We start from the raw sequence: 54,762 nt of genomic DNA on the forward strand, positions 1-54,762 counted from the left end.
TCAAGACGATGTCGGGCGTGCACAAGCCCACCCACGGCGAGATCGTGTTCGAAGGCAAGCCGATGCATTTCGAGGATCCGCGCGACGCGATCGCGGCGGGAATTGCGACGGTGCACCAGCATCTGGCAATGATCCCGCTGATGTCGGTGAGCCGGAACTTCTTCATGGGCAATGAGCCGGTGAAGAAGCGCTTCGGCATCCCCTTCTTCGATCACGCCTACGCCGATCAAGTGACGATGCAGGAGATGCGCGCCATGGGCATCAACCTGCGCGGCCCCGATCAGGCGGTCGGCACGCTCTCGGGCGGCGAACGCCAGACGGTGGCCATCGCCCGCGCGGTGCATTTCGGCGCGAAGGTGCTGATCCTTGATGAGCCGACCTCGGCCCTCGGCGTGCGCCAGACGGCCAATGTGCTCGCCACCATCGACAAGGTGCGCAAGCAGGGCATCGCGGTGGTGTTCATCACCCACAACGTGCGCCACGCGCTTGCGGTGGGGGATCGCTTCACCGTGCTGAACCGGGGCCAGACGCTGGGCACCGCGCAGCGCGGCCAGATCACGCCTGAAGAGCTGCAGGACATGATGGCCGGCGGGCAGGAGATGGTGGCGCTGGAAGGCTCGCTGGGCGGGACCGTCTGATGGCGGACCTCTTGCGCAAGCCCTTGGGCCAAACCGGGCGCACCCATGCGATCACGCCAGAGGCGGCGGGCTGGGGCTATGTGGGTTTCGATCTCTGGCGGCTCGCCGCCGGGGAAGAGGCCAGCGGCCAGCTTGACGGGCGCGAGGCGATCCTCGTGCTTGTCGAGGGCCGCGCGCAGCTCACCGCCGATGGACAGGACTTCGGCGAGATGGGGGAGCGGATGGACGTTTTCGAACGCCTCGCGCCCCATTGCCTCTATGTGCCTGCCGGGGCGGACTGGGCGGCGACAGCAACCACGGGCTGTACGCTTGCGGTGTGCAGCGCACCGGCCAAACCGGGCCGCGCCGCGCAAGTGCTGGGGCCTGCGGGCATCACGCTTGAAACCCGCGGGGAGGGGGCCAACACCCGCTACATCAACAACATCGCCATGGAGGGGCGCGATGTGGCCGAGAGCCTGCTGGTGACGGAGGTCTTCACGCCGGCGGGCAACTGGTCCTCCTATCCGCCGCACCGCCATGACGAGGATGATTTCCCGCGCATCACCTATCTGGAAGAGACCTACTACCACCGGCTCAACCCGCCGGATTGCTTTGGCGTGCAGCGGGTGTTCACCGATGATCTGAGCCTCGATGAAACCATGGCGGTTTCGGATCAGGACGTGGTTCTGGTGCCGCGCGGCCATCACCCCTGCGCCGCGCCCTACGGGGTCGAGATGTACTACCTTAACGTCATGGCCGGCCCGCGCCGGAACTGGCGTTTCCAGATGCACCCGGCCTTTGCCCATATGGGCTGAGGCCGCGCGCACTCCTCCACACGCGGATCAACAGCCTGCGGGCTGTCGCGCACCTGCCGGGCCGCCCCCAACGGTCCGGCATTTTTTTGTGGGGCTTTGTGCGGGGCACTCCCGGCTTTTCACCGTAGGCGGCCTGCCAGCGGGCTATTCCCACCACGGATCGATGGCGGCGATTTCATCGTCGCTCCAGCCGAAATGGTGGGCGAACTCATGCACCACCACATGGGCGATCAGATCGTCCAGCGCCACATCGCCCCGGCTGCGCCATTCGTCCAGAATGGGCTCGCGGAAGATCCACACGACATCGGGCATCGGCGCGATGTCCTCCACGCTTTTCTCGGTGATCGGGACGCCCTCGTAGAGCCCTGTCAGATCCAGCGGATCCTGGATACCCAGATCGCGCAGCATATCGGGCTCGGGCCAGTCGGCCACATGCAGCCGCACCGCTTGGGCGGCGGCCTGAAACGGGGCGGGCAGGGTGGCCAGCGTGGCGCGCGCGGTGCGCTCGAAGTAATCCAGATCGATCTGCATGGGGGAGGTATGGCCGCTGCCGCCGGTCAAGGGAAGCGCCCTTCTGCCTGAAGGCGGGAAATCGAGATTTGTAACGTGGCGATGAATTGCGGATGAAGGTTTCACGAAGATTGTGTGACAGGGCAAAACCGCCTATTCCTGCGGCAAAATGAAAACCGATAGACCGGGGACAGAGATGTCGGACAACAAATTCGATCCGGGCCACCTTGAGACGCTGGACCGCGATCTCGGGCGGCTGAATGCGGCCGAGACGGCCATGGGCTATGTGGCGCGCCCCATGGTGGCGCCGGGCATTGCTCTGGTGTTCATCGTTCTGGCCGGGCTGCTGGCCGCGATGATGATGGGCGGCACCACGAGCGGCGTCGTGATCGCCATCGCCGCCGTGTTCGGCGCTTACATGGCGCTCAACATCGGGGCCAACGACGTGGCCAACAACATGGGCCCCGCCGTGGGCGCCAATGCGCTTTCCATGGGCGGCGCGATCCTGATCGCCGTCGTTTTCGAAAGCGCCGGTGCATTGATAGCTGGGGGGGACGTTGTCTCGACCGTGGCCAAGGGGATTGTCGATCCCGAGGCGGCGGGCTCGCCGCAGGTGTTCATCTGGGCAATGATGGCGGCGCTTCTTTCTGCGGCGCTTTGGGTGAACCTCGCCACATGGATCGGCGCGCCGGTCTCCACCACGCATTCGGTCGTGGGCGGAGTGATGGGCGCTGGCATCGCCTCGGCGGGGTTTGCGGCAGTGAACTGGCCCACGATGGCCGCGATTGCCGCCAGCTGGGTGATCTCGCCCGCGCTTGGCGGCTTGATCGCAGCCGGTTTCCTGTGGTTCATCAAGGAACGCATCATCTACCAGGACGACAAGATCGCCGCCGCCCGCCGCTGGGTGCCGGTGCTGGTGGGGATCATGGCCGGGGCCTTCACGACCTATCTGGCGCTGAAAGGCATCAAGAAGCTGATCAAGATCGACTTTGGCACCGCGCTGCTGATCGGTGCCGTGGTGGGGCTGATCGCCTGGCAGATCTTGCGTCCGGTGATCCGGCGGCAGTCCGAGGGGCTGGAGAACCGCAACAAATCGCTGAAAACACTCTTTGGTATCCCGCTCGTTGTCTCCGCGGCCTTCCTCAGCTTCGCCCATGGCGCAAACGACGTGGCCAATGCGGTGGGGCCGCTGGCCGCTATTGTGCACGCCTCACAGGCGGGCGGGCTTGATGCGGCCATCAGCATTCCCTTCTGGGTCATGCTGATCGGGGCCTTCGGGATTTCCTTCGGGCTGTTCCTCTTCGGGCCCAAGCTGATCCGCCTCGTGGGCAGCCAGATCACCAAACTCAACCCGATGCGCGCCTTCTGCGTGGCGCTTTCGGCGGCAATCACGGTGATCGTGGCCAGCTGGCTGGGCCTGCCGGTGTCCTCCACCCATATCGCGGTGGGCGGCATCTTCGGCGTGGGTCTGTTCCGGGAATGGTACGCCGAGCGCCGCATCATTCAGGCGCGTGTGGACATCCCCGAGGTGCCCGCCCCGGCCAAGGGCGAACGCCAGCGCCGCAAGCTCGTGCGCCGCAGCCACCTGCTGACAATCGCGGCGGCCTGGGTGATCACGGTGCCTGCCGCAGCGATCCTTTCGGCGATGCTGTTTTTCCTGATCCAGTTCATCGTCGGCTAAACCCACCGGCCTCCGCTACCGGCGGGGGCTGGTAATACTTAGCGGGCGCGGGCCGTTTCGGCGTCGCGCCCGAGCTGGGCCAGAAGGGCGGCCAGCTCGTCCTCGCGCACGCGTTTAGCAGCGGCCTTCACCGAGAACCACTTGCGCTTGCGCTGCCCGCTTTCCTTCCAGTTCGCCATCAGCTCTTCCACCAGCAGCGGGTAGACCCGCACCCGTGCGCGCAGCTTGCGCCCGCCGCGCAGGCGCTTTCGGTAGTGGAAACTGCCAAGGGATTGCGGACAGATCAGCCCCAGCGCGCCGGCTTCTTCCTGCGCTTCGATATGGGCGGCGGCCCAGGGCGTTTCGCCCTTCATCTGCCAGCCCTTCGGAATCACCCACCGCCCGCTGTCACGGGTGGTGACCATCAGAACCTTCACCTTGCCGGATTTCGTCGTGCGGATCGGCAGCGCAGCCACCTGCAGGGCGCGCTTTTCGGCCTTCCTTTTCTTCTTCTTTTCAGCCTTTTTCAGGGCCTTCTTGCCGGATGTGTCCTTGGCCATGGTGCCTGCCCCAGAGTTTGCCGGATCGTGCCAGAACCGCCGCCCGTGGCGGGGCTGCGGCCTTGGTGAAAACGCTAGCGGAGAGGCCGCCGCCCCGACAAGCCTTTTGTGACGCAGCGCCCCCCCCCTGGCGCGGCCCTCAGAGCGGCTTGTTCTTCTTGGCGCGTGTGCGCAGGGCCTTTTGCTTCTTGGGCTTGCGTTTGAGCATTCGCATCAGGTCGGAAAGCTGGTCTTCGTGGACTAGCTTGGCGGCCTGCTTGACGGAAAACCACTTCCGCTTGCGCTCGCCATCCTCTTTCCACGTCTTGTCGAGCGTCTCGACAACCATGGGGTAGACTTGCACATCGGTGGGCAGGTGGTGGCCGTCCTCAAGCTGCTTGCGGTAGCGGAACTTGCCCAGCGGCTCCTTGTGGATATACCCGCGCGCCCCGGCTTCCTCATGGGCCTCGATCGAGGCCGCCTGATGATCGGATTTGCCGTCCATCCGCCAGCCCTTGGGCAACACCCAGCGGCCCGTGTCGCGGGAGGTGACGAGCAGGATCTCCAGCTTGCCATCCTCTGTCCAGCGCACAGGAAGAGCGGCGACCTGACGGCCCTTGCCGGCTTTCTTCAGCCTGCTGATCTTTTTCTTGTTCATAATCTGCGCGACAGCCTGCCGGTGGGAGAATTGCGCGCCAACTTAGGTAGAGGGACGGGCGGGTGCAAGCCACAGAGCGGGCCGTGGTTGCGCGCAGTGGCGGTACGGCGCTTGCGCCCCGCGCAGCCCGCTCTGGCCGTCGGGTCTATGAGCTGTCTAAACTCTGTCACGGGCTCTCAAAGGTTGGGATCGGATCACCAGCCCGAAGCGCCCCGCTAACAGCAGGGAGGGCCGCCGATGAGTGGTTTTGATGAGGATCTGTTCCTGAAAGGGCTGGCGCAGCGCAAGGCGACGCTGGGCGCTGAGTATGTCGAGTAGAACCTCGCCGCGGCGAATGAGTTCACGCGGCCTTTTCAGGAGGCCATGACGGCCTGGTGCTGGGGCTTTGGCTGGGGCGACGAGGTGATCGACGCGAAAACGCGCTCGATGATGAACCTCGCCATGATCGGCGCGCTGGGGCGGATGCACGAGTGGGAAATCCACTGCCGGGGCGCAGTGACCAACGGCGTCAGTCGCGAGGAAATCCGCGCGATCATCCATGTGGTCGGGATCTACTGCGGCGTGCCGATGGCGCTGGAGTGCTTCCGCGTGGCGCGCAAGGTGCTTGAGGAGGGCTGAACTGAGCCCTCTGTTTTGTTGGGCGATGCCCCGGTCAGCGGGCGCTGTGGTCCACGCAGATCTCGCTGGCGTCCTGCGCCGAGAGCGCGACGTTCAGCAGCCCGCAACGTGGCCCGGCGGCAGTGGTTTCATGGTGGCGGCAGGTGGCGCAGAGGCCAAAGCCGCGCATCTCGCGGGCCTCCAGCATGCTGCGGGCCAGCGCTGCGAGTGCTTCGCCAAGCGCTTGCGCCGCCGGTTCCGGCAAGGCGCTCACGGCGGCGTCAAACCCCCGCTGCCGGGCGAGCATCTCCTGCCCCTTCGGCGTGACACTGTAGCTGATGCTGCGCCTGTCCGACGGGTCCGCCTCTTCCGCGACGAGCCCTTTGCGGTCCAGCGCTTTCAGCGTCTGGGAGGCGGTGCCGCGGGTTGTACCAAGGTATTCGGCCACCACGGAAGGCTTCCGCGAGAAGCGGTTGGCGCGCGCAAGATAGCCAAGGGCGGCGCTTTGGGCGGGGTTCAGATCCTCCGCCCATTCCTCGGAGGCCATCACCCGCGCAATGCGTTCGATCAGGCTACGCAGCTCCTGCGCTGTCGGGTTTGGGCCGTGGTGTGTCATCGGGCGTCCTGGTGTCTGGCGGTTTTGGTCTGCGCTGAGTGAAACGGAAAAGGGTTTTGGTGTCGAGTCGAAATTACCTCTTGATTAAAGATAGCGACTCGCTACTAGTTAGGCGCATCCTAACCTTTGATTTGGAGAAACCGATGTCTCGTTCTTTCTACCCACGCGCGTTTTGCCTCGCTGCGGCCACAGCCCTTGCCACCACGGCCGCTTAGGCCGGGGGCGGCGCGGCGGGCCATGCCCATCATGCGGTGCATCAGGCCGGGGCGGTGCAGTCTGCCGCCGACCCGGCGCAGCCCGCCGCCTTCGACATTCTCGCCGCCCATGTGCACCGCACGGGCCATACCGTCACCTTCCACATGACAACCCACGGCACGGCGGGCGCGGACATTCCGCAAGCCGGGGGTGGCCTCGCTGGCGCGCGCGTCTGGTCCTACGTCTGGCCGACCTCGCTGGACCCCTCCGTCGTGGGCTTTGAGGCCGGGGCCGGGATCCATGCCATGGCGGCCACCAGCCACCCGGATTTCGACGACACCCCGCTGTTTGACGAAAACCGCGATGGCGACACCGGCAATGATGGCGGGGTCTGGCACAGCCATTGGGTCGTTCTGGCCCCGACGCCCGAATGCGGGGTAGGCGCGCTGGCGGTGAAGGACATCCCCGAAGGCACGACCCCGCCGCTGCCGCTGACATGGCCGGGGGTGCCGGTGTTGCTGGACAGCCCGGGCTACACGCCGGTGTTCGACGGGCCGGAAATCACGGTGAACGCCGTTGTGGCGGGCGGGGCAGAAGGGGCCGCCTTCGATGGCGTGACGGCGGCGCTGCGGGTGAACGGCGATCTCCACGCGCCGCTGCTCTGCGTCACCGATGTGTTCGACATCGCCTCGGGCGATCTGAGCCTGCCGGGCCGCGTCGACTAGGCCGAACCCTCAGGGCGAAGGCATCTGCGCTCAAACGCGCCGGATGGCTTCGCCCGCGCCGGGCTGCCAGTCGCAGGTGATCCTCTCGGGGCTGCGCGCGCAGACCCGGAAACCTTCGCGCCGGTAAAACCGCAGAGCCGGGTTCGTGACCAGCACGTTGAGCCGGATCGGAAGGCCCCGGGCCTGCGCCTCGGCTGTCAACTGGGTCAGCGCCCAGGCCCCGTGGCCACGCCCGCGTGCCTCTGGCGCGATGTAAAGTTTCTTGACGAAGAGGCAGCTGGGATCTTCCCAAAGGGCGAGGCATCCCACGTCCCGCGCCCCTGCCTGCAGGATCCGATGCCCCGCAAGCGACAGCGTCTCAAGCGTGGCCGAGGGGCGCCATTGGCCCCAGAGCGCCACGGCATAGGCCTCCATGCCGGTGCGTTCCAGATCCAGAATAAAAGCGGCATCCCCGGGCTTGGCCGCCCGAAACCGCCGCTCTTGTGTCACTGCGCGAGCCCCTGATCGCGCAAGTAGGCAAAGCCCTTCGGGATATCAGCGGCAGCGCGCAGTTCCAGCACCAGATGGGGGGTGGAGGTGCAATCGGCGAGCGCGCGGAACACGCCGTGCCATTCGATCTCGCCGTCACCGGGCGCCCAGTGGCGATCGGCGTGGCCGTCGAGATCCTGCAGGTGCACATGGGCCAATTGACCACCTGCATCGCGCAGCACATCCTCCACCGTCGGCCCGCCTGACATCCGCCGCGCGATCTGGGCGTGGCCGGTGTCAACCGAAAGCGCGATGGCGGGGGAGGCGAAGCTTTCCACCATGGCGCGCCGGGTCTCGGGGCGAGCATCGTAGATGTTCTCGATCACGATTTGCACGCCGGTGTCCTCCCCGCTTTTCACCACGGGGGCAAGCACCTCGTGAATGCGAGCGAGCTTGTCTTCGGCATAGGTGGGGCTGGCGTAGAGGTTGTTCTGATACCAGAGCGTATAGGGCGAATGCAGCACCATCTGGCGCGCGCCGATGCGCTCGGCTGCCTCCATCGCTTTCAGAAAGCGCGCGGTGATGATCGGGCGCAGCTCCGGATCCTTATTGTCGATATCGAGCCCCTCGAAGGGGCCGTGGATGCCGCGCCGGCCGCTGTGGCCGTCAAGCGCTTCCTTCGCAGCGCTGATAAAATCCTCAAAGCCGCTGGAAAGGGTTTCATAGGCGATGAAGTCCTGAATTTCGACATCGCGATCGGCCTCGAAAAGCCAATCGCGATGGGCCGGGAGGTCCGCCAGATCAAGGGCGGCACCGATTTTGAGGGGGGCCATGGGGCACTCCTTTTCAGAAGGGTTCATGCCCTCATAAGTGTTGGATGTGACGCTTGCGCGAAGCGAGGCAGCCTAGCTCACCCGCGCGCCCTGCGCCCAGACGCCGCGCAGCAGCGGCACGTCGCCCGCCTTGGCCACGCGGATCATGTCGGCCCGCAGGCCCGGTGCCAGCGCGCCGCGATCGGTGAGGCCGGTGGCTTTGGCCGGGTTCAGGGTGACGCAGCGCACGGCGCGGGGCAGATCCTCCCAAAGGGCGGCCAGCCGGAAGGCCGAGAGCAACAGCGCCGCCGGGACGTAGTCGGAGGAGACGATGTCCAGCAGCCCGGCCTCGGCCAGCTCCTGCGCGGCCACGTTGCCGGAATGCGAGCCGCCCCGGATCAGGTTCGGCGCGCCCATCATCACGGCGATACCCTCTTCGCGGCAGGCCTGCGCGGCTTCGCGCGTGGTGGGAAACTCGGCAAAGCCCACGCCGCTGGCGCGCGAGGCAGAGACCTGTTCGGCGGTGGTGTCATCGTGGCTCGCCAGGACCGCGCCAAGGCGTTTGGCCTCGGCCACCGCGCCGACTTCATGTTTGGCCCCAAGCCGCGCGCGCAGAGCTTTCAGCTTTTCCACATGCTCCACGAAATCCTGATCGGAGAAATTGCGCTTCTTGGTGACATAGGTCTTGAGCGCGGTCAGATCGCGGAATTGGCGCTGCCCCGGCGTGTGATCCATCAGGCTGACGATGCCGACGCGATCCTCGGGGCCGAATTTGGCGAGCTCCTCCAGCAGCGTTTCCGAGCAGATCTCGGCCCGCAGGTGCAGGAAGTGGCTGATCTTGAACTGCCCGGCCGCGCGGGCCGCCAGAAGCTCGTCGGCCAGATGGCGGGCGTATTCCTTGTAGCCTCCGTTGCGCGAATGGATCGAGCCCACGCGCAGGGCGTCAAACACCGTGGTGATCCCGGTGGAGGCCAGTTCGGCGTCGTGGGCGATGAGCGCGGGCAGGTGGGGCCAGTCGACCTCGGGGCGCGGCTCGATATGGCGCTCAAGGTTGTCGGTGTGCAGCTCCACGAGGCCGGGCATGACGTAATCGCCGCCGCAATTCAGCGCCCCGGCGGGCACGGCATCGCCCTCGGTGATCGCGGTGATCTGGCCGTTCTCGCAGGTGATCGCGCCGTGCAGCACGCGGTCGGGCAGCACGAGTTGCGCGTTGGCGAGCGTGAGGGCCGGGGCCTCCTGAACGGGGCTGGCAGGGGCGGGGGTGAAAGGCGAATTCATCTTGGGTACTCGTGTTTGCGGGGCCTGTTCGGCTCGGATGGTGGTTTGGCAGGCCCGCCTCGGCGCAGGCTAACCCGGAGAGGGGCGATTTGGCCCGTGTTTTTGGCACAGGGCGGCGGCAACCAGCCGAAGAGGGGCGCGGTGCGGCTCATGCCTGCACCGGCGAAAGCGCGGTGAGTGCTGCGGCCAAGGCCTCCTGCAACGGGCCGTCATTGCAGATGCGGTGCGTCGAGAGCCCCTCGGGCAGAGGTTTTTCGGCCTGCGCCAAGCGGCTTGCGATCTGGGCGGCGCTTTCGCGGCCCCGGCCTGCGAGCCGTGCCGCCAGCACCTCGGGGGAGGCGGTGATATGGAGCACGATAAGCCGGGGAAAGGCCCGCGCGGCATGGGTGAGCTGTCCGCGCGAAAGATTGGCGATGCAATCCACTCCGCGCGCCAGATCGCCCTGCACATCCGCCGGGATGCCATAGCTCAATCCGTGGGCGTGCCACTGCAGGCAGAAGGCCCCGGCCTCGGCAGCTTGCGCGAAACCTTCCGGCGTGCGCGGCAGATGGGCCTCGCCGCCCGCTTCGGCAGGGCGGGTGATCGCCCGGCGCACGCGGCGCATTTGGGGGCGCGCTTGGCTCAGGGCGTCGATCAGGCTGTCCTTGCCCACGCCCGAGGGGCCGACGACGGCGATGAAACGGCCCGCCGCGCTCATGCCACCAGCCCCGGGGTGAAGCGGGAGACGTCGATCTCGCGCTCGCAGAGCCGCGCGCGGGCGGCTTCGTCGTGGAAGATGCCGATGATCGCCGCGCCGCGCGCCTTGGCCTCCTCAACGAGGCCCAGCACCACGGCGCGGTTGGCGGCATCAAGGCTGGCGGTGGGTTCATCCAGCAGCAGCGCCGGATAGGCATGGGCAAAGCCGCGCGCGATGTTCACACGCTGCTGCTCGCCGCCGGAGAAGGTGGTGGGCGAGAGCCCCCAGAGCCGCTCGGGGATGTTGAGCCGGGCGAGCAGATCGCGAGCGCGGGCCTCCGCTTGCTCCTGCGGCACGCCAAGGGCGCGCAGCGGCTCGGCCACGACCTGCAGCGTCGGCACGCGGGGCACCACGCGCAGGAACTGGCTGACGTAGCCCAGCGTTTCGCGGCGAAGCGCGATCACCTCGCGCGGGGCGGCGCGGGCCACATCGGTGCCCGCCACATCGATCACGCCGCCTTGGGCGCGGTAGTTGCCGTAGATCATCCGCATCAGCGTGGATTTCCCCGCGCCCGAGGCCCCGGTGAGCGCCACGCATTCGCCGGCCTCCACCGAGAAGGACACACCGCGCATGACCTCGATCACCGCCGCGCCCTGATTGTGCAGGGTGAAGGATTTGGAGACATTCTGAAGAGCGATCATCGCATCACACCTGCAAAACAGAGCTGACAAGCAGCTGGGTATAGGCGTGCTGGGGGTCATCCAGCACCTGATCGGTGAGCCCGGCCTCCACCACATGGCCTGATTTCATCACCATGAGCCGATCAGCCAGCAGCCGCACCACGGCCAGATCATGGGTGACGATGATCGCCGACAGCCCCATGTCGCGCACGAGACCGCGCAGCAGATCTAGCAGGCGCGCCTGCACCGATACATCGAGCCCGCCGGTGGGTTCGTCCATGAACACGAGGCGTGGGCCGGTGACGAGGTTGCGCGCGATCTGCAGGCGCTGCTGCATGCCGCCGGAGAAGGTGGTGGGGCGGTCGTCGATGCGGGCGGCGTCGATCTCCACCCGCGTGAGCCAATCCTGCGCGGTGTCGCGGATGGAGCCGTAATTGCGCGCGCCCACGGCCATCAGCCGCTCGCCCACGTTTCCACCGGCCGAAACCCCCATGCGCAGGCCGTCGCGCGCATGTTGGTGCACGAAGGCCCAATCGGTGCGCGCCAGCATCCGGCGCTCGGGCTCGCTCATGGTGACGGTATCGCGCAGGCCCTCGTTGCGGGTGTCAAACAGCACTTGCCCCTGATCGGGGGCCAGATGGCCGGCCATGCAATTCAGCAGGGTGGATTTGCCCGAGCCGCTTTCGCCGACGATGCCCATCACCTCGCCGGGGTAGAGATCGAACCCCACATCGGCACAGCCGATATGGGCGCCGTAGCGTTTGGTGAGGCCCTGAACCGAGAGAAGCGGGGTCATGCGGCGTCCTTTCCGCGATGGCCCTGCGCCTGCCGGGCCTCGCAATAATCCGTATCCGAGCAGACGAACATGCGCCCGCCCGCGTCATCCACGATCACCTCGTCCAGATAGCTGGTTTCGGAGCCGCAGAGCGCGCAAGGGTGATCGGCCTTGCTGGGCTCGAAGGGGTGATCTTCGAAATCAAGGCTCACGGCCCCAGTGTAGGGGGGCAGCACATAGATGCGCTGCTCGCGGCCCGCGCCGAAAAGCTGGATCGCCGCCATGCCGGAGAGCTTGGGGTTGTCGAACTTCGGGATTGGGGAAGGGTCCATCACATAGCGCCCCTCCACCTTCACCGGATAGGCATAGGCGGTGGCGATATGGCCGTGGCGGCTGATGTCCTCGTAGAGCTTCACATGCATCAGCCCGTATTCCTCCAGCGCGTGCATCTTGCGCGTCTCGCTTTCGCGCGGCTCCAGAAAGCGCAGGGGTTCGGGGATCGGCACCTGATAGACAAGGATCTGCCCCTCGGTGAGCGGCGCTTCGGGGATGCGGTGGCGCGTCTGGATCACGCTGGCCTCTTCGGTGCGAGTGGTGGTGGCCACCTGCGCGGTGCGCTCGAAGAACTGGCGGATGGAGAGGGCGTTGGTGGTGTCATCGGCGCCCTGATCGATCACCTTGAAGCGATCTTCCGGCGTGAGTACGGCCGCCGAGACCTGCACCCCGCCGGTGCCCCAGCCGTAAGGCATGGGCATTTCGCGGCTGGCGAAGGGCACCTGATAGCCGGGAATGGCGAGCCCCTTGAGGATCGCGCGGCGGATCATCCGCTTGGTCTGCTCGTCGAGATAGGCGAAATTGTACTCGGTCATGTCCGGGCGCTTTCAGAGCTGGGCGTTTGGCATACGGGGGCGGCATAAAGGCCGACAGGCCGCCGCCCCATCGACGGGCCGTTTTTCAATCGTTGTGTCTTCATTCCGCCGCCTCCGGAAGGGCGTCGACCCCGGCCTCGCGGCGCAGCTTGCGCACCAGCTCCAGCTCGCTCTGGAAATCCACGTAATGAGGCAGCTTGATGTGCTCCAGAAAGCCCGTCGCCTGGATGTTGTCGGCGTGGTACAGCACAAATTCCGCATCCTGCGCGGGCGCGCCCTGATCGTCTTCGCCCAGTTCTTCCCAGCGCAGCGCCCGGTCCACCAGCGCCATGGAGATCGCCTTGCGCTCGCTCTGGCCAAACACCAGCCCATAGCCGCGCGTGAACTGCGGCGGCTCGGTTTTGGAGCCCTTGAACTGGTTGACCGTCTCACATTCTGTGAGGGTGATCTCGCCGATCTCCACGGCAAAGCCCAGCTCCGGGATCTCCATTTCCACCGGCACCGCACCGATGCGCAATTCGCCCACGAAGGCATGGTTGCGCGCGTAGCCGCGCTGGGTGGAATAGGCCAGAGACAGGGTGAACCCCTCATCCGCCCGCGCCAATGCCTGCAGGCGCAGGGCGCGTTCAGCGGGCATTTCGAGCGGTTCGCGGGTCAGATCCGGGGGCGTGGCATCCATGCGCGGGGCTTCCTCGATCAGCCCCTCGCGGTTCAGGAAATCGGTGACGCGCGGCTTGGGGGCGGGGGCGGCCTCCCGCTTGGGGGCCTCAGCGGGCGTGCCTTCGGCGGCGAGTTTGAACTCCAGCAGGCGGTGGGTGTAATCGAAGGTCGGCCCCAGAACCTGCCCGCCGGGCAGATCCTTGAAGGTGGCCGAGATGCGCCGGTCGCAGGCCATGTCGCTCGTTTCCACCGGATTGGAGGCCCCGAAGCGGGGCAGGGTGGTGCGATAGGCGCGGATCAGGAAGATCGCCTCGATCAGATCGCCCCGCGCCTGTTTGATGGCCAGCGCGGCCAGATCGGGATCATAGAGCGAGCCCTCCGCCATCACCCGATGCACCGCGAGGCTCATCTGCTCGCGGATCTGGGCCACGGATAGCTCGAGCACCGAAGGATCGCCCCGGCGTTCCTCGGCCAGCCAGCTGTGGGCATTCTCGATGGCACGTTCGCCGCCTTTGACAGCCACATACATCAGAGCGCCTCCTCAAGGTGGATCTTGGTGGAGCGCGGCAGGCCCGCCACCTGATCGCCGCAGGTGAAGAAAAAGTCGAGCCCGAGCGGGAAGGCCTGCGCGTTCGCCACCAGCGCCTGCGGATCGGGCAGCGAGAGCGCGGCGCGGTGCTTGATGCCGGGGCCGGAGAGCTGGCTGCCTTCAGGGGCCAGCGCCTCCATCTCCACGATCAGCGTGGCGGAGCGGTCCGGGTATTGCGCGGTACCGATCCTGTATTGGGACAGCGGCATCAGCGCCTCCCATGTGCCTAGGGCGAAGCTGCAGGCGGAAGGCCCCACGAGGGGCGCGCCAGTGTGGAAGGCGAGCCATGTGCGGATGGCGTCACAGTCGTAGTCGCCTGCAAGGTGGATCGGCGTTTCGGTGTCACAAAGCGTCAGAAGAAGCGCGCCGGCTGCTGGCGACAGCGGCGCGGGCGGGGTGGCGCCGGTGAGGCGTTGTAGCGTGCCGGGGCGGGCGATGGCCTCCATCACGGCGCGAAAGGCGATGGCGGCGTCGCGGGCGGGATCGGGGAAACCGCCTTCAAGGGCAGGGCTCTGCATCAGTCGTCTCCCCGCACCATGGTGAAGAAATCCACTTTCGTCGCTTCGGCTTTTGCGGCGCGGCGGGCGCGGCGGCTGTGCGCTTCGGCGCGCAGGGGGGCCAGCACGGCGGCCTCTACTTTCGGGGCCTGATCCGTCTGCATCAGCGCATCCACCAGTGCGGCGGCTTCAGCGCAGGGCTTGGAGCGGCCCTGGATATAGGCGTGGCCCACGGTGCCGCAGGGCAGGCGCAGGGCGCAGCGGGTGATCGTCATCTCGCCAAGGTTGAAGGCTGCGCCGGTGCCGCCTGCGCGCCCCCGGACCATCACGCTGCCGCTTTCCGGCGCGCGCAACCAAGTGGTGGCGGGGCGAGGGCCGAGGGCGGCGAGCAGCTCTGCCACCCGGCCCGTGGGGGCCTTGGCCAGCAGCCCCATCCAGCCCCGGCGTGCGGTGGCTTCGGGAGGAAGATCTGAGGGGGTGTCCAGCATCTAGACAACTCTCGTTATTACTATACAACTAGACTAATGATAGCGAGCACAGGGCGATTCCCCCAATGGTTTTTTGTGAAACTTCCGTAACGCAGGCCGGGCAGCCATGAGCCATGCAACCGTGAGCCGGGCCGCTGCCACCCCCGTCTGGCGCGCCATTGCCGATGCGCTGCGCGCGGATCTGAGCGAGGGCCGCTACAGCCCCGGCGACAAGCTGCCCACCGAGGCCGAGCTGGCCGAGCGCTTCGGCGTGAACCGCCACACGGTACGGCGCGGGATCGGCAAGCTCGTGGAGGAGGGCCTGCTGCGCTCCCGCCGGGGCGCGGGGGTGTTCGTTGCGGCCACGCCCACCGACTACCCGATCGGCGCGCGGGTGCGCTTTCACCAGAACCTGCTCGCCGCGGGCCGTCGCCCGGAAAAGCGCGTGCTGCACAGCACCCGGCGCGCCGCCACCAAGGGCGAGGCGGAGGCGCTGGAGGTGGCGCAGGGGGCGGAGATCCTTGTGCATTTCGGCCTCTCGCTGGCGGATGCCCAGCCCATCGCGCTGTTTGAAAGCCTGTTTCCGCTTGGCCGCTTGCCGGGCATCGCCGCCGCGCTGGAGGAGCTGATCTCCGTCACGGCGGCGCTGAAGGCGGTGGGCGTGGCCGATTACACTCGCGCCTCCACCCGGCTCACGGCCGTGCGCGCCGACGCCACGCAGGCCTTGCATCTGCACCTGCAGGAGGGCGATCCACTGCTGCGCGCCACCGGCGTGAACGTGGACGGGCAGGGGCGGCCTGTGGAATACGGACGTACGTGGTTTGCCGGGGATCGGGTGACGCTGACGCTGGATCAGGACGCCTATTCGTAGACCTCAAGGAAGGCTTTCGCGGAAAGGGCGCGGAAATCGGGGAGCGCGGCGCGCAAGGTCGCATGATCCCAATCCCACCACGCCAGCGCGATCAGCCGCTGGGCGATTTCCGGCGGCTGGCGGCGGCGCAGGAGCGTGGCCGGGGTGCCCGCCACGATGGTGTAGGGCTCCACATCCTTGGTGACGACCGCGCCAGAGGCCACGACGGCCCCGTCGCCCAGCGTCACCTCGGGTTTGATCATTGCGCCGTGGCCGATCCAGGTGTCATGGCCAATCACCGCGCGGCGGGCGCGGCGGCGGCAGAAGAAATCGCCGTCGTCCTCGGTGTCGTCCCAGTAATCGGCGGAGCGGTAGAGGAAATGGTGGCAGGCGGCGGTGTCGAGCGGGTGATCCGTGGCCCCGATGCGGGCGAAACTGGCGATATTGGCGAATTTTCCCACGGTGGCATTGGCGATGTCGGCGTAGCGGTCGCAGTAGCTGTAATCGCCAAAGCTGGTGTGGGCGATGCGGCTGCCCGCGCCCACTTCGCAATAGGCGCCAAAGCGGCTTTCGGTGATCTGGCAACCGGGATGCAGGAGCGGGGTGTCGGCGCTCAGGCGGCTCATGTGTCCTTGCCCCCGATCAGTTTACCGCGCAGCCAGCCCGAGGCCCAATCCATCAGCATCACCATGACGATGATCAGCACGATGTAATAGGCGACCTCTTCCCAATCCTTCTGTGTCTGGATCGCCTGCGTGAGCATCAACCCGATGCCGCCGCCGGTGATCGCGCCGATGATGGTGGCGGAGCGGGTGTTGCTTTCGAGGAAATAGAGCACCTGCGCCAGAAGCACCGGCACGACCTGGGGGATCACGCCGAAACGGTAGCGCTGCAAGGTGCCCGCCCCGGTGGAGGAGATCCCCTCGATCTGCTTTTCATCCACGTTCTCAAGTGCTTCGGAGAAGATCTTGCCAAAGGTTCCGGTGTCGGTGATGAGGATGGCGAGGCTGCCTGTCAGCGGGCCGGGGCCGAAGGCGCGGGCCAGAACCACCGTCCAGATCAGCGCATCCACGCCGCGCACGAAATCAAACAGGCGGCGGGTGAGCATGCGCACCGCCACGAAGGGGGCGAAGTTGCGCGCGGCAAGGAAGGCCAGCGGCAGAGCCACCATGGCCGCGCCGAAGGTGCCGAGAAAGGCCATCAGGATGGTTTCGCCAATGGCCCAGGCCACATCCTTGTGCCGCCACATCGGGTTGTTCCAGAAATCTTCCCACGCGCCTGCAATATTGCCGCGCGCCGGGTCGATCTGCGCGCCGAAGAGGATCTGGAAGAGCCCGTGTCCGTGGTAGGGGCTGTCGAGCGTGAACCAGAACAACTCCCAGCCGGTGAAATAGTTGAAAACTTCCGTCTTGCTGCCGGTCAGCGTGATGCGCCCCTCCGGCGTGGTGATCGCCACCCGGCGGTCGGAGGCGTTGATCCAGTCCGGGGTGAGGGCGGGCAGATTGGTGGTGACGGTCCGCCCCTCGGCCTGCGCGGTGATGAGCGGGTAGACGGGGATCTCGATCTCGGTGCGGGCCTCGGGCAGCAGGCGCACAAAGGTCTCGCCGCCCAGATCCACCGTCACTACGCCGTCACCGCTCACCCAGTCAGGGCGGGTGCCTTCCGGGTAGCGGCCCTTGCGCTCGCCTTCCACGGCGTAGTCGATCTCGCCGGTGCGGTTGCTGCGGGTGACATGCACCTTGTAGGACCAGCTATCCGAGGCCAGCGTCACCGCGTTGTCCCAGTTGGCGCGTTTGGAAATGCCCGCGATATCAAAGGCGAAGAAGATGTAGCTCAGGTAGGCCAGCACCAGCAGCGGCAGGCCGAAGGCCACGAGGCGCTTGCGCGACATGCGCGCATCGGCTTGCGCTTTCATGAGGGAGAGGTCGGTGGTGCTCATGCGGCATGGCCTTTCGTCAGGCGGTGGCGGAAGCGGCTGGAGAGCTGATCGAAACAGACGATGGTACCAAACAGCAGGATGAAGATGGCTGCGGCCTCGTCAAAGCGGCCCGGCCCCCAGGCCATGGCGTTGCGCAGCTCGTAGCCCAGCCCGCCCGCGCCCACGAAGCCAAGGATGGCGGAGGCACGGATGTTGATCTCAAAGCGCAGCAGCGCGTAGCTCAGGAAGTTCGGCGCGACCTGCGGCAGCACGCCGAGCCACATGCGCTGCAGCCAGCCCGCGCCGGTGGAGGCGAGCCCCTCCACGGGTTTCTGATCGGCGTTTTCCGCCACTTCGGAGAAGAGCTTGCCCAATGCCCCGGCGGTGTGGATGGCGATGGCGATCATCGCCGGCACAGGCCCGCCGCCCAGAACGAAGATCAGCACCAGCGCGATGACGATCTCCGGCACCGCGCGCATCACATCGGCGCAGCGGCGAAACAGGGGTATGAGGCGCGGCCAGCAGGCCAGCCCGCGCGTGCCCAGAAGCGCCAGCGCCACCCCGCCAATGCCGCCCAGAAGCGTGGACACAGCGGCGATGTTGAGCGTTTCCACCAGCGCAGGCACGTATTTCCGGATCAGCCCCGGCAGTTCCGCGCGTTTCTCCCAGGCCTCCGAAAGCACATCCGCCGGGTAGGCCCCGATGTTGCTGATCCCGTCCCAGAAGCCGCCCGCGTTGCGCTCATCGGCGACGATGAAGCCCGAGATCATCAGCAGCGCGAAGATCATCAGGGTGAGCGTGCCGTAGAGGCGGCGGTGCTGCACGAGCGCCATATAGGAGGATTGGATCTGGTCCACCGGCCCCGAGGGGCTGCGGGGATCCGCGAGGCTTGCGTCGGTCATGGGGCGTCCCGTCGTCGTGAGAAAACCGGCGGCCCCCGTGTGGGAGCCGCCGGGAGGCGATGGGCGATCAGCCGTCGATCTTGGCTTTGCGGGCTTCGATCACGGAGAGGTAGGTGTCGTGGGTCACCGGCTGGAAGCCGAGCGTTTCGCCAGCGGCCACGCCATAGGCGCAATCCTTATCCGTCTCGAACAGGTTGTCGATCAGGGCCGTCATAGTTTCCTTCACGTCCTCGGGCAGCGCCTTGCGCAGCACGACGGGGCCTTCCGGGATCACGTTGGATTTCCAGATCTGCACCAGATCGTTCATGTCCACGAGGCCCGCGTCCACGGCCTTGCGCAGCGCGCCGGAATTGTAGCCGTCTTCCCAGTTGCCCTGGCCGTCGGCCCAGGTCACGCCGCCGTCAATGTCGCCGTTGTTGACGGCAACGATGGTCTGCTCATGGCCGCCGGTGAACTTCACCTCGGCAAAGTACTCGCCGCTCTCCATGGTGATGCCGTCCTTGTACTGCGGGATCTCGATGGAGGGGATCAGGTAGCCGGAGGTGGAGTTTGGATCACCGAAGCCGAAGACCTTGCCTTCCATGTCGTCCAGCGAAGCGATGCCGGCGTCCTTGCGGGCGAAACCGATGGAGTGATAGCCGATGGAGCCGTCCATGTTCACCTTCACGAGCACCGGGTCCACGGCTTCGGGATCTTGCAGGTAGGTGGCGGCATAGGAGGAGGCGCCCAGCCAGGACATGTCGAGCGTGCCGCCCAGCAGGCCCTGGATCACGCCGTTGTAATCGGCGGGGGTGAAGATCGTCACCGGCACGCCGAGCGCTTCGGAGGCGTAATCGGCAAGGCACTGGTAGCTGTTGATGCGGTCCTGCGCGTTCTCGCCGCCCAGAAGGCCGATGCGGAACTCGGTGATTTCGGCAGTTGCGGCGGTGGCAAGGGCGGTGGAGGCGGCCAGCGCCAGGGTGAGGGTCTTTTTCATCTTGGTCTCCGTTCGGTCTGAGGTGTTGAAGTCGTTGTGAGGAAGGCTCAGCCGCGCGAGATGCGCGCGGATGATGGCGGAGGTCAGGCGAGGCTGCGCGGGCGGTTGCCGGCTTTGGGCCTGTCCAATGTGTCGATTTCGGTCGATGTGGCGGCCTCGGAGAAATCATCCCCCGCGCCGTAGATGTCGCGCGCGACACCGGTGGTGAGCTGTTCGGGCGTGCCGTCAAACACCACCCGCCCGTCGCGCATCCCGATCACCCGGTCGCAGAAGCGCCGCGCGGTGTCGAGCGTGTGCAGGTTGGCGATGACGGTGCGGCCGTCTTCTTCATGGATGCTGCGCAGGGCCTGCATCACGATCTGGGCGTTCATCGGGTCAAGGCTGGCGATGGGCTCATCGGCGAGGATGATCGCCGGATCCTGCATCAGCGCCCGCGCGATGGCGACACGCTGCTGCTGCCCGCCCGAAAGCGCCTCGGCGCGTTTGGGGGCCTGTTCGGCGATGCCGAGGCGATCGAGGATCTCGATGGCGCGGTGGATGTCGCTCTGGGGGTAGAGGTTGAACAGCGTGGCCAGCGTGGAGCGGCGGTTCAGCGTGCCGTGGAGCACGTTGGAGGCCACGTCCATGCGCGGCACGAGGTTGAACTGCTGGAAGATCATCGCGCAGCGCGATTGCCAGTGGCGGCGGGCCTTGCCGGTGAGCGCGGTGATCTCCTCGCCGTCGAAGGTGATCTGGCCGTCGGTGGCATCGCTCAGGCGGTTCACCATGCGCAGCAGCGTGGATTTCCCCGCGCCAGAGCGCCCGATGATGCCGATCATCATCGGCTTTGCGACGTGAAAGCTCACCGCATCGACGGCGGTCTTGTCGCCAAAACGTTTGGTTACCCGCTGAAGGTCCAGCATCTGTCATCCCCTCTTCGTTGCGACGAGCGGATAGCAGGGGGCTTACAACGGCTGCGTGACGGGGATGTTGCGCTTTTGTGAAATCCGCAGGCGGGCAGGCGCGGCGCGAAATTCCGGCGCGGCGCCTGTCACAAAACTTTCATATTGGCCGCTATGCGGTAAGCTGGGGCCATGAGACATGCATATGTTTTGACCTTGGCCTTCCTTCTGCCCGCTCTGCATCTCGCCCAAGCGCGCGCGGAGCTGAGCGATCTGCGCTGCGAGGATCGCGCACGGCTAGAGGCACAGTTGCAGGCCACGCGGGCCGAAAAAGTGGGCTACGGGCTGAGGGATCCCGAAACCCTGCTGGAAGTATGGGTTACGCCGGGCAACAGCGGATGGATCATGGTGCAGAGCTACGCCAGCGGCACCGCCTGCATCGTGGCGATAGGCGATCACTGGCAGAACCTCGCGCCGCCCGAAGATCCCGCCTGAGCGGGCCATGTCCTTGCCCGTCTGGCCTTTCCGGCCCCATCGGTGCTAAAGCGCTGCGGTGCCGCCGTCCGGCACCCTGACAAATGCGATCCGCAACGAGGCACCACATGGCTCAAAACATGGTAGAAGCAGCGCCGACCCGCTCTGAAAGCAGCCTCGCACGGGCCGCGCGGCTTTCCGTTGCGCCGATGATGGACTGGACGGATCGCCACTGCCGCTACCTGCACCGGCTGATGAGCAGCCAGACGCTGCTCTATACGGAAATGGTCACCGCGCCTGCGCTCGTGCGCGGGCAGGCAAGGCATTTGCTGGCCTTCAACGGCGAAGAACACCCCGTCGCGGTGCAGCTTGGCGGCTCGGAGCCCGCTGAGCTGGCCGAGGCCACGGCGATGGCCTGCGAAGAGGGCTATGACGAGGTGAACCTCAACGTCGGCTGCCCCTCGGACCGCGTGCAATCGGGCCGTTTCGGCGCAGTGCTGATGACGGAGCCGAAACTGGTGGCGGACTGTGTGGCGGCGATGATCGCGGCCTCCTCGGTTGAGGTCACCGTGAAATGCCGCATCGGGGTGGACGATCAGACGCCGGAAGAGGTGCTGCCCGATTTCATCGACCACATGCGCGGGGCAGGGGTCACGCGGATGCAGATCCATGCGCGCAAGGCCTGGCTGCAGGGGCTCAGCCCGAAGGAAAACCGCGATATTCCGCCGCTGGATTACCCGCTGGTGCTGCGCATGAAAGAGCGCTTCCCCGAGATGCATCTCTCGATCAACGGCGGCATCACCTCGCTCGATCAGACCGAAGCCTTTCTGGCCAATGGGCTGGATGGCGTGATGATCGGGCGCGCGGCCTATCACAGCCCGTCAGACGTGCTGCTAGAGGCCGATCAGCGGATCTACGGCGTGGATACGCCGGCGCGCAGCCCGGAAGAGGTTGTGCGCCTGATGCTGCCCTATATCGACGCCCATATCGAAAGCGGCGGCAAGCTGGGCAACATCAGCCGGCACATGCTGGGGCTTTTCACGGGCCGCCCCGGTGCCCGGCAATGGCGGCGCATCCTGTCGGAAGGCGCGCACCGCCCCGGCGCGGGCGTGGCGCTGGTGCAAGAGGCGCTCGCCGCCGTGGAGCCGGCGGCGGCTTAACGATCAGGCCATAGCCCTGCGCGGGCGCAGGAAGCTCATCGCCAGCACGAAGGAAAGCGCGCCGCAGGCGGCGATCCCGGCGATCATCGGCAGCGGCGTGCCGTCAAAGAACGGCCCCAGCACCGCGATCACGGCAGAGCCTGCAAGCATCTGCAAGGTGCCCCCGAGCGAGGAGGCCAGCCCGGCGATGTCGCCGTTCTGCTCCAGCGCCAGAACGCCTGCCGTGGGGATGACGAGGCCAAGGAAAGCGTTCGCGATGAAGAGGCAGGTGGCGATCACCAGAAGGCTCATCTGGCCTGCCAGCGTGAGCGCGAGCAGCAGGGCGGTGAACGCGAAGAAGCCGCTCACCCCGATCACGCAGAGCCGCATCATCCCGAGCCGCGCCGCCGCGTTGGCGGCCAGTTGCGAGGCGGCGAAGAAGCCGATGGCGTTGATCGCGAAGGCGATGGAGAACTCCGTCGGGCTCAGCCCGAAAGTGCCGGTGTAGACGAAAGCCGCCGAGGAGACGAAGACGAAGAAACTACCGATGCCAAAGCCGCCCACCAGTGTCAGCCCCATGTAGACGGGATCGGCCAGCAGCCGCTTGGCCCCGGCCCAAAGCACGGCAGGACGGGCGGGGCGGCGAGCTTCGGGCGGCAGGGTTTCGGGCAGAGCGAAGAGCACCAGCGCCAGCCCCAGCAGGCCCAGCAGCCCGAGGGCCACGAAGATCGCGCGCCAGCCCGCCAGCGCGTCCACGGCGGAGCCGAATAGGGGGGCGAGCATCGGCGAGGTCGCGATCACCAGCATCACCATGGCCATGAGCCGCGTCGCCTCGATGCCGGTGTAGCGATCCCGCACCACGGCGCGCGGGATCACCATCGTCACCGCGCCGCCAAGCCCCTGCAGGAAGCGCCAGGCCGCGAGGCTCTCAAGGCTGCTCGCACTGGCCGCGCCGAAACTGGCGATTACGAAGATCGAAAGCCCGGTGAACAGCGGCAACCGCCGCCCCGCCGCATCGGCCCAAGGCCCATAGGCCAGCTGCGCCAGCCCGAAGGAGAGGAAATAGGCGATCAGCGTCACCTGAAAGGCGGCCTCGCTCACGCCAAGCCCTTCGGCCATCTGCGGCATCGCGGGCAGGTACATGTCGATGGCGAAGGGGCTGACGGCAGCCAGAATGCCGAGAATCGCGCCAAGCGCGCGGAAGCCGGGGGCGTTTCCGGTGTGCATGGGATGTCCTTTTGGAGGTCTTGCGGCGGCACTGCCGCCAAGGAAAGGCCGAAAGCCCCTTGATGAGAGCTTTGTGGCCCGCAGGCTGGCGCAGCGTCAATCGCCCAGCCTGCGCATTATTGCACCCCATCGGGGAAAAAATGGTTCGCCTTCGCGGCCCTGCGCCCTAGAAGATACCCCAAGCAAAAAGACCACCCCCAAAAGACCACCCCACGAGGACACCCATGCCCCCCATCGCCGATCTGCTTCCGCTGCTTGCCCTTCTTCTGGCCATCGGCGCCTTTGCCGGGGTGCTCTCCGGCCTTCTCGGGGTGGGTGGTGGCATCGTGCTGGTGCCGGCCTTCTTCTACGCCTTCAGCGTGCTGGGCTACGGGAGCGACCAGTTGATGCAGGTCTGCCTTGCCACCTCGCTGGCGACGATCATCGTCACCTCGCTGCGCTCTGTGGCCAGCCACAACAAGAAGGGCGCGGTGGATTGGGAGATCCTGAAAACATGGGCGCCGGGGATCGTGATCGGGGCCATCATTGGCGTGCTCGCGGCGTCTTCGCTGCGCTCGGTGGTGCTGCAGGGCATCTTCGGCGTGCTGGGTATGGTGATCGGCCTCTACATGGGGTTCGGCAAATCTGATTGGCGGCTGGGCGAGGCGATGCCCACGGGCCTGCGCCGGGCGATCCTGTCGCCGGTGCTGGGGTTCCTTTCGGTTCTGATGGGGATCGGCGGCGGCTCTTTTGGGGTGCCGCTGATGAGCCTCTACAACGTCGCCATTCACCGCGCGGTGGCCACGGCGGCGGGCTTTGGCGTCATCATTGCGGTGCCGAGCGTGGCGGGCTTCCTGCTGGTGCCGATCGCGCCGGAGAACGCACCGCCCTTCACCATCGGCGCGGTGAACCTGCCCACATTCGGTGTGATCATCGCCATGACGCTGATCACTACGCCCTACGGCGTGAAACTGGCCCATGCGATGGACCCGAAGCCGCTCAAACGCGTCTTTGCTGTCTTCCTGACGCTGGTGGCGCTGAACATGCTGCGCAAGGCGCTGGGGTTCTAAAAGGGTGGACGGCTGGGCGCAGGTCCGCCAGCGCGGCTGGCTGCGGTTCCCGGTTGACCGCGCCCTGTTGCGCTGGGTGGAAGCGGCCCGGCCCCACGCTCTGGCGGCGCTGAAAGGTCCCGCCCATGCCCATTGGTATCGCCACGGCGGCACATGGTTTGCCGGGGTGAATGCCTTGGAAAACGACTCCTCTGGGCAGATCGACGGCGTGCCCTTGGCGGGGGAGGCGTTGGACTTCATCGCCCAGCATATTGGCGGGCCTGAGGCGTGGGACAAAGCGCAGATCTCCGGCGTGTTGCCGGGCTATCCGGGCAAGGATGCCACTGAAAGCGCGGCCGCGCACCAGTTTCGCCTGCTCCGCGACGCGGCCCATGTGGACGGGCTCCTGCCCATCGGCCCCGAGCGCCGCCGCAAAGCCGCCGAGCCGCATTGCTTCATCCTTGGCCTGCCGTTGACGGAGGCCAGTGAAGGGGCGAGCCCGCTTGTCGTCTGGGAGGGCAGCCACGAGGTGATCCGCGCCGCCTTCCGCGATGCGCTCGCAGGTGTATCCCCGCAGGATTTGGCGGAACACGATCTGACCGAGGTCTATCAGGCGACCCGCCGCGCCATTTTCGAGCGCTGCCTCCGCCGGGAATTGCCCGCGCGCCCCGGCGAGGCGCTGCTGGTGCATCGGCTCGCCCTGCATGGGATCGCCCCTTGGGCGCAAAGCGCGGAAGCCGCACCCGCAGGCCGCGTGATCGCCTACTTCCGCCCCCCGATGCCTGGCGGCGTGCTAGAATGGCTGGCGGCTCCATAGGGCTATCTATGGCTGCTATGTCATTGTTGTTATTCGCAAACGGAGCCTGTTCGCCCGACAGGCACTGTCGGGCCGCGCCGACCCGCCCCCTCGGGGCGGCGCGATTGCGCCACCCCGCGGGACGGCGCTACAATCCGTGCAGAAAGCTTATTGCGATTTTTCTATCTGTTTAGGAGACAGCCATGATCGAGATCATCGACGGCCGCCCCGAAGGCATGCTCGAAGCCAAGCTCACCGGCAAGCTGACGGCGGAGGATTACGAAGCCGTGCTGATGCCTGCCATCGAGGAAGCGCTTTGGGATCGGGACAGCATCCGCTTTCTGGCCCAGATCGGCCCCGGCTTTGACGGCTTCACCGGGGCCGCCGCGCTGGACGATCTGCGCCTCGGCCTGCGCCACTGGCGCGGCTTTGACCGCATCGCGCTGGTGACGGATGTCGGCTGGCTCGAAACCGCCGCCCGCGCGATGGCCTTCATGGCACCGTGTCCGGTGAAGGTCTTCCCGCTGGAAAAGCTGTCTGAGGCGCGGCTCTGGCTTTCGGAAAGCCTCGGCGCGGTGCATATGCAGGATCTGGGCGCAGGCGTGCTGCAGATCCAGCTTCTGGGCCAGCTCGACGCCGCCGTCTACGAGGGCGCGAACGAACGGCTCGACGCCTTCGTGCGCGACAATGACTCGGTGCGCTTCCTGCTCGATCTGCGCGAGTTCGACGGCTGGCTCGGCATCTCGGCCCTGGGGCAGCACTTCAGCCTTGTGCGCGATCACCACCGGATCCCCGAAAAGATCGCCTTCGTCGGCACCAAGGATTGGCAGAAGATGGCCGAACGCATCGCCTCGCGCTTCTTCGCTGCTGAGATCGAGTATTTCGACGGCGCCCAGATCGAAGCCGCGAAGGTCTGGCTGAAAGAGTAGGGCGTGCGCGCAAACGCCGACTGGAAAACCGCTAAGAGCGCTCCCGGCAGACAGTGAGGCGAAGAAATGCTAGGATGCCCTTACACATCCGCCATCAGGGCAGTCTTGTTGCATGATTGAATTCGACGCCGAAACAACGCGTCTTTTGGACAGCGTTTACCAAGGGGCCGACGTCACCCGGCGGCGTCGGGGGGGCTTTGATGCGCTGCAACCGGGGCCGGGTGAGACGATCGTGGACATCGGCTGTGGCAATGGCCTGCTGAGTCTCGAACTGGGGCGTGCCGTCGGGCCGGTGGGCCGTGTTATCGGTGTGGATCCAAGCAGCGACATGCGAAAATCGGCCAGTAACCGATGTGCCGAACATCCGTGGGTCGACATCAGGCACGGTACGGCAGAAGAAATACCGGTTGAAACTGGGGCCGCTGACAAGGCGGTGTCGGTGCAGGTGTATGAATATCTGGCAGATATCCCTGCGGCTTTGGAGGAAGCCCATCGTATCCTCAAACCGGGCGGGCGGCTTGTGATCGGCGATATCCATTTCGACAGCCTTGCCTGGCACAGCGATGCGCCCGAGCGTATGGCGCGTATGATCACGGCGTGGGATCGTCATTTCGTGGAGCGCCGGGTGCCTGCGCTCTTGCCGCCTCTGCTGAGAGACGCCGGGTTCGAGGTCGAGCAGACCATTCCTGTGCCGGTGTGTGACACACAGCTTAGGCCAGACGGGTTGGCGAATATGATGATCATCCTGATGCAGAGATTTGCCGAAAACGAAGGGCTTATCCCGGCTCAGGAAGCGCGCGATTGGGCGTTGGAGCAGCGGCAGTTGGCGGAAAGCGGGCGTTTCTTCTTTTCGCTCACCCATTTCGTGACACGCGCACGCAAACCTGCGTAACGGGGCCCGGCTCCGGCGCGCGTTTTACCTTGCCGTGCGAAGGCCGCCCGGCTTGTTAGCCGCGTTCTAAGCGCGCCGCACGCCCACCCCGGCGCTTCTGCAGGCGCGGGGCGCGGGAGGGCAGCTCTGCCATGATGGCGGCGCGTTCATCGGAGCTCATCTTCGACCAGCCGCCGATCTCGTCTAACGTGCGCAGGCAGCCGGTGCAGATCCGCTCTTGCGGATGCACGACGCAGATGCGGATGCAGGGGCTTTCGATCTCCTGCCGCTGCCAGACCTCGTCTTTCACGCCTCACACGCTCCGTTTCAGATGCGCCAGCCGGTCCAGCGCCCCTTGCAGGATATAGCCCGCCGCCACGTGGTCGATCACCTCGGAGCGACGTTTTCGTGTCGTATCCGCCTCAAGCAGCGCTCTTTCAGCGGCCACGGTAGAGAGCCGCTCGTCCCAATAGGTGATGGGGAGATCGGTGAGGCCCGTCAGATTGCGGGCAAAGGCGCGGGTCTTCTGGCAGCGGGGTCCTTCGGTGCCATCCATGTTGCGCGGCAGGCCCAGAACGATGCCACCGATGGACCGTTTTTCAAGGATCGCCAGTAGGGCGGCGGCGTCCACGCCGAATTTCTTGCGCCGGATGGTTTCCAGCGGGGTGGCCACCGACAGGAAGCTGTCGCTCACCGCCACGCCGATTGTTTTCTCGCCAAAATCAAGCCCGGCGAGCGCGCGCATCGGGGGCAGGGCGGCGGCGAATTCCTCGATCGTTTCACAGATCACTGCAGCACGCCTGCGGCCTGCGCCGCCTCCCGCAGGAGGGCAAGATCCTGATCGTTGCCCGCGAAGACGGCCTGGGATTCCTTCCAGATCGCATCGGCCTGCCCGATCTCGCCCAATACGCCATAGGCGCGGATCAGGCGGGCCCATTCCTCGGCGGGGCCGCCATCGGTGGCGAGCCTGTCGGCAAGGCCCGCGACCATGCCCCGGATCATCGCATCGCGATCCTCGGCATCCATCTCGCTGGCCGCCTGCATGTCCTCGGCGGTCGGGCCAGAGAGCGCCTCGCCCTCGGGCGCAGGCGGCGTGAACTCGACCCCGGCGCGCATCGCGGCCTCGGGGATCTGGCCCAGAAGCGCGTCATACCACGGATCCTCGGGCGTGCTGTCGTTCAGCAGGCCGCGCCACATGCGGTAGCCCATGTCAGGGCGCGCCGTCTGCATGAAGAGAAGGCCCGAGTAATAGCGCGCGGTGCCGTTGGTGGCGTCCCGGCGCAGGGCTTCCGTGAGCGCCTCTTCGGCCTCTGGCGAGACATAGCCCCCGGCAGCAAGGACCATCATATCGGCAAGGGCGGCGTAATCCTCGGCGCGCACGGCATCGCCCTTCAGGTCGATCACCCGCGATTGCGCCTGGTGGGCGGCGACGAAATTGCCAAGCGCGCTTTCGTTCACGGCCAGCAGCTGGAAGCCGCGGATATCGTCGCCCCGTTCGGCCACGGCGGCGCGCAGCCGCTCCACAAGCTCCACATGGCGCGGATCGGCCGGGATCGGCGGCAGGCGTGAAGCCTCCTCGGCAGCCGCCTGACGCGGGCGGCTTTCGCGCAGTTCCTCGGCGAATGTGATGCGCGCCTGCAGCGGCAGATCGCCATAGCCCGGCGCACCGAGCCAGACGTAAAGCCCATAAGTCCCACCCAGAACCGACAGCGCACAGACCGCCGCCATCGCCAGCGTCGCGCCTCGCGGGGCCTCCCGGCTGGGGGCCACGGATTTGGCGGCGCGGTCGGCCTCAAGGATGCGGCGCTGGATTTCCAGCCGGGCGCGTTCGGCGTCATCCTCGCCCACAACGCCCCGTGCCACATCGCGTTCGATGGATTTCAACTGGTCGCGGTAGACGGCAATATCGGGGTTCTCGGCCCCGGCCCCGGCCCCTGCCTGCGGTGCGCGCCGCAGCAGCGCCAGCAGAAGCAGGCAAAGAGAGCCTAAGCCGATGATGCCGGTGGCCAGCCAGAAAGCCATGGATTTTCTCCGTCGTTCCGTGTTTGCTTGAGGTCTATATAGTTTTGAAAGCCGCCTAAAGGCGCAAAAGCGCCGCAAGCCCGCTCACATTTTGCTCAAGGGCGCAGCCGATGTCGCAGAATGCGTCGTTTTCGCCGCTCGCAGTTGCCAGCGGGCTGGCCGAATATACGAAGACATTTGCAGGTTTTCCGTCACCACCGGATTCGATGAGGCCCATGAAACGATACTCCGCTTTCGCCATCGCCAAGGAAGCCCTCACCGGGCATCAGGGCTGGAAACGGGCCTGGGCCAAGGCCCAGCCGAAGAAGAAATACGACGTGATCGTCGTGGGCGCCGGGGGGCACGGGCTGGCGACGGCCTATTACCTCGGCAAGAATTTCGGCATCAAGAATGTGGCCATCCTCGAGAAGGGCTGGCTCGGCGGCGGCAACACCGGGCGCAACACCACGATCATCCGCTCCAACTACCTGCAGGACCCGTCCGCCGCGATCTACGAGAAGGCCCGCAGCCTCTACGAAACCATGAGCCAGGATCTGAACTACAACGTGATGTTCAGCCCCCGCGGCGTGATGATGCTGGCCCAGACCGAACACGAGGTACGCGGCTACAAACGCACCGCCGCTGCCAATGCGTTTCAGGGGGTGGAAACCGAGTTCATCAGCGCGGCCCGCGTCAAAGAGCTCTGCCCGATCATGAACATCGACGGCCCCCGCTATCCGGTGCTGGGCGCGCTCTGGCAGCCGCGCGGCGGCACCGCGCGCCACGATGCCGTGGCCTGGGGCTACGCGCGCGCCTGCTCGGCGATGGGGATGGACATCATCCAGAAATGCGAAGTCACCGGCGTGCACAGCGCAGGCGGCAAGGTCGTGGGCGTGGACACCACCAAGGGCGCCATCGATTGCGACAAGCTCGCCATGGTCGTGGCCGGGCATTGCTCGCATCTGGCCGATATGGCCGGCTTCCGTCTGCCGGTGGAAAGCGTGGCGCTGCAGGCGCTGGTGAGCGAGCCGATCAAACCCTGCATGGACGTGGTGGTCATGGCCAACACGGTGCACGGCTACATGAGCCAGTCCGACAAGGGCGAAATGGTGATCGGCGGCGGCACGGACGCGTTTAACAACTACACCCAGCGCGGCAGCTTCCACCACATCGAGGAGACCGTGCGCGCTTTGGTGGAAACCTTCCCGATGATCTCCCGGCTGAAGATGCTGCGCCAATGGGGCGGCATCGTGGATGTCACCGGCGATCGCTCCCCGATCCTGTCCAAAACGCCCGTCGAAGGGATCTTCGTGAACTGCGGCTGGGGCACCGGCGGCTTCAAGGCGATCCCCGGCTCCGGCTGGGGCATGGCCGAACTCGTCGCCAAGGGCCATTCGCCGCTGACAGAGGATTTCGGCCTCAACCGCTTCACCGAGGGCCGCTTCATCGATGAAAGCGTCGCGGCGGGGGTGGCACATTGATGTGTAATTCTTCTGATTTTTCTTATGCCCGGTGCCCGGCACCGGGCCGCGCTCGACCCTCCCCCCGGGAGGGCGCTTTCCGCGGCCCCCCAGGCTCGGGCGCTGCCCTCCTGTACTGCAAGGAGTCCGCCAAATGCTGATCCTCACCTGCCCCTATTGCGGCGTCACCGGCGAAGAAACCGAATTCGCGGCGGGCGGCGAAGCCCATCTCAAACGCTTCGGCCCCGGCTCCTCGGATGCGGAGTTCGAAAGCTATCTCTTTGCCCGCAAGAACGAAAAAGGCGTCACCTTCGAGCGCTGGCGCCACGCCAACGGCTGCGGGAAATGGTTCCACGCCGCCCGCTGCACCGTGACGCTCGAAGTCTTCGGCACCTACAAGGCGCAGGTCACCGAACCCCCGGCAGAGATCCTCGCCACCATCAGAAAGCGCCGCCCCGGTTGGGAGCCTGCCGCCTGATGCGCCCACTTTGTTCTGAAAATATCTCCGGGGGGTGCGGGGGGCAGGCAGCCCCCCGCGTCCTCCGCCAGCCACGCAGGAACCCGCGCCCATGAGCACCCGTCTCGCCACCCAAGGCCGCCTGATCGACCGCGAGAAGCGGCTGGAGTTCACCTTCAACGGCAAGCGCCTGCAGGGCTACGCCGGCGACACGCTCGCCGCCGCGCTGCTGGCCAATGATCAGATGCTCGTGGGCCGCTCGTTCAAATACCACCGCCCGCGCGGCATTCTTGCCTCCGGTGCCGAAGAGCCCAACGCGCTTGTCAACCTTGGCGAGGGCGGTCGGTTTGAGCCCAACCAGCGTGTCACCACCACCGAGCTGTTTGACGGGCTCAAAGCCACCTCGCAGAACCATTTCCCGAGCCTTGAGTTCGACATCGGCGAGATCAACAACTCGCTGGCCCGCTTCCTGCCCGCAGGTTTCTACTACAAAACCTTCATCCACCCGCGCTTCGCGTGGAAACATATCTTCGAGCCCGTGATCCGCCATTCCGCCGGCCTCGGCAAAGCCCCGAAAGAGGCTGACGCGGACCGCTACGAGCATTTCTACGCTTTCGTGGACGTGCTGGTGATCGGCGGCGGCATCGCCGGGCTTCAGGCCGCGAAAGCCGCCGGTGAGGCCGGGGCCAAGGTTCTGCTGATCGAACAGGAGGCCCACTGGGGCGGCCGCGCGCCGGTGGACGGCGCCGAGATCGACGGGAAACCGGCCGAAGACTGGGTGAAGGACACCCTGCAAACCCTTGAAGGCATGGAGAATGTCACCCTTCGCAATCGGATGGTGGGCGCAGGCGTCTATGATCACGGCTATGCGCTGGGGTATGAGCGCCTCGCCGATCACATTCCGGGAAGCGATCTTCCGCGCCACCGGCTCTGGCGGATCCGCGCGAAACAGATCGTCACCGCGACAGGGGCCATCGAACGCCCGCTCTCCTTCGCCGGAAACGACATCCCCGGCGTGATGCTGGCCTCCGCCGTGCGCGATTACGTGGTGAACTACGGCGTTTCACCGGGCGACCGGACCGTTGTCGTCACCAACAACGATGATGCCTACCGCACCGCGCTTTGCCTGAAGAAGGCCGGGCTCGACGTGCCGATGATCGTGGACGTGCGCCCGCTCGTCACCGCGCCGCTGGCCACGCAGGCCCTGCAGGCCGGGATCCGGGTGGAAACCGGCAAGGGCATCGCCAAGGTCAAGGGCCGCAAGCGCGTCACCGGCGTGGCGCTGTGCCTGCAGGCGGGCGAGGGTAGCGTGATCGAAGAGGTTAAATGCGATGCCGTGGCCATGTCCGGCGGCTTCTCGCCCGTGGTGCACCTCTGGTCCCATTGCGGCGGGAAGCTGACATGGGATGCCGCGCAGGCCCATTTCAAACCCGATCCCACCCGCGCCCCCACCGGGGCGCAAGGGGAGGCTTTCGTCGCTACCGCGGGCATGGCCTCGGGCGCGATGAGCACGGGCGATGTGCTGGCCGATGCCGATGCCGCCGGGAAAGCCGCCGCCAAATCCGCAGGCTTCACCCCGCGCCGTTTCGCTGCGCCGAAGGCGGCTGCGGAGCCTTGCGAGCCGATGGCCCCGGTCTGGATGATGCCGCAGGGGGCCTCGCTGGATCTGCGCATGAAGATGTGGCTCGATTTCCAGAACGATGTGAAAGTGTCGGACGTGCAGCTCGCCGCGCGCGAGGGCTATGAGAGTGTCGAACACACCAAGCGCTACACCACGCTCGGCATGGCCACCGATCAGGGGAAACTCTCCAACATCAACGGCTTGGCCGTGCTTGCTGATGCACTTGGGGAGGATATTCCGCAGGTCGGCACCACCACCTTCCGCCCGCCCTACACGCCCATCTCCATGGGCGCGATTGCCGGGGAAGCGCGGGGCGCGATCTTCCAGCCCCTGCGCCGCACGCCGATCCACGGCTGGCACGAGACCCACGGCGCCCATTGGGAGCCTGTCGGCCACTGGCGCCGCCCCTATGCCTTCCCAAAAGCCGGCGAAAGCGTCGAAGAGGCCGTGCACCGCGAGGTGCTCAACACCCGCAAGCGCGTCGGTCTGCTGGATGCCTCCACGCTGGGCAAGCTCGTGGTGAAAGGGCCGGATGCGGGCAAGTTCCTCGACATGCTCTACACCAACATGATGAGCACGCTGCCCGTGGGCCGATGCCGCTACGGGCTGATGTGCAACGAGAACGGCTTCCTCTCTGACGACGGCGTCGTGGCGCGGATCGACGAGGAGACATGGCTCTGCCACACCACCTCGGGCGGGGCGGACCGGATCCATCAGTGGATGGAGGAATGGCTGCAGACCGAATGGTGGGACTGGAAGGTCTACGTCGCCAATCTCACCGAACAATACGCCCAGATCGCCGTTGTCGGCCCCGATGCCCGCCATGTGCTGGAGCGGCTGGGCGGCATGGACGTGTCCAAAGAAACGCTGCCCTTCATGGGCTGGCAGGAAGGCAAGCTCGGCGATTTTGACGCGCGCGTCTTCCGCATCTCCTTCTCCGGAGAACTCTCCTACGAGATCGCGGTGCCGGCCTCGCAGGGCATGGCCTTCTGGGAGGCGCTCTTGGAGGTGGGCAGCGCCTACGGGATGCAGCCCTATGGCACCGAAGCGCTGCACATCATGCGGGCCGAAAAGGGCTTCATCATGATCGGCGACGAGACCGACGGCACGGTGATCCCGCAGGATCTGGGCCTTGGCTGGGCGATCAGCAAGAAGAAAGAGGATTACCTCGGCAAACGCGCGCAGGCGCGTTCGCATATGGACAACCCGGACCGCTGGCAGCTCGTGGGGCTAGAAACCGTGGACGGCTCGGTGCTGCCCGATGGCTGCTACGCGATCGGCGAGGGCACCAATGCCAATGGGCAATCCGAGATGTTTGGCCGGGTGACCTCCACCTACCACTCGCCGACGCTCGGCAAGGGCATCGCCATGGGGCTCGTGCAAAACGGCCCTTCGCGCATGGGCGAGGTGATCCGCTTTGGCCTGCCCGACAAGAGCTTCGTGGAGGCGCGGATCGTGGATCCTGTCTTCTACGACAAGGAAGGGGAGAAGCAGAATGTCTGATCTCGCAGTCAGCGCGCTTGCGGGCGCTCAAAGCTCCGGTATTGCCAAGGTCTCCGAGGCGGGTATGCGCGGCATGATCACCCTGCGCGGCGATTTTGCCGATGCCGGCTTTGCCGAGGCGGTGAAAGCGGTGACAGGCTGCGATCTGCCCGGCCAACGGAACGTGGCGGAGCAGGGCGGCAAGGGCGTGGCCTGGATGTCGCCCGATGAGGTGCTGATCATGGTGCCCCATGATGAGGCCGAGGCCGCCGTTGCGCAGCTTTGCCAAGCTTTGAAGGGCAGCCATTTCATGGCAGTCAACGTCTCGGACGCGCGGGCGGTTTTCACCATTGAAGGATCGGGCGCGCGCGAGGTGCTGGCCAAACTCGCCCCGGTGGATCTGTCACCGGAGGCCTTCGGCACAGGCGAGATCCGCCGCACGCGGCTGGCGCAGGTGCCCGCGGCCTTCTGGATGTCGGGCGATGAGGAGTTAACCCTCGTGGCCTTCCGCTCGGTGGCGCAATACGTGTTTGATCTGCTCACGATGAGCGCCTCCGAAGGCAGTGAGGTCGGATTTTTCTGAGAGGCGCGCAGGGTTCAGGCGGAAAGCGGCAAAGCCCGGGCCGATCCCGCGAAAGCGGCAAGAAATCGGCCCGCCACCCCTTGACCTTTGCCGCCGCCGCATTCCATCTAGCGCGTGAAGTTATACCTCTCGACCTCGAAAAGGATGATCCCCATGGCTTTTGAACTTCCCGATCTTCCCTACGCTCACGACGCGCTGGCTGATGCCGGCATGTCCAAGGAGACGCTGGAGTACCACCACGACCTGCACCACAAGGCTTACGTTGACAACGGCAACAAGCTGATCGCCGGCACCGAGTGGGACGGCAAGAGCCTCGAAGAGATCATTGTCGGCACCTACGACAAATCCGCCGTTGCTCAGAACGGCATCTTCAACAACATCTCCCAACTGTGGAACCACAACCAGTTCTGGGAAATGATGGGCCCGGGCAAGTCCGCGATGCCGGGTGAGCTGGAAAAGGCACTGGTTGAGTCCTTCGGCTCCGTCGATGAGTTCAAATCCCAGTTCTCCGCCGCTGGCGCTGGCCAGTTCGGCTCCGGCTGGGCCTGGCTCGTGAAGAACGCCGACGGCTCGCTTGCCGTGACGAAAACCGAGAACGGCGTGAACCCGCTCTGCTTCGGCCAGACCGCGCTGCTGGGCTGCGACGTATGGGAGCACTCCTACTACATCGATTTCCGCAACAAGCGCCCGGCCTACCTGACGAACTTCCTCGACAATCTCGTCAACTGGGAAAACGTCGCCTCCCGCATGTGAGCGGCTGCGCGACAGACTGAACAGAAGCCGTCGGGGTGTCCGGCGGCTTTTTTCGTGAGAGCTAGATTGGCCTGTTTCACCAGAAACAGGCACGCGCCCGCCCGCCCCACGGCGGGCGCGTATCCGCGCCCACCCGTGCGGCCGCTTTCCGCTTTTTTGCAACCTCTTTTTGCGACACGAGACCAAAACCATGCGCAAACATATCTCCCAAGGTTCCCCCTTCGAGGCCGCCATCGGCTATAGCCGCGCCGTCGTGGACGGCGACTGGATCTTCGTGGCCGGCACCACCGGCTTTGACTACGCCACGATGACGATTTCTGACGACCCTGCCGAACAGGCCGCACAGGCCCTGACCAACATCGCCTGGGCGCTGGAGCAGGCCGGGGCCAGCCTCGATGACGTTGTGCGCGTGCGCTACATCCTGCCCAACGGCGATGATTTCGAGCCCTGCTGGCCGGTGCTGGGCAAGGCTTTTGCCGTGGCCAAGCCCGCCGCCACGATGTTCATCGCTGGGCTGGCTGATCCGCGCATGAAGATCGAGATCGAAGTCACCGCGCGCAAAGGCTGAGCCTTGCCTTCCCCGCCTGCCTGTGCGCTGGTGCAGACAGGCGAAGCGGGAAAGGCAGGCGGATGACGGAGGCACGCAAGGGCATACTGGCGATGGTTGCCGCTTGCGCGATCTGGGGGCTGTCCGCGCTCTATTACCGCCTGCTCACCCATATCCCGCCGCTGGAAGTGCTGGCCCACCGCACGCTCTGGTCGCTAGTGTTCTTCGGCCTCGTGCTGCTGGCACAACGCCGCCTTGGTGAGGTGCGCAGCTTGCTTGTCAACGGGCAGGCGCTCTGGCTCGTGGCGCTGGCCAGCCTGATGATCTCGGTGAACTGGTTCCTGTTCATCCTGTCGATCCAGATCGGCCGGGCGGTGGAGAGCAGCCTTGGCTATTACATCTTCCCGCTGGTGGCGGTGCTGCTGGGGGCGGGATTCTTTGGCGAACGCCTGAGCCGGGCGCAGTGGATCGCTGTGGGGCTCGCCGCCTTTGCCGTGCTGGGGCTCACGCTGGGGCTTGGCGTTGCACCGTGGATCTCGCTCGCGCTTGCGATCACCTTCGGCCTTTACGGTGTGATCAAGAAGAGCCTTCCGGCTGGGCCTGTGGTTTCCGTCACCGCCGAGGTGGTGCTGCTGTTACCGCTCGCGCTCGTCTGGCTCTGGGGCGTGCATGTGCTGGGCTGGGAGGGGCTGACGGGCCGCAACGTGGCTGCCTTCGGCCAAGGCTGGCGCGAAAGCCTGCTGCTGGCCTGCGCCGGGCCGATGACAGCCGGCCCGCTGATCCTGTTTTCCTACGCCTCGCGCCGCATCCCGCTGTCGACGCTGGGCCTCGTGCAATACCTGAACCCGACGCTGCAGTTCCTCGTGGCGGTGCTGGTTCTGGGAGAGCCCTTCACCCGCTGGCACGCGCTGGCCTTCCCGATGATCTGGGCAGCGCTCGCGCTCTACACGCTGGACGCCTTCCGTCAGGAGAGAGCGCTGCGCAGGGCCTCGGTGAGCGCGGGCACGTCGTCAAACATGCGGTAGAAATCCTTGATCGTGGCGTCGGCGAAGCCTTCCTCCACCACGTGATCCATAAGTGCAGCGAGCGGTGCCCAGTAATCGGCGGTGTTGAGGAAGAAGATCGGCTTCTCATGCAGGCCGAGCTGTCGCCACGTGAGCACTTCGAAGAACTCGTCCAGCGAGCCCGCGCCGCCGGGCAGCACCACAATCGCGTCGGAGTTCATATACATGACCTTCTTGCGCTCATGCATGTTCTCCGTCACCACGAAACGGGTGAGATCGCGCTTGCCGACTTCCCAGTCCAGCAGGTGGGTGGGGATCACGCCGAAGGTCTCGCCCCCGGCGCGCTGAGTGGCATTGGCCACCGCGCCCATCAGCCCGACATCGCCTGCGCCATAGACCAGCCGCCAGCCGTTTTCCGCGATCGCCGCGCCCACCGCGCGGGCATCGGCCTCGTAGGCGGCATGGCGGCCCTTGCGCGAGCCGCAGTAGACACAGACGGATTGTGTTGAATTAGCCATGAATTCAATTCTTTCGCTGCCATTGCCTTGGCCCCTGATAGCCGCCTTTGCTAGGTTGGCGCAACGCGCTCCTGCTGCTGGAGTGTCACTTGGGGAATACGGAATATGGCAAGCTCGTCCTTCGCTGGTCTGAGCGGCGGCATCCTCGCTGGTGCTGCCGTGGCCGTGGCTCTGGCCGCCGGCGGATATTTTTTCTATCAATCGCAACAGGATAACCCGGTGGAGCCGGTGACGCTCCCGGTGCAGCCCGAACCGCAACCCGGCGGGGAAACCCCGCAGGAGGCGACGGCGGAGGCATCAGACGCGGCCCCCGAGCAAACGCCGGAACCGGTGTCTGATACCGCCGAAGCCACCGCCGCACCTGCGGCGGAGCCGGCACCCAAGGCTGTGGCCGCAGATGAGGCCGCTGTTGGAGAAGCTGCCACTGAGGCGGCGCAAAGCAGCGTCGAGGCGGAGGCCCCCGCGCAAACCGAGACCGTCGCCACCGCGCCGGAAACCGCGCCGGAAGCCGCTGAGCCCGAAACCGTTGCAAGTGATGCAGAACCCATAGCCGCCCCCGCGCAATCCGACGCGGGTACGCAGGCGCAGGACGGCGCGCAGGTGCAAGCCGAGGCCGATGGACAGGCCGCAACGCGCGCAGAAGCGCCCACTGCTGAAAGCGCCGAAGCCGCGCCTGCGGATACTCCTGACCAGACGCCCGCCCAGACTCCTGCCGCGCAAAACCCGGCCCCGCCCACGTTTGATGTCGTGCGCATCGATGCCGAGGGCAACGCGCTGGTGGCCGGGGCAGGCCAGCCCAACGCCGCGATTGCCGTTCTGCTGGACCGCGCCGAAATCGCCACAACCGCCGCCGACACCTCCGGCAAGTTCGTCGCGCTCTTCTCCGTCGATCCCAGCCCGCAGCCCCGCGTTGTCTCGCTGGTGATGACAACGAACGGGCTGCGCGTGGGCTCCGATGAATCTGTGATCATCGAGCCCGTCTCCCTGCCGCTTGCCGCGGTCGAGGCCGATAAGCCTAAGCCGGAAACGGCCGCCACCGAGGCGCTTGCCAAGGCCGAGGCGCCCCAGCAGGAGGCGGAAACCGCCCCGCAGGCTGCTCCGGCAGAGGCCAGCGCTGCAGCCGATCCAGCCACAGCGCCTTCCACAGAGACACCCGTGCAGGCTGATGTCTCTAGCCAACAGGCGGCGGACACCGAGACCGCCACGGCGGGCGCGCAAACCACGCCTGAAGCGTCGCCCAGTGAGGTGGCCTCGGCAGAGCCTGCCCAGACACAGGCCGCCCCCACTGCCAAACCCGCCCCCCGCGTGCTTCTGGCCGATCAAACCGGCGTGCGCGTGCTGCAGGATGGCGCAGACGCGGGCGTGCTGAGCATCGACACCGTGGGCTATACCGCCACCGGCGACGTGCAGATCGCGGGCCGGGGGCTTTCGGGCCAGACCGTTCGGCTCTACCTGAACGGCGCCGTCATCGCCGATGCGCCGGTGTCGGATGCAGGCGGCTGGAGCACGGTGCTGGCCGGGGTCGCACCGGGCATCTACACCCTGCGCGCCGATGAGATCGGGGCCGACGGCAAGCTCTCTGCCCGCACAGAGATCCCCTTCAAACGCGAAAGCGCCGAAGTGTTGGCCGAAGCCCTTGGCGCGACAGCCGCGCCGGTGGCGGACGCAAGCCAGGAGGGGGCGGACGTCAGCACAGCGCAGGCTCCTGCCACGGATGCATCCACCGAAGCCCCTGCGGAAACGGCCCTAGTGGCCGACGGCGCAGCCGCGCCCTCGACAGAGGCCCCCGCCACGCCGGAGGCGTCCGCGCAGGTGGAAACGCCCACCCCGGCGCAAGCCCCAAGTGGTCCGGTGATCGTCACCGTGCAGCCGGGCTTCACGCTCTGGGGCATCGCTTCTGAAACCTACGGCGACGGCTTCCTTTACGTGAAAGTCTTCGAGGCCAATGCCGATCAGATCCGCGACCCGGACCTGATCTATCCGGGCCAGATCTTCACCGTTCCGGAGTAAAGGCCGGAGGAACCCTGGGACCCGATGCACAGGCCGGGTGCAGAAACCCACAGGGCCACGGGGTGGCGTCTCGCCTCCCGTGGCCTTAAGCTGCGGTGTCCCCTAGCAAAAAGGAGCGCCCATGCGCCGCCTGAGCCCCACGGCCACCGCCCTTGACGACGCGCACCGCGTGAGCGGCTGGCGCACGATCCGCAAGGTTGCGCCCTACCTCTGGCCGGACGGAGAAGCCTGGGTGAAACGTCGCGTGGTGGCCGCGCTGGCAATCCTCTTCGTGGCCAAGCTCATCGCCGTCACCACGCCTTTCTTTTACAAGGCCGCCGTGGACGCGCTGGCGCAGGATGGGGCCACGACCCCGGCCTGGATGCTGGCCACGGGTGCAGTGGGGCTGACGGTGGCCTACGGGCTGGCGCGGCTGATGAACGTCGGCTTTCAGCAACTGCGCGATGTGGTGTTTGCCCGCGTCGGCCAGCGCGCCCTGCGGCAACTGGCGTTGGAAACCTTCACCCACATCCACCGGCTTTCCATGCGCTACCACATCACCCGCAAGACCGGGGGGCTGTCGCGCATCATCGAGCGCGGCGTGAAGGGTGTGGAGTTCCTGCTGCGCTTCCTTCTGTTCTCCATCGGGCCGCTGGTGCTCGAACTCCTGATGATCTCGGTGATCCTCTGGTGGGTCTTTGACGTCTGGTATCTGGTGGTGGTGGCCCTCACCATCGCAGCCTACGTATGGTTCACCTTCACGGTGACCGAATGGCGCGTGCGCATCCGCAAGGAGATGAACGATCAGGACACGGACGCCAACCAGAAGGCGATCGACAGCCTGCTGAATTTCGAAACGGTGAAGTATTTCGGGGCCGAAAGCCGCGAGGCGGCGCGCTACGACGTGGCCATGGCGGGCTATGAGAAGGCCGCGTTGAAAACCAGCTACTCGCTGGCCTTCCTGAACTTCGGCCAGAGCCTGCTGATCACCTCCGGCTTGGTGGCCGTGATGGTCATGGCGGCGCTTGGTGTGCAGAACGGCGATCTGACCGTGGGCGATTTCGTGATGGTCAACGCCTATATGATCCAGATCACCATGCCGCTGAACTTCCTCGGCACGGTCTACCGCGAGATCCGGCAGGCGCTGGTGGACATGGGCGAGATGTTCGACCTGCTCGAACAGCCCGCCGAGGTGAAGGACAAACCCGGCGCGCCCGCGCTCAAGGTGAACGGGGGAGAGATCCGTTTCGATCAGGTGGAATTCGGCTACACGCCGGAGCGCCCGATCCTGAAAGGCGTCTCCCTCACTGTCGGGGCAGGGGAAACGGTGGCCATCGTCGGGCCATCCGGCTCCGGCAAATCCACCATCGGGCGGCTGCTGTTTCGCTTCTACGATGTTTCCGGCGGGGCGCTTTCGATCGACGGTCAGGACCTGCGCGACGTGTCGCAGGACAGCCTGCACAGCCAGATCGGCGTGGTGCCGCAGGACACCGTGCTGTTCAACGACACGATCTATTACAACATCGCCTACGGCCGCCCAGAGGCCAGCCGCGAAGAGGTCATCGCAGCCGCCCGCGCGGCCCGGATCGATACGTTCATCGAAAGCCTGCCGGAAGGCTATGACACCGCTGTCGGCGAGCGCGGTCTGAAGCTTTCGGGCGGCGAGAAGCAGCGCGTCGGCATCGCCCGCACCCTGCTGAAAAACCCGCCGATCCTGCTGCTGGACGAAGCCACCTCCGCGCTCGACACCGACACCGAACGCGACATTCAGGAATCCTTGCGTGAAATGGGGCAGGGGCGCACGGTTATCACCATCGCGCACCGGCTCTCCACCGTGGTGGATGCCGATCGCATCGTGGTGCTGGAAGAAGGGCAGATCGTAGAACAGGGCCGCCACGAAGACCTTCTGGCAACAGAGGGCCGCTACGCGCGCATGTGGCAACGGCAGGCCGCCGAAGCAGAAGACGCCGCCTGAGACGGGCCGGGTAGGGGGGGGCTCTGCCCCCGCCGCCTTCGGCGCCTCCCCCGAGATATTTTCAGAACAAAGTGGGGCAATTTTCTTATGGAAGACCCAAACTGTGATTTCGCGTTGGTGCTTTGTTGATGTCTGGTTGAAACATCTTGCTTTTCTGCGGGTTAAGGTTTTCCTGGGCGCATGGTGAAACTTGTCCTCCTGCATAGGGCTGACTCGATTTACGAGGACGAGCCCGATGTCGTGTACGACTTCCCGCGCCAATACCTGAAATCGGTTCAGGACGGGGTTGGCGACTGGATTGTCTATTACGAGCCTGTGAAAGCCGGCCCGCGCGGCTATTTCGCTGTTGCGAAGATTAGCCGGGTTATCCCGAAGCCTGGGGTAGACGGCCGTTTTCTGGCTGTGATCGATCCGGGCAGTTTCCTTCCATTTGATCGGGAGGTGCCCCGCCTGGTGGAGGGCCGCCCGCTGGAGTCCGCTTTGAGCAAACCGGATGGGTCGCCAGCGGTTGGCGGTGTGGTGCAATCCGCTGTCCGAAGCCTGCCGGACGCGGAGTTTGCCAGTATTGTGAACTTGGGCTTACCTCCGGAATTGGAGCAAATCGAGGCGACGCGATACGATCCGCAAGTGGCAGAACTGGCAGAGGGGGCGCAGCCCTTTGAGCGCCCGGTGCTTGAGCGACTCACGCGGCGTCCCTACCGCGATGTCGCGTTTCGCCGGAAAGTGCGGGACGCTTACGGCTACCGCTGTGCGATGTCTGGCCTGATGCTGCGCAACGGCGGCGGGCGGCCCGAAGTGCAGGCGGCACATATCCGGCCGGTGGAAAATCAGGGCAGTGATTCCGTGCGCAATGGGCTGGCTCTATCCGGCACGCTGCATTGGATGTTTGACCGGGGTTTGATCTCGGTTGCGGATGATTGCGCGACCATCCTCGTCTCACATAACAAAGTGCCAAAAGATGTGGTGGGCAGGTTGCTGCCATCAGATGGCCGGCTGGTGCGGCCAGTAGATTCACGAAACGCGCCGCATCCTGAGAACCTGCGTTGGCATCGGGAAAACGTGTTTGGGCGTTCATTGCAGGGCGAGGCGACGCCCTGGGCGTAGGGTTGTAACCGCCAAAGCTAAGGACGCCACAATGTGGGGCCCGATCATCTTGGTTGAAATATCCCGGGGTGCGGGGCAGAGCCCCGCTCGAACCTGTGTGCGGGGCAGAGCCCCGCGGGCTCTTTTGGGCGGCGCGCAAGCCCTGCATGAAGAAGGGCCGCAAATTGCGGCCCTTTCTTTGATCTATTCCGCTGCGCGCAGGGGCGGCTGGGGGGTGCTGTCTTCATTTGGCGCTTCCGCCTCTTGCTCTTGCGGCGCAGATGCCGGTGCGGTGCCTTGTGGTGCCGGTTTCGCAGGGGCCTCGGTGATCTCGGCATCCTCCCAGATGATCTCCGGGGCCTTGATCTTGCGGCTGGCCTTGTTCAGCGCCAGATCGCGGGCGGCGACGCTGTCGCGGCCCATGGAGAGGGCTTTCAGGCGCACGAAGGAGGAATAGGCCCCTGTGCGTGCCCAGACGCGCAGCGCCAGCAGCGAGGGGGTGAACACCAGCGTCAGCACCGTGGCGATGCCGAGGCCGAAGACCACGGCCGTGGCCAGCTGTTTCCACCAGAGCGCGGTGGGGCTGTCGATCGTGTAGCCGCCATTGGCGAAATCCAGCGACAGGCCAAACATCATCGGAGCAAGGCCGGCCATGGTGGTGATCGTTGTCAGCAGCACGGGCCGGATGCGATCCTGCGCGGTGCGGGCGATGGCCTCCAGTTGCGGCATGTAGCGCGAGTATTCCTGGTAGGTGTCGATCAGCACGATGTTGTTGTTCACCACGATCCCAGCAAGCGCCACGATCCCGGTGCCCGTCATGATGATCGAGAAGGTCTGCCCCATCACCATCATGCCGATGAACACGCCCGTCGTGGAGAGGATCACGGCCAGAAGCACCAGCACGGAATTGTAGAAGCTGTTGAACTGCGCCAACAGGATGATGAACATCAGCGCCAGCGCGCCGGCGAAGGCTTTTGCAAGGAAGGCACCGGATTCGGCCTGATCCTCGTTGTCGCCCGTCCATTCCCATTCCACGCCTTGCGGGAACTCAGCTTCGGTTTCCAGCCATTCGGTGAGCGTCGCGATGCGTTCTGTCGGCGTGATCACCTGACCGGCTTCGTTCTTCATGTCCGAGGCGACACCGGCTTTCACGTCGTAGTAACGTGATTGCTCCACACGGTCGATCTGGGCGAGTTTCGCCACAGGCTCGCGGGTGATGAAGTTCGACAGCGGCACGAGGCCGTCCTGCGTGCGCACACGCAAGCTATCGAGCGTGGAGAGCACGCGGTCTTCTTCCGGGAGACGCACGCGGATCTCGATTTCCTCATCCGAGGAGTCCACCCGCATCGTGTCGAGCAGGATGCCGCGCGTCACGAGCTGCACCATGCCGCCCACGGTGGCCACATCGGCGCCGTAGCGGCCGGCTTTGCGCACGTCCACCTCGATTTCCCAGTCGATGCCGGGCAGGGGCAGCGTGTCTTCGATGTCGGTCAGCGCGGTGGTGTCCTCGAACTTGGCGCGCACCATGAGGGCGGCCTCTTCGATGGCGGCGAGATCGTCACCCTTGATGCGCAGGTGCACAGGCTTTGCCGAGGCCGGGCCGTTGGAGAGCGTGAGGATCTCGGTCTTCACCGCAGGCACCGTCGCGAGCCGGGCTTCGAGCGCGTCCAGCACCCGATCACCGTCCAGCTCGGCGATGTCCTTGCGGTCTTCCCAGGGGATCATCTCGATCTGGATCTGGCCGATCGTGTCGCGCGGGGGCTGGGCGCCGCCGGTGTTGTTGTCCAGCCCGCCGTTGCCGGCAAAGGCAAAGGCGCTCTGGATGCCGGGGGTGCCAAGCACCACGGCCTCGACGCTGCGCAGGGCTTCGTCCTTCTCGATGAGCGAGAGGTTGCCGCGCTGGCGCACGTAGACGATGGCTTGCTCGGGCTCGGTTTCCACGAAGAATTCAACGCCGTTGTTGTTCTCGCCGAAGGTCGTGAACACGGCAACGACGAAACCGATCACGGCGGCGATCGTCAGAAGCGGCATCACCGGGTTGCCCGAGATGAAGCGGATCACCCAGCCAAAGGGCGAGCGGCGGAAGCCGGCCTGCACCTTCTTGGGCTTACGCTGGATCTTGGCGGCATCCAGCGTGATGGAGGAGAGCAGCCCACCCACGAGCATCATCAGCGCGCCGGGCAGCCAGACCATGCCAGCCGGCAGCGGGCTTTCACCGCCGAAAATGTAGCCGGGGTTGATCAGCTGCAGCGCCGCTAGGAAGACGAGGTAGAGCGAGGGCACCACGAAGAGCGCACGCACCAGCCAGGGCAGGGGGCGCAGGGCATTTGCGGCGCGTTCCAGCTGGCGCGAGCTGCGCCCGGCCACACCACCCACCACGGGCAGGTAGATCAGCGCCACCACCAGCGAGGCCGAAAGCACGTAGATCAGCGTCACCGGCAGCATGCCCATGAACTCGCCCGGCACGCCGGGCCAGAAGAGCATCGGCAGGAAGGCACAAAGCGTCGTGGCCGTTGAGGAGACGATGGGCCAGAACATCCGCTTGGCCGCCTCGGTGAAGGCGTGCATCGGGCCGACGCCCTCGGAGATGCGCTTGTCGGCGTATTCCACCACCACGATCGCGCCGTCCACCAGCATCCCCACCGCGAGGATGAGGCCAAACATCACCATGTTGGAAATCGTGATCCCGGTGGCGGCAAGGATGGCGAAGCAGAGCAGGAAGGAGGTCGGGATCGCGAAGCCCACCAGAAGGGCCGAGCGCGTGCCGAGGCTGCCCAGCACCACGATCATCACCAGCGCAACGGCGGTGAGCACCGAGCCTTCAAGCTGGCTCACCATGGAGCCCACCTGCACGGACTGGTCATTGGAGACGCCCACGCGGATCGCGTCCTGCAGCTCCTGCGGCCACTTGGCGCGTTCGGCTTCCACGGTTTCGGTGACCAGCTTGGCGGTGTCGATCACCGGGAAGCCCTTGCGCTTGGTCACCTGCAGGGCAATCGTCGTTTCGCCGTTGAAGCGCGCGGTGCCTTCGCGATCTTCAAAGGTGAGGTTGATTTCCGCCAGATCGCCCAGCGTCACCACGCGGTCGCCATTGGTTTTGACGGGCAGGTTGTAGATGTCCTGCGCCTCGTCAAAAGACGAGGGGATCTTTACCGCGAAAGCGCCGGTCGGGGTTTCGACCTCACCGGCGGCGATCAGCTGGTTGTTGTTGATCACCACGCTGATCAGCTCGGCGGCGGTGACGTTATAGGCTTCAAGGCGCAGCGGATCGATGATCACCTCGACCATCTCGTCGCGCTGGCCCGCGATCCCGGCTTCCAGAACCGGATCAAGGGCTTCCAGCGTTTCCTGAAGATCCTTCGCCACGCGCAGCAGCGTGCGCTCCGGCACGTCGCCGGAGAGGTTCACGATGATGATCGGGAAGGCGGAGAAGTTGATTTCGTTGATCGAGTATTTCTCGGCCCCCGCCGGGAACTCGGCTTCCACCGTGTTCATCCGGTCGCGCACATCGGCGATGATCTTGGTCTTGTCCCAGCCAAATTCGAACTCCAGCGCCACACCGGCATAGCCTTCGGCGGCTGTGGAGGACATCTTGTCGAGCCCGTCCAGATCGGAAAGCTCGGTTTCCATCGGCCGCACGAGCAGCTTCTCGGCGTCCGCGGCGGAGATGCCGGGGAAGGGGACGGAGATGAAGAGGGCCGGGATTTCGATGTCCGGCTCGCCTTCTTTCGGCAGGCCGACATAGGCCGTTGCCCCGGCGACGATCGACAGGACAATGAAGGCCAGGATCATGCGGGCGCGGCTTGCGGCCCAATCGACGATGCCCACCATCTTACATCGCTCCCTTATACGTGACCGCGAGCGGCACGCCGTCGATCACGTATTCCTGCCCCTCGACGATCACTTCAACCGTCTCAGGCAGGCCGGTGAGCCAGACGCCGTCGATGCTGTCGCGCAGCACCTGCACCGGCACGAAACCGGCCTCATTGCCGTTCACCACGGTGCGCACGCCCAGCGTGCCTTCGTTGTCCAGCGTCAGGGCCGATTGCGGCAGCAGGTGCGCAGCGGCCCCATCGGCAGAGACGATGATCTCGGCCGTTTGCCCGTCGCGGATGCGCAGATCGGGGTTGGGCACGGTGACTTCGACACGGAAGGTGCGAGTGGTGGGATCGGCCGAGCGCGACAGGAAGGTGACCTGACCGCCGATCTCAAGGCCGCTCGCAAGGCGGGCCCCGGCCATCGCGCCGACTTCCACCTTGTCCACCTGCGTTTCCGGCACGAAGCCGACGAGCTTGATCGGATCGAGCTGAATCACCGTGGCGCAGAGGCCACCGGCCTGCAGCAGGCTGCCGATTTCGGCGGCATCGGTTTCCAGCAGGCCCTCAAACGGCGCGGTGACACGCAGGCGCTCGATTTCCTTCTTGGCCGCTTTCAGCGCGGCTTCGGCGGATTGCAGCGTGGCGCGGGCAGAGGCGGCGCGGGTTTCGGCGGCATAGCCGCTTTCGGCCAGTTTGGAGGCGGCGGTGTTGTTGATCTGGGCTTCCAGCACGCGGGCTTCGGCCTCGGCGAGGCTGGCTTCGCGGGTGCCGATGTCGATCTCGCAGAGCAGTTGGCCCGCTTCCACGAAGGCACCCTTGCGCAGGGGCTCGCTGATCACCTGGCCGCCGGTCTCGGCGCGCACTTCCACCTGGCGCAGGGCCTCGGTCTGCCCGCGCATCAGAACGGCGTTGTCCACGGTTTCGGCGGTGGAGGAAATGGCCACGACGGAAATCGGCTTGCGGGCCTCTTGCGCGTCCCCGTCAGAACCGGAAGGCGCGTTTTGCGCGGCAATGGTGGCCGGGGCCTCGGGCTGCGCGGCTTCCGCCACAGTTTCCTCAGTGGCTTGCGCCGCAGTTTCTTCTGTGGCTTCCGCCACGGGCGCATCGCCGCCGGAGGCGAAGGCCACAAGCCGGTCGCGCTCAAGAATTGCCATATAAAGAACGCCCATCACAGCCAGGGCCATCAAAATCGAAACCGGTTTCATCTTGTCCTCTTTCGCGCCCCTCAAAATCTCGCGCGCTGTATCTGAGGTCAGGTAGGTGCGGGGGGATCGGAAGTAAACCACCCGGTGCGAATTTTCTGAACTGCCCGGTTCAATTCTATGCGGTGTTGCTTGAAAGGCAAGGTTTTTGCGCATCCCACCGCGCAGGCTTTCCGCGCTCGGGATGGCTTGCAGGCCTTGGCAGCCCGCAGGCTTCGCGCTAAGACACGCCAACACCACCGCAAAGCCGGTGCAAAAGACGTGGAGGCCCGAGTTGAGCAACGTTGACAATTTCATCGACGAGGTGACCGAAGAGGTCCGCCGTGACAACCTGCTGCGCATGATGCGCCGCTACGGCTGGATCGCGATCCTTCTGGCGGTGATGATCGTTGTGGGCGCGGCCACCAACGAGTTTCTCAAGGCGCAGGAGCGCGCCCGGGCCGAGGCGCTTGGCGATGCGATGATCGCTGCCGCGCAATCCTCCGAGGATCCGGCAGAGCGGGCCGCCGCTTTCGCCGCCATCGAAGCGGAAGGCGACGCCAAGGCCGTCACCACGCTGCAGGCCGCTGCCGCCCACCAACGCGCCGAGCAGGCGGGTGAGGCCGCTGCCCTTCTGGAAGGCGTCGCCACCGGCGGCACGGCGGGGCTGATCTACCAGCAGCTGGCCCAGTTCAAGGCGCTGATGAGCGCAACTGACCTTTCTCCCGAAGAGCGCCGCGCGGGTTTTGAAGCCCTCACCACGCCCGGCGCGCCTTTCCGCCTGCTGGCTGAAGAGCAGATCGCCCTGATCGAAGCCGAAACCGGCGAGACGGATGCGGCCATCGCCCGGCTCACCGCCATTCTGGAAGACAATGACACCAGTGCAGGCTTGCGCCGCCGCGCCTCGCAGTTGATTGTGGCGCTGGGGGGCGAGCTTCAGGCCACCTGACGACACTCATCCGGCCCGGCCGCGCGAAACGCTGGCCCTCCGGCATGCAACACGACGACTGACCCGGGAGGGGCGCGCAAGAATGAAACGTCACCTGATCTGCGCTTTCGGCATCACCGCGCTTCTGGCGGCCTGTGCCGAACCCGAAGTGATCCTGCCCGGCGAACGGATTGATCTGCGCGCCGAAGATCCCGCGCTTGCCGCGGCCCAGGCTGAAAACCGCGCGGCGGCGATCTCGCTGCCCGGTGTCACCCAGAACGCCAGCTGGACCCATCGCGGCGGCAACCCGAGCCACAAGATGCCCCATGTCGCCCTGCGCAGCCAGCTGACGCCGGTCTTCTCGGTGTCGATCGGCAAAGGCGACAGCCGCCGCAACCGCATCACGGCGGATCCGGTTGTCTCCAACAACCGCATCTTCACGATGGATTCCGAAAGCCGCGTCTCGGCGCACGGCTCCGGCGGCGCGCAGCTTTGGGCCACCGACCTGACCACCGGCAACGATGGCGCGGGTGAAGTCTCGGGCGGCGGGCTGGCGATCAGCAATAACATCCTCGTGGCCTCCACCGGCTTTGGCCGCCTCGTGGCGCTGGATGCCGCCACCGGCGGGCGGATCTGGGAGCAGCGGATGGAGACCCAGCTTGCCGGGCCTCCGACCATTCACAACAATATCGTCTATGCCGCCACGCGGGATTCCCGTGGCTGGGCGCTGGATCTGGCCAAGGGCAAGATCCTCTGGGAAATCCAGGGCGCGCCCAGCGGCGCGGGCATCGCGGGCGGCGCGGCCCCTGCGGTGAACAACGATGTGGCCGTTTTCCCGCTTGGCGGAATCGAGATCCTCGCAACCTTCCCGAAAGGCGGCGTACGCCTGTGGTCGGCTTCGGTGTCTGGCCAGCGCGCCGGGCAGGTGTTTGCGCTCACGCAGGACATCACCAGCGATCCGGTGCTCGATGGCAGCCGCATCTACGTCGGCAGCCAGTCCGGCCGCCTCGTGGCGCTGGACGCGGCAACGGGCGAGCGGATCTGGACAGCGCGCGAAGGCAGCCTGAGCCCGGTCTGGCCGGTGGGGGGCTCTGTCTTCCTTGTCAGCGATCAGGCCGAACTGGTGCGGCTCGATGCCAGCACCGGGGAGCGGATCTGGGGCGTGGAGCTTCCCTATTTCCAGAACGAACTCGCCGCCAAGCGCCGGGCCGTCTATGCCCATTTCGGCCCCATCCTTGCGGGTGGCCGACTGATCGTGGCCTCTTCTGACGGGGTGATCCGGTCTTTCAGCCCGGAAAGCGGGCAGCTTCTGTCCACGGTCGAGATCCCCGGCGGGGCCACCTCGAACCCCGCGGTGGCCGGGGGCACGCTTTATGTCGTCTCCTCCAAGGGGCAACTTCACGCTTTCCGTTAAGCGGGCTTTGCTGTAGAGGGGCGGCTTGATCTTTCCGGGAGTCGTCTCATGAGTTTCACGCTGGCCATCGTCGGCCGCCCAAATGTCGGCAAATCCACGCTGTTCAACCGGCTGGTCGGCAAACGGCTGGCGCTGGTGGACGATCAGCCCGGTGTCACCCGTGACCTGCGCGAAGGCGAGGCCCGGCTGGGCGATCTGCGCTTCACCGTGATCGATACGGCAGGGCTGGAAGAGGCCACCGACGACAGCCTGCAGGGCCGCATGCGCCGCCTGACCGAGCGCGCGGTGGAGATGGCCGATGTCTGCCTCTTCATGATCGACGCCCGCGCCGGTGTGCTGCCCACCGATGAGGTGTTTGCCGACATCCTGCGCAAGAAGAACGCCCATGTGCTGCTCGCGGCCAATAAGGGTGAGGGTAAAGCCGCGGATTCCGGCGTGATCGAAGCCTATGCGCTGGGGCTCGGCGAGCCGCTGCGGCTTTCGGCGGAGCATGGCGAAGGGATGGGCGATCTGCTCGCCGCCCTGATGCCAATCGCCGATGAGTTTGCCGAGCGCGAGGCCGAGTACACGCCCGAGACGGATGTGACGATCCCCGAAGGCGCGGGCGAGGACGGTGAGGATCTGGATTTCGACGCCCAGATCACCCCGCAAAAGCCGCTGCAGGTGGCCGTGGTGGGCCGGCCCAATGCCGGGAAATCCACGCTGATCAACCGCATCGTCGGCGAGGAGCGCCTGCTCACGGGGCCGGAAGCCGGGATCACGCGGGATTCGATCTCGCTGCGGACCGAGTGGAACGGCACGCCGATGCGGATCTTTGACACCGCCGGCATGCGCAAGAAGGCCAAGGTGCAGGAGAAGCTTGAGAAGCTTTCGGTGTCCGATGGGCTGCGCGCGGTGAAATTCGCCGAGGTCGTGGTGGTGCTGCTGGACGTGGAAATCCCGTTTGAGCAGCAGGATCTGCGCATCGCCGATCTGGCGGAGCGAGAGGGCCGCGCCGTGGTGATCGCCGCCAACAAATGGGATGCGGAGCCTGAGAAGCAGGAAAAGCTGCGCGAGCTGAAGGCCAGTTTCGAAAAGCTCCTGCCGCAGCTGCGCGGTGCGCCGCTGGTGACGGTCTCGGCCAAGACCGGCAAAGGGCTCGACCGCCTGCACGCCGCCATCCTGCGCGCCCATGAGGTCTGGAACCGGCGCGTCTCGACCGCGCGGCTGAACCGCTGGCTCGGCGAAATGGTCGAGGCACACCCGCCGCCCGCCCCCTCGGGCCGCCGCATCAAGCTGCGCTACATGACGCAGGCCAAGACCCGCCCGCCGGGCTTCGTGGTGATGTGTTCGAACCCGGAGAAGATGTCGGACAGCTATACGCGCTACCTTGTTAACGGCTTGCGCGACAGTTTCGACATGCCCGGCACGCCGATCCGGCTCTACATGCGCTCTCAGGCGGATGCGAACCCCTATAAGAACCGCAAGAAATCGACACCCTCGCGGCTGAGAAAACACCTCGGCAAGAAGCCGCACGGGGAGTGATGTGTCGCCTCCCGCTGGCGCGGCAGGCGAGGCCTCCGGCGGGGATATTTGTGGAACAAAGTAAAAGGCCCGGCGCGGGGAAGCGGCGGGCCTTTTCTCATTGGGGGAGGCGGGGCCTCAGTATTCTTCGATGCTGCCAGATTGCCAGGGCTGCACGAGGTTGCCGAAGCGGGTGAAGCGGCCCTCGAACGACAGCCCGACCGAGCCGATGGGCCCGTGGCGCTGCTTGCCGATGATGACCTCGGCCTTGCCGTGCAGGTTCTCCATCTCTTCCTGCCATTTCGCCATGGCTTCGAGATTGTCCTCGCCGGGCTTTTCCCGTTCCTTGTAGTACTCGCCGCGGTAGACGAACATCACGACGTCCGCATCCTGCTCGATCGAGCCGGATTCGCGCAGATCCGAGAGCTGCGGGCGTTTGTCTTCGCGGCTCTCCACCGAGCGCGAGAGCTGCGACAGCGCGATCACCGGGATGTCGAGTTCCTTGGCGATGGCTTTCAGGCCTTGGGTGATTTCTGATACTTCGTTCACCCGGCTGTCTTTGGCGGTGGCGGGGCGCACGAGCTGGAGGTAGTCCACGAAGAGCGCATCAAGCCCGCTGGTGCGCTTCAGGCGGCGGGCACGGGCGGCCAGCTGGGAAATCGGGAGCGCGGGCGTGTCGTCGATGTAGAGCGGGCAGGCCTCAAGCTCCTTGGCGGCCTCCACGAGGCGGCGGAACTCTTCTTCCGTCATGTCGCCGGAGCGCAGCCGGTGGCTGTCCACACTGGCGGCATCGGCGAGGATCCGGGAGGCAAGCTGCTCGGCGCTCATCTCGAGCGAGTAGAAGCCCACCACACCGCCCTGCACGGCCCCTTGGGTGCCGTCGGGCCGCGTGCCCTTCTTGTAGGTGCGCGCGATGTTGAAGGCGATGTTGGTGGCGAGCGAGGTTTTCCCCATCGAGGGGCGCCCTGCGAGGATCAGAAGGTCGGAGCGGTGCAGCCCGCCGAGCTTGCCGTCCATGTCCACGAGCCCGGTGGAAACGCCGGACAGCCCGCCGTCGCGCTGGTAGGCTTCGTTGGCCACATCCACGGCGGTTTTCAGCGCCGAGAGAAAGCTTTGAAAGCCGCTTTCGCTCTGGCCCTGTTCGGCCAGCGCGTAGAGCGCCTGTTCGGCCTCCACGATCTGCTCCTTGGGCTCGCTGGCCACATCCACCCGCTTGGCGCGATCGGCGATGTCCTTGCCGATGTCCATCAACTTCCGGCGTATCGCCAGATCGTAGATCATCTGCGCATAGTCGCGCGCCGCGAAAGAGGAGATGGCCGCACCCGCGAGCCGGACCAGATAGGCCGGGCCGCCAAGCTCCTTCAGGCCCTCGTCATCCTCCATGAACGCCTTGAGCGTCACCGGCGAGGCGAGGTTGTTCTTGGCGATCCGGGCGGCCGCGATCTCGTAGATGCGGGCGTGCACCGGCTCGTAGAAATGGTGCGGTTTGATGATGGAGGCGACCCTGTCGTAGATGTCGTTGTTCGTCAGGATCGCGCCCAGAAGTTGCTGCTCGGCCTCGATGTTATGGGGCAGGGTCTCTTCCGGACCCTCGCCTGCTTGCCCCGGTTGGAACGTGGATATTTCGTTCATTCTGCTCCCCACTTGCCCGTTGGAGGGCTTTGTGGCGCAGCCCGGGGCAGGTTTCAATCTGGATATCTGTGTGGATAGCCTGTGGATGCCGAGCCTACCACAAAATCTGGCGGAACGCGCCCCCGGGCTCACCTGTATTTCGGGGCAGCCTTGCTGACCGAAATGTCGAAAAACTTTTACAGGCCGCGCCCCGCCTGCGCCGGTTTGACGGGCTGGCGGGGGCTGCGGCGGGCGCGCGGCCGTTTAGGCGAGCGCGAATCGTCGCCTCAGCTGCGGGCGTCCTGCCAGGCGCGCGGGGCGTTCAGGAAGGCCTCGACCTCGGCGAGCGTCTCGGCGTCAAAGCTGCCGCGCGCGCGGGCTTCTGCCAGAACGTCCCACCAGGTGCAGAGGTAGTGCAGTTGCACCCCGTGATCGCCGAGCGTCTTCTCGGTTTCCTTGAAGATGTCGTAGTAGAAGATCACCGCCGTGTGTCCGCAGGTCGCGCCGGTTTCGCGGATCGCATCCACGAAGGAGAGCTTGGAGCCGCCATCGGTGGTGAGATCTTCCACCAGCAGCACGCGCTGGCCTTCGGTCATCACGCCCTCGATGCGGGCATTGCGGCCGTAGCCCTTGGGCTTCTTGCGCACATAGGTCATCGGCAGGCCCAGGCGCTCGGCCACGAGAGCAGCAAAGGGGATGCCCGCGGTTTCACCACCGGCCACGTTGTCAAAGGCCTCAAAACCAGCCTCGCGCATCACGGTGCAGGCCATGAAATCCATCATCGCGGCGCGCACGCGCGGGTGCGAGATCGGCGTGCGGCAGTCGATATAGGTGGGCGAGGGCTTGCCGCTGGCCAGCGTGAAGGGCTCGCGGGCATTGAAATGCACGGCCTTGATGTCGAGCAGCATGCCCGCTGTCAGGCGCGCGATGTCTTCTTTGGCGGGGAAGGAGGTCGGGATCATGGGGCAGCTCCGGTCAGAAGAGGTCAGGCGGTGACATGCCAGTGCAGCGGATGGCCCGGGTTAAACAGGGTGACGGGGCCTTCGCCGGTGGCGAGTTTTTCGGGAAAGGCGACGGGATCGCCCTTGGTGAGCGTGATCTCGGCTTCATTGGCGGGCAGCCCATAGAAGGCGGGGCCGTTGAGGGAAGCGAAGGCTTCGAGCCTCTCCAGCGCGCCTTCTTCCTCGAAAACATGGGCGAGGCAACTCATCGTGTTGGTGGCGGAGAACACCCCGGCGCAGCCGCAGGCGCTTTCCTTGTTGGGATCGGTGTGCGGCGCGCTGTCGGTGCCGAGGAAGAAGCGCGCCTCGCCGGAGGTTGCGGCCTCGCGCAGGGCGAGGCGGTGTTCTTCGCGTTTGGCCACGGGCAGGCAGTAGTAATGCGGTTTGATCCCGCCCACGAGGATGTGGTTGCGGTTGATCATCAGGTGGTGCGTGGTGATCGTTGCGCCCAGATCATCGCCCTGGCTGCGGGCATACTCCACACCATCCCGCGTGGTGATATGCTCCATCACCACACGCAGGCCCGGGGTGGCGCGGCGGATCGGATCGAGCACGCGCTCGATGAAGACGGCCTCGCGGTCGAAAATGTCGATCTCGGCATCGGTCACTTCGCCGTGCACACAGAGCGGCATGCCGATCTCGGCCATTTTTTCCAGCACGCCGCGCACCTTGTCGAAATCGCGCACGCCGGAGGCAGAGTTTGTGGTGGCGCCTGCCGGGTAGAGTTTCACGCCCGTCACCAGCCCGCTGGCATGGGCGGCGGCCACATCGGCGGCGTCGGTCTCTTCCGTCAGGTAGAGCATCATCAGTGGGGTGAAATCCATGCCCGCAGGCAGGGCGGCCAGAATGCGCGCCTTGTAGGCTTCCGCATCCGCCCCGGTGACAACCGGCGGCACGAGGTTGGGCATGATGATGCCCCGGCCGAAGTGGCGGGCGGTTTCGGGCAGGACGGCCTTGAGCATTGCGCCATCGCGCAGGTGCAGGTGCCAGTCGTCGGGGCGGCGGATCGTGAGCGTGCTGGTCATGGCGCCTGCGCTACACAAAATCGCCGCCTGTTTCCAGCCGTTTCGCGCAGAGGGCGGCGGCACGGCGCTTATCATTGGCTTCGCGCAGATGCGCCGCGTTGCCCAATATTTCCG

At 65.8% G+C, this 54,762-nt stretch carries 54 protein-coding genes and 1 pseudogene (1 of these 55 cut by a window edge); 25 read left to right on the forward strand and 30 right to left on the reverse strand.

Translation table 11 applies throughout. From position 1 onward, the window contains the following. Window positions 1-638, forward strand: the 3' portion of a protein-coding gene (locus tag KVX96_RS08860; protein ID WP_261194022.1) for an ATP-binding cassette domain-containing protein. The gene continues 157 nt to the left of window position 1, outside the view; 638 of the gene's 795 nt are visible here — the last part of the coding sequence; its start codon lies beyond the left edge, outside the window; its stop codon occupies window positions 636-638. Beyond that, window positions 638-1,432, forward strand: coding sequence for a 5-deoxy-glucuronate isomerase (gene iolB / locus KVX96_RS08865; protein ID WP_261194023.1), 795 nt, complete (start codon window positions 638-640; stop codon window positions 1,430-1,432). Before KVX96_RS08860 ends, iolB begins: the two co-directional genes overlap by 1 nt. A gap of 144 nt (window positions 1,433-1,576) precedes the next feature. Here the strand turns inward: iolB and KVX96_RS08870 are convergent, their stop codons facing one another. After that, window positions 1,577-1,963 carry a metallopeptidase family protein gene (locus tag KVX96_RS08870; RefSeq protein WP_261195411.1) on the reverse strand — a complete coding sequence of 129 codons (387 nt, stop codon included), beginning with the start codon at window positions 1,961-1,963 and terminating at the stop codon, window positions 1,577-1,579. Between the two features lie 175 nt (window positions 1,964-2,138). Between KVX96_RS08870 and KVX96_RS08875 the strand changes: the two genes are divergently transcribed. Then, window positions 2,139-3,623 carry an inorganic phosphate transporter gene (locus KVX96_RS08875; protein WP_261194024.1) on the forward strand — a complete coding sequence of 495 codons (1,485 nt, stop codon included), beginning with the start codon at window positions 2,139-2,141 and terminating at the stop codon, window positions 3,621-3,623. A 38-nt stretch (window positions 3,624-3,661) separates the two neighbouring features. On the opposite strand, the gene KVX96_RS08880 is transcribed toward KVX96_RS08875, so the two are convergent. Both KVX96_RS08880 and KVX96_RS08885 read right to left on the reverse strand, forming a co-directional pair. Then, window positions 3,662-4,162 carry an NUDIX hydrolase gene (locus KVX96_RS08880; RefSeq protein ID WP_261194025.1) on the reverse strand — a complete coding sequence of 167 codons (501 nt, stop codon included), beginning with the start codon at window positions 4,160-4,162 and terminating at the stop codon, window positions 3,662-3,664. A 139-nt stretch (window positions 4,163-4,301) separates the two neighbouring features. Next, window positions 4,302-4,799, reverse strand: a complete 498-nt coding sequence (locus tag KVX96_RS08885; protein WP_261194027.1) for an NUDIX hydrolase — start codon at window positions 4,797-4,799, stop codon at window positions 4,302-4,304. Between the two features lie 237 nt (window positions 4,800-5,036). Between KVX96_RS08885 and KVX96_RS08890 the strand changes: the two are divergent. After that, a pseudogene (locus tag KVX96_RS08890) lies at window positions 5,037-5,417 on the forward strand (carboxymuconolactone decarboxylase family protein). A 34-nt stretch (window positions 5,418-5,451) separates the two neighbouring features. On the opposite strand, the gene KVX96_RS08895 reads toward KVX96_RS08890, so the two are convergent. After that, window positions 5,452-6,012 carry a MarR family winged helix-turn-helix transcriptional regulator gene (locus tag KVX96_RS08895; protein WP_261194028.1) on the reverse strand — a complete coding sequence of 187 codons (561 nt, stop codon included), beginning with the start codon at window positions 6,010-6,012 and terminating at the stop codon, window positions 5,452-5,454. A gap of 269 nt (window positions 6,013-6,281) precedes the next feature. Here KVX96_RS08895 and KVX96_RS08900 point away from each other — a divergent pair, with 269 nt between their 5' ends. Beyond that, on the forward strand, window positions 6,282-6,932 hold the full coding sequence (locus KVX96_RS08900; protein WP_261194029.1) for a hypothetical protein: 651 nt from the start codon (window positions 6,282-6,284) through the stop codon (window positions 6,930-6,932). Window positions 6,933-6,962: 30 nt separating this feature from the next. Here the strand turns inward: KVX96_RS08900 and KVX96_RS08905 are convergent, their stop codons facing one another. The 10 genes from KVX96_RS08905 to phnG form a co-directional block, all read right to left on the reverse strand. After that, on the reverse strand, window positions 6,963-7,421 hold the full coding sequence (locus KVX96_RS08905) for a GNAT family N-acetyltransferase (protein WP_261194030.1): 459 nt from the start codon (window positions 7,419-7,421) through the stop codon (window positions 6,963-6,965). Then, on the reverse strand, window positions 7,418-8,233 hold the full coding sequence (locus KVX96_RS08910; protein ID WP_261194031.1) for a sugar phosphate isomerase/epimerase family protein: 816 nt from the start codon (window positions 8,231-8,233) through the stop codon (window positions 7,418-7,420). The genes KVX96_RS08905 and KVX96_RS08910 overlap by 4 nt, the downstream gene beginning before the upstream one ends. 72 nt (window positions 8,234-8,305) lie before the next feature. Next, complete coding sequence (locus KVX96_RS08915) at window positions 8,306-9,490, reverse strand: alpha-D-ribose 1-methylphosphonate 5-triphosphate diphosphatase (RefSeq protein WP_261194032.1); 1,185 nt, start codon at window positions 9,488-9,490, stop codon at window positions 8,306-8,308. A 148-nt stretch (window positions 9,491-9,638) separates the two neighbouring features. After that, a complete protein-coding gene (gene phnN / locus KVX96_RS08920; RefSeq protein ID WP_261194033.1) occupies window positions 9,639-10,187 on the reverse strand; it encodes a phosphonate metabolism protein/1,5-bisphosphokinase (PRPP-forming) PhnN in 549 nt (182 codons plus the stop codon). Beyond that, complete coding sequence (phnL, locus tag KVX96_RS08925) at window positions 10,184-10,867, reverse strand: phosphonate C-P lyase system protein PhnL (RefSeq protein ID WP_261194034.1); 684 nt, start codon at window positions 10,865-10,867, stop codon at window positions 10,184-10,186. The genes phnN and phnL overlap by 4 nt, the downstream gene beginning before the upstream one ends. Window positions 10,868-10,871: 4 nt before the next feature. Beyond that, on the reverse strand, window positions 10,872-11,642 hold the full coding sequence (gene phnK, locus KVX96_RS08930) for a phosphonate C-P lyase system protein PhnK (RefSeq protein WP_261194035.1): 771 nt from the start codon (window positions 11,640-11,642) through the stop codon (window positions 10,872-10,874). Continuing rightward, complete coding sequence (locus KVX96_RS08935; protein WP_261194036.1) at window positions 11,639-12,490, reverse strand: alpha-D-ribose 1-methylphosphonate 5-phosphate C-P-lyase PhnJ; 852 nt, start codon at window positions 12,488-12,490, stop codon at window positions 11,639-11,641. The genes phnK and KVX96_RS08935 overlap by 4 nt, the downstream gene beginning before the upstream one ends. Window positions 12,491-12,590: 100 nt before the next feature. Further along, on the reverse strand, window positions 12,591-13,679 hold the full coding sequence (locus KVX96_RS08940; protein ID WP_261194038.1) for a carbon-phosphorus lyase complex subunit PhnI: 1,089 nt from the start codon (window positions 13,677-13,679) through the stop codon (window positions 12,591-12,593). Next, window positions 13,679-14,257: a phosphonate C-P lyase system protein PhnH gene (gene phnH / locus KVX96_RS08945; protein ID WP_261194039.1), complete on the reverse strand. Its 579-nt coding sequence runs from the start codon at window positions 14,255-14,257 to the stop codon at window positions 13,679-13,681. The genes KVX96_RS08940 and phnH overlap by 1 nt, the downstream gene beginning before the upstream one ends. Next, window positions 14,257-14,724 carry a phosphonate C-P lyase system protein PhnG gene (gene phnG / locus KVX96_RS08950; RefSeq protein WP_261194040.1) on the reverse strand — a complete coding sequence of 156 codons (468 nt, stop codon included), beginning with the start codon at window positions 14,722-14,724 and terminating at the stop codon, window positions 14,257-14,259. Before phnG ends, phnH begins: the two co-directional genes overlap by 1 nt. 106 nt (window positions 14,725-14,830) lie before the next feature. Here phnG and phnF point away from each other — a divergent pair, with 106 nt between their 5' ends. Beyond that, complete coding sequence (gene phnF / locus KVX96_RS08955; RefSeq protein WP_261194041.1) at window positions 14,831-15,574, forward strand: phosphonate metabolism transcriptional regulator PhnF; 744 nt, start codon at window positions 14,831-14,833, stop codon at window positions 15,572-15,574. Here phnF and KVX96_RS08960 read toward each other — a convergent pair. The 5 genes from KVX96_RS08960 to phnC all read right to left on the reverse strand — a co-directional run bounded on the left by KVX96_RS08960 (window position 15,565) and on the right by phnC (window position 20,251). After that, entirely contained in the window at window positions 15,565-16,179 is a 615-nt protein-coding gene (locus KVX96_RS08960) for a chloramphenicol acetyltransferase (protein ID WP_261194042.1), read from the reverse strand. The two genes, phnF and KVX96_RS08960, sit on opposite strands and share 10 nt — an antisense overlap. After that, entirely contained in the window at window positions 16,176-17,492 is a 1,317-nt protein-coding gene (gene phnE, locus KVX96_RS08965) for a phosphonate ABC transporter, permease protein PhnE (protein WP_261194043.1), read from the reverse strand. Before phnE (KVX96_RS08965) ends, KVX96_RS08960 begins: the two co-directional genes overlap by 4 nt. Continuing rightward, entirely contained in the window at window positions 17,489-18,373 is an 885-nt protein-coding gene (phnE, locus tag KVX96_RS08970; protein WP_261194044.1) for a phosphonate ABC transporter, permease protein PhnE, read from the reverse strand. The genes phnE (KVX96_RS08965) and phnE (KVX96_RS08970) overlap by 4 nt, the downstream gene beginning before the upstream one ends. Window positions 18,374-18,440: 67 nt before the next feature. Beyond that, entirely contained in the window at window positions 18,441-19,349 is a 909-nt protein-coding gene (gene phnD / locus KVX96_RS08975) for a phosphonate ABC transporter substrate-binding protein (RefSeq protein ID WP_261194045.1), read from the reverse strand. Between the two features lie 83 nt (window positions 19,350-19,432). Beyond that, the gene (phnC, locus tag KVX96_RS08980; RefSeq protein WP_261194047.1) at window positions 19,433-20,251 is read right to left on the reverse strand and encodes a phosphonate ABC transporter ATP-binding protein; all 819 of its coding nucleotides are present in this window, start codon (window positions 20,249-20,251) and stop codon (window positions 19,433-19,435) included. Window positions 20,252-20,422: 171 nt separating this feature from the next. Here phnC and KVX96_RS08985 point away from each other — a divergent pair, with 171 nt between their 5' ends. Both KVX96_RS08985 and dusA read left to right on the forward strand, forming a co-directional pair. Beyond that, window positions 20,423-20,725: a hypothetical protein gene (locus tag KVX96_RS08985; protein ID WP_261194049.1), complete on the forward strand. Its 303-nt coding sequence runs from the start codon at window positions 20,423-20,425 to the stop codon at window positions 20,723-20,725. A gap of 119 nt (window positions 20,726-20,844) precedes the next feature. After that, entirely contained in the window at window positions 20,845-21,864 is a 1,020-nt protein-coding gene (gene dusA / locus KVX96_RS08990; RefSeq protein WP_261194050.1) for a tRNA dihydrouridine(20/20a) synthase DusA, read from the forward strand. A gap of 3 nt (window positions 21,865-21,867) precedes the next feature. On the opposite strand, the gene KVX96_RS08995 is transcribed toward dusA, so the two are convergent. Then, complete coding sequence (locus KVX96_RS08995; protein ID WP_261194052.1) at window positions 21,868-23,070, reverse strand: multidrug effflux MFS transporter; 1,203 nt, start codon at window positions 23,068-23,070, stop codon at window positions 21,868-21,870. Between the two features lie 224 nt (window positions 23,071-23,294). Between KVX96_RS08995 and KVX96_RS09000 the strand changes: the two genes are divergently transcribed. The 4 genes from KVX96_RS09000 (at window position 23,295) to KVX96_RS09015 (ending at window position 26,715) form a co-directional block, all read left to right on the forward strand. Then, window positions 23,295-24,119, forward strand: coding sequence for a sulfite exporter TauE/SafE family protein (locus KVX96_RS09000; protein ID WP_261194054.1), 825 nt, complete (start codon window positions 23,295-23,297; stop codon window positions 24,117-24,119). Window positions 24,120-24,123: 4 nt separating this feature from the next. Further along, window positions 24,124-24,915, forward strand: a complete 792-nt coding sequence (locus KVX96_RS09005) for a hypothetical protein (RefSeq protein WP_261194055.1) — start codon at window positions 24,124-24,126, stop codon at window positions 24,913-24,915. 182 nt (window positions 24,916-25,097) lie between these two features. Further along, window positions 25,098-25,823 carry an STAS/SEC14 domain-containing protein gene (locus KVX96_RS09010; RefSeq protein ID WP_261194056.1) on the forward strand — a complete coding sequence of 242 codons (726 nt, stop codon included), beginning with the start codon at window positions 25,098-25,100 and terminating at the stop codon, window positions 25,821-25,823. Window positions 25,824-25,935: 112 nt separating this feature from the next. Then, on the forward strand, window positions 25,936-26,715 hold the full coding sequence (locus KVX96_RS09015) for a methyltransferase domain-containing protein (RefSeq protein WP_261194057.1): 780 nt from the start codon (window positions 25,936-25,938) through the stop codon (window positions 26,713-26,715). Between the two features lie 55 nt (window positions 26,716-26,770). On the opposite strand, the gene KVX96_RS09020 is transcribed toward KVX96_RS09015, so the two are convergent. Genes KVX96_RS09020 through KVX96_RS09035 form a run of 4 tightly spaced genes read right to left on the reverse strand, consistent with a single transcriptional unit; the run spans window position 26,771 to window position 28,933 of the window. Further along, complete coding sequence (locus tag KVX96_RS09020) at window positions 26,771-27,004, reverse strand: DUF1289 domain-containing protein (protein ID WP_261194058.1); 234 nt, start codon at window positions 27,002-27,004, stop codon at window positions 26,771-26,773. Between the two features lie 3 nt (window positions 27,005-27,007). After that, the gene (ruvX, locus tag KVX96_RS09025) at window positions 27,008-27,484 is read right to left on the reverse strand and encodes a Holliday junction resolvase RuvX (protein WP_261194059.1); all 477 of its coding nucleotides are present in this window, start codon (window positions 27,482-27,484) and stop codon (window positions 27,008-27,010) included. Beyond that, window positions 27,481-28,716: a c-type cytochrome biogenesis protein CcmI gene (gene ccmI, locus KVX96_RS09030; protein WP_261194060.1), complete on the reverse strand. Its 1,236-nt coding sequence runs from the start codon at window positions 28,714-28,716 to the stop codon at window positions 27,481-27,483. Before ccmI ends, ruvX begins: the two co-directional genes overlap by 4 nt. Before the next feature lie 55 nt (window positions 28,717-28,771). After that, entirely contained in the window at window positions 28,772-28,933 is a 162-nt protein-coding gene (locus KVX96_RS09035; RefSeq protein WP_261194061.1) for a hypothetical protein, read from the reverse strand. On the opposite strand from KVX96_RS09035, the gene KVX96_RS09040 reads away from it, so the two are divergent. The 7 genes from KVX96_RS09040 (at window position 28,932) to rarD (ending at window position 36,623) form a co-directional block, all read left to right on the forward strand. Further along, the gene (locus tag KVX96_RS09040; protein WP_261194062.1) at window positions 28,932-30,176 is read left to right on the forward strand and encodes a sarcosine oxidase subunit beta family protein; all 1,245 of its coding nucleotides are present in this window, start codon (window positions 28,932-28,934) and stop codon (window positions 30,174-30,176) included. The two genes, KVX96_RS09035 and KVX96_RS09040, sit on opposite strands and share 2 nt — an antisense overlap. A 133-nt stretch (window positions 30,177-30,309) precedes the next feature. Continuing rightward, window positions 30,310-30,633, forward strand: a complete 324-nt coding sequence (locus KVX96_RS09045) for a sarcosine oxidase subunit delta (protein WP_261194063.1) — start codon at window positions 30,310-30,312, stop codon at window positions 30,631-30,633. 91 nt (window positions 30,634-30,724) lie between these two features. Beyond that, a complete protein-coding gene (locus tag KVX96_RS09050) occupies window positions 30,725-33,736 on the forward strand; it encodes a sarcosine oxidase subunit alpha family protein (protein WP_261194064.1) in 3,012 nt (1,003 codons plus the stop codon). Beyond that, entirely contained in the window at window positions 33,729-34,298 is a 570-nt protein-coding gene (locus KVX96_RS09055) for a sarcosine oxidase subunit gamma (RefSeq protein ID WP_261194065.1), read from the forward strand. The genes KVX96_RS09050 and KVX96_RS09055 overlap by 8 nt, the downstream gene beginning before the upstream one ends. A gap of 153 nt (window positions 34,299-34,451) precedes the next feature. Next, on the forward strand, window positions 34,452-35,051 hold the full coding sequence (locus KVX96_RS09060) for a superoxide dismutase (protein WP_261194067.1): 600 nt from the start codon (window positions 34,452-34,454) through the stop codon (window positions 35,049-35,051). A 190-nt stretch (window positions 35,052-35,241) separates the two neighbouring features. Beyond that, complete coding sequence (locus KVX96_RS09065) at window positions 35,242-35,619, forward strand: RidA family protein (RefSeq protein ID WP_261194069.1); 378 nt, start codon at window positions 35,242-35,244, stop codon at window positions 35,617-35,619. A gap of 62 nt (window positions 35,620-35,681) precedes the next feature. After that, window positions 35,682-36,623: an EamA family transporter RarD gene (gene rarD, locus KVX96_RS09070; RefSeq protein WP_261194072.1), complete on the forward strand. Its 942-nt coding sequence runs from the start codon at window positions 35,682-35,684 to the stop codon at window positions 36,621-36,623. Here the strand turns inward: rarD and KVX96_RS09075 are convergent. Next, entirely contained in the window at window positions 36,563-37,120 is a 558-nt protein-coding gene (locus tag KVX96_RS09075; RefSeq protein WP_261194074.1) for a TIGR00730 family Rossman fold protein, read from the reverse strand. The two genes, rarD and KVX96_RS09075, sit on opposite strands and share 61 nt — an antisense overlap. A gap of 105 nt (window positions 37,121-37,225) precedes the next feature. On the opposite strand from KVX96_RS09075, the gene KVX96_RS09080 reads away from it, so the two are divergent. From KVX96_RS09080 to KVX96_RS09090, 3 genes are all read left to right on the forward strand, one after another. Beyond that, window positions 37,226-39,130 carry a LysM peptidoglycan-binding domain-containing protein gene (locus KVX96_RS09080; protein ID WP_261194076.1) on the forward strand — a complete coding sequence of 635 codons (1,905 nt, stop codon included), beginning with the start codon at window positions 37,226-37,228 and terminating at the stop codon, window positions 39,128-39,130. Between the two features lie 121 nt (window positions 39,131-39,251). Continuing rightward, window positions 39,252-41,084, forward strand: a complete 1,833-nt coding sequence (locus KVX96_RS09085; protein WP_314733105.1) for an ABC transporter ATP-binding protein/permease — start codon at window positions 39,252-39,254, stop codon at window positions 41,082-41,084. Window positions 41,085-41,264: 180 nt separating this feature from the next. Beyond that, window positions 41,265-42,188, forward strand: coding sequence for an HNH endonuclease (locus KVX96_RS09090; RefSeq protein ID WP_261194078.1), 924 nt, complete (start codon window positions 41,265-41,267; stop codon window positions 42,186-42,188). Between the two features lie 183 nt (window positions 42,189-42,371). Here KVX96_RS09090 and KVX96_RS09095 read toward each other — a convergent pair whose 3' ends face one another. Further along, the gene (locus KVX96_RS09095) at window positions 42,372-45,998 is read right to left on the reverse strand and encodes an efflux RND transporter permease subunit (RefSeq protein ID WP_261194079.1); all 3,627 of its coding nucleotides are present in this window, start codon (window positions 45,996-45,998) and stop codon (window positions 42,372-42,374) included. Window position 45,999: 1 nt separating this feature from the next. Continuing rightward, window positions 46,000-47,154: an efflux RND transporter periplasmic adaptor subunit gene (locus KVX96_RS09100; RefSeq protein WP_409977094.1), complete on the reverse strand. Its 1,155-nt coding sequence runs from the start codon at window positions 47,152-47,154 to the stop codon at window positions 46,000-46,002. 307 nt (window positions 47,155-47,461) lie between these two features. Here KVX96_RS09100 and KVX96_RS09105 point away from each other — a divergent pair, with 307 nt between their 5' ends. From KVX96_RS09105 to der, 3 genes are all read left to right on the forward strand, one after another. Then, window positions 47,462-48,115 carry a hypothetical protein gene (locus tag KVX96_RS09105; protein ID WP_261194082.1) on the forward strand — a complete coding sequence of 218 codons (654 nt, stop codon included), beginning with the start codon at window positions 47,462-47,464 and terminating at the stop codon, window positions 48,113-48,115. 82 nt (window positions 48,116-48,197) lie between these two features. Next, window positions 48,198-49,508 carry a PQQ-like beta-propeller repeat protein gene (locus KVX96_RS09110; protein ID WP_261194083.1) on the forward strand — a complete coding sequence of 437 codons (1,311 nt, stop codon included), beginning with the start codon at window positions 48,198-48,200 and terminating at the stop codon, window positions 49,506-49,508. Window positions 49,509-49,556: 48 nt separating this feature from the next. Continuing rightward, the gene (der, locus tag KVX96_RS09115; protein WP_261194084.1) at window positions 49,557-51,032 is read left to right on the forward strand and encodes a ribosome biogenesis GTPase Der; all 1,476 of its coding nucleotides are present in this window, start codon (window positions 49,557-49,559) and stop codon (window positions 51,030-51,032) included. Between the two features lie 117 nt (window positions 51,033-51,149). On the opposite strand, the gene KVX96_RS09120 is transcribed toward der, so the two are convergent. The 3 genes from KVX96_RS09120 to pyrC all read right to left on the reverse strand — a co-directional run bounded on the left by KVX96_RS09120 (window position 51,150) and on the right by pyrC (window position 54,648). Beyond that, window positions 51,150-52,643: a replicative DNA helicase gene (locus tag KVX96_RS09120; protein ID WP_261194085.1), complete on the reverse strand. Its 1,494-nt coding sequence runs from the start codon at window positions 52,641-52,643 to the stop codon at window positions 51,150-51,152. A gap of 266 nt (window positions 52,644-52,909) precedes the next feature. Beyond that, window positions 52,910-53,584, reverse strand: a complete 675-nt coding sequence (locus KVX96_RS09125; protein ID WP_261194086.1) for an orotate phosphoribosyltransferase — start codon at window positions 53,582-53,584, stop codon at window positions 52,910-52,912. Window positions 53,585-53,607: 23 nt separating this feature from the next. Next, window positions 53,608-54,648: a dihydroorotase gene (gene pyrC, locus KVX96_RS09130; protein ID WP_261194087.1), complete on the reverse strand. Its 1,041-nt coding sequence runs from the start codon at window positions 54,646-54,648 to the stop codon at window positions 53,608-53,610. Window positions 54,649-54,762 lie beyond the last annotated feature (114 nt).

The sequence above is a fragment of the Pseudoruegeria sp. SHC-113 genome, from assembly GCF_025376885.1.
Lineage (GTDB): Bacteria > Pseudomonadota > Alphaproteobacteria > Rhodobacterales > Rhodobacteraceae > Pseudoruegeria.

Bases quoted from the DNA above. Each gene is read 5' to 3' on its own strand.
- iolB (WP_261194023.1), top strand. From the start codon at position 638: ATGGCGGACCTCTTGCGCAAGCCCTTGGGCCAAACCGGGCGCACCCAT.
- KVX96_RS08870 (WP_261195411.1), bottom strand. From the start codon at position 1,963: ATGCAGATCGATCTGGATTACTTCGAGCGCACCGCGCGCGCCACGCTG.
- KVX96_RS08875 (WP_261194024.1), top strand. From the start codon at position 2,139: ATGTCGGACAACAAATTCGATCCGGGCCACCTTGAGACGCTGGACCGC.
- KVX96_RS08880 (WP_261194025.1), bottom strand. From the start codon at position 4,162: ATGGCCAAGGACACATCCGGCAAGAAGGCCCTGAAAAAGGCTGAAAAG.
- KVX96_RS08885 (WP_261194027.1), bottom strand. From the start codon at position 4,799: ATGAACAAGAAAAAGATCAGCAGGCTGAAGAAAGCCGGCAAGGGCCGT.
- KVX96_RS08895 (WP_261194028.1), bottom strand. From the start codon at position 6,012: ATGACACACCACGGCCCAAACCCGACAGCGCAGGAGCTGCGTAGCCTG.
- KVX96_RS08910 (WP_261194031.1), bottom strand. From the start codon at position 8,233: ATGGCCCCCCTCAAAATCGGTGCCGCCCTTGATCTGGCGGACCTCCCG.
- KVX96_RS08915 (WP_261194032.1), bottom strand. From the start codon at position 9,490: ATGAATTCGCCTTTCACCCCCGCCCCTGCCAGCCCCGTTCAGGAGGCC.
- phnN (WP_261194033.1), bottom strand. From the start codon at position 10,187: ATGAGCGCGGCGGGCCGTTTCATCGCCGTCGTCGGCCCCTCGGGCGTG.
- phnL (WP_261194034.1), bottom strand. From the start codon at position 10,867: ATGATCGCTCTTCAGAATGTCTCCAAATCCTTCACCCTGCACAATCAG.
- phnK (WP_261194035.1), bottom strand. From the start codon at position 11,642: ATGACCCCGCTTCTCTCGGTTCAGGGCCTCACCAAACGCTACGGCGCC.
- KVX96_RS08935 (WP_261194036.1), bottom strand. From the start codon at position 12,490: ATGACCGAGTACAATTTCGCCTATCTCGACGAGCAGACCAAGCGGATG.
- KVX96_RS08940 (WP_261194038.1), bottom strand. From the start codon at position 13,679: ATGTATGTGGCTGTCAAAGGCGGCGAACGTGCCATCGAGAATGCCCAC.
- phnH (WP_261194039.1), bottom strand. From the start codon at position 14,257: ATGCAGAGCCCTGCCCTTGAAGGCGGTTTCCCCGATCCCGCCCGCGAC.
- phnG (WP_261194040.1), bottom strand. From the start codon at position 14,724: ATGCTGGACACCCCCTCAGATCTTCCTCCCGAAGCCACCGCACGCCGG.
- phnF (WP_261194041.1), top strand. From the start codon at position 14,831: ATGAGCCATGCAACCGTGAGCCGGGCCGCTGCCACCCCCGTCTGGCGC.
- KVX96_RS08960 (WP_261194042.1), bottom strand. From the start codon at position 16,179: ATGAGCCGCCTGAGCGCCGACACCCCGCTCCTGCATCCCGGTTGCCAG.
- phnE (WP_261194043.1), bottom strand. From the start codon at position 17,492: ATGAGCACCACCGACCTCTCCCTCATGAAAGCGCAAGCCGATGCGCGC.
- phnE (WP_261194044.1), bottom strand. From the start codon at position 18,373: ATGACCGACGCAAGCCTCGCGGATCCCCGCAGCCCCTCGGGGCCGGTG.
- phnD (WP_261194045.1), bottom strand. From the start codon at position 19,349: ATGAAAAAGACCCTCACCCTGGCGCTGGCCGCCTCCACCGCCCTTGCC.
- phnC (WP_261194047.1), bottom strand. From the start codon at position 20,251: ATGCTGGACCTTCAGCGGGTAACCAAACGTTTTGGCGACAAGACCGCC.
- KVX96_RS08985 (WP_261194049.1), top strand. From the start codon at position 20,423: ATGAGACATGCATATGTTTTGACCTTGGCCTTCCTTCTGCCCGCTCTG.
- dusA (WP_261194050.1), top strand. From the start codon at position 20,845: ATGGTAGAAGCAGCGCCGACCCGCTCTGAAAGCAGCCTCGCACGGGCC.
- KVX96_RS08995 (WP_261194052.1), bottom strand. From the start codon at position 23,070: ATGCACACCGGAAACGCCCCCGGCTTCCGCGCGCTTGGCGCGATTCTC.
- KVX96_RS09000 (WP_261194054.1), top strand. From the start codon at position 23,295: ATGCCCCCCATCGCCGATCTGCTTCCGCTGCTTGCCCTTCTTCTGGCC.
- KVX96_RS09010 (WP_261194056.1), top strand. From the start codon at position 25,098: ATGATCGAGATCATCGACGGCCGCCCCGAAGGCATGCTCGAAGCCAAG.
- KVX96_RS09015 (WP_261194057.1), top strand. From the start codon at position 25,936: ATGATTGAATTCGACGCCGAAACAACGCGTCTTTTGGACAGCGTTTAC.
- ccmI (WP_261194060.1), bottom strand. From the start codon at position 28,716: ATGGCTTTCTGGCTGGCCACCGGCATCATCGGCTTAGGCTCTCTTTGC.
- KVX96_RS09040 (WP_261194062.1), top strand. From the start codon at position 28,932: ATGAAACGATACTCCGCTTTCGCCATCGCCAAGGAAGCCCTCACCGGG.
- KVX96_RS09035 (WP_261194061.1), bottom strand. From the start codon at position 28,933: ATGGGCCTCATCGAATCCGGTGGTGACGGAAAACCTGCAAATGTCTTC.
- KVX96_RS09045 (WP_261194063.1), top strand. From the start codon at position 30,310: ATGCTGATCCTCACCTGCCCCTATTGCGGCGTCACCGGCGAAGAAACC.
- KVX96_RS09050 (WP_261194064.1), top strand. From the start codon at position 30,725: ATGAGCACCCGTCTCGCCACCCAAGGCCGCCTGATCGACCGCGAGAAG.
- KVX96_RS09055 (WP_261194065.1), top strand. From the start codon at position 33,729: ATGTCTGATCTCGCAGTCAGCGCGCTTGCGGGCGCTCAAAGCTCCGGT.
- KVX96_RS09060 (WP_261194067.1), top strand. From the start codon at position 34,452: ATGGCTTTTGAACTTCCCGATCTTCCCTACGCTCACGACGCGCTGGCT.
- KVX96_RS09065 (WP_261194069.1), top strand. From the start codon at position 35,242: ATGCGCAAACATATCTCCCAAGGTTCCCCCTTCGAGGCCGCCATCGGC.
- rarD (WP_261194072.1), top strand. From the start codon at position 35,682: ATGACGGAGGCACGCAAGGGCATACTGGCGATGGTTGCCGCTTGCGCG.
- KVX96_RS09075 (WP_261194074.1), bottom strand. From the start codon at position 37,120: ATGGCTAATTCAACACAATCCGTCTGTGTCTACTGCGGCTCGCGCAAG.
- KVX96_RS09080 (WP_261194076.1), top strand. From the start codon at position 37,226: ATGGCAAGCTCGTCCTTCGCTGGTCTGAGCGGCGGCATCCTCGCTGGT.
- KVX96_RS09085 (WP_314733105.1), top strand. From the start codon at position 39,252: ATGCGCCGCCTGAGCCCCACGGCCACCGCCCTTGACGACGCGCACCGC.
- KVX96_RS09090 (WP_261194078.1), top strand. From the start codon at position 41,265: ATGGTGAAACTTGTCCTCCTGCATAGGGCTGACTCGATTTACGAGGAC.
- KVX96_RS09095 (WP_261194079.1), bottom strand. From the start codon at position 45,998: ATGGTGGGCATCGTCGATTGGGCCGCAAGCCGCGCCCGCATGATCCTG.
- KVX96_RS09100 (WP_409977094.1), bottom strand. From the start codon at position 47,154: ATGGGCGTTCTTTATATGGCAATTCTTGAGCGCGACCGGCTTGTGGCC.
- KVX96_RS09110 (WP_261194083.1), top strand. From the start codon at position 48,198: ATGAAACGTCACCTGATCTGCGCTTTCGGCATCACCGCGCTTCTGGCG.
- der (WP_261194084.1), top strand. From the start codon at position 49,557: ATGAGTTTCACGCTGGCCATCGTCGGCCGCCCAAATGTCGGCAAATCC.
- KVX96_RS09120 (WP_261194085.1), bottom strand. From the start codon at position 52,643: ATGAACGAAATATCCACGTTCCAACCGGGGCAAGCAGGCGAGGGTCCG.
- KVX96_RS09125 (WP_261194086.1), bottom strand. From the start codon at position 53,584: ATGATCCCGACCTCCTTCCCCGCCAAAGAAGACATCGCGCGCCTGACA.
- pyrC (WP_261194087.1), bottom strand. From the start codon at position 54,648: ATGACCAGCACGCTCACGATCCGCCGCCCCGACGACTGGCACCTGCAC.